Source organism: Gordonia rhizosphera NBRC 16068 (genome assembly GCF_000298195.1).
GTDB classification, from domain to species: Bacteria; Actinomycetota; Actinomycetes; order Mycobacteriales; family Mycobacteriaceae; genus Gordonia; species Gordonia rhizosphera.
Genome location: NZ_BAHC01000070.1, coordinates 1 through 56911 on the forward strand (window position 1 = coordinate 1; position 56911 = coordinate 56911).

At 65.3% G+C, this 56911-nt stretch carries 51 protein-coding genes and 2 pseudogenes (1 of these 53 cut by a window edge); 32 read left to right on the top strand and 21 right to left on the bottom strand.

The window, feature by feature from the left end:
• Nucleotides 1-112: 112 nt before the first annotated feature.
• Nucleotides 113-1003 carry a VOC family protein gene (locus GORHZ_RS08355; protein ID WP_006331998.1) on the bottom strand — a complete coding sequence of 297 codons (891 nt, stop codon included), beginning with the start codon at nucleotides 1001-1003 and terminating at the stop codon, nucleotides 113-115.
• 377 nt (nucleotides 1004-1380) lie between these two features.
• Between GORHZ_RS08355 and GORHZ_RS08360 the strand changes: the two genes are divergently transcribed.
• The 8 genes from GORHZ_RS08360 (at nucleotide 1381) to GORHZ_RS08395 (ending at nucleotide 10896) form a co-directional block, all read left to right on the top strand.
• Complete coding sequence (locus GORHZ_RS08360) at nucleotides 1381-2610, top strand: CaiB/BaiF CoA transferase family protein (RefSeq protein ID WP_006331999.1); 1230 nt, start codon at nucleotides 1381-1383, stop codon at nucleotides 2608-2610.
• A gap of 47 nt (nucleotides 2611-2657) precedes the next feature.
• Entirely contained in the window at nucleotides 2658-3494 is an 837-nt protein-coding gene (locus GORHZ_RS08365; RefSeq protein WP_006332021.1) for an NAD(P)-dependent oxidoreductase, read from the top strand.
• A gap of 102 nt (nucleotides 3495-3596) precedes the next feature.
• The gene (locus GORHZ_RS08370) at nucleotides 3597-5054 is read left to right on the top strand and encodes an aldehyde dehydrogenase family protein (protein WP_006332022.1); all 1458 of its coding nucleotides are present in this window, start codon (nucleotides 3597-3599) and stop codon (nucleotides 5052-5054) included.
• Between the two features lie 61 nt (nucleotides 5055-5115).
• The gene (locus GORHZ_RS08375) at nucleotides 5116-5976 is read left to right on the top strand and encodes a mycofactocin-coupled SDR family oxidoreductase (protein WP_006332023.1); all 861 of its coding nucleotides are present in this window, start codon (nucleotides 5116-5118) and stop codon (nucleotides 5974-5976) included.
• A 71-nt stretch (nucleotides 5977-6047) separates the two neighbouring features.
• Complete coding sequence (locus tag GORHZ_RS08380; protein ID WP_006332024.1) at nucleotides 6048-7409, top strand: cytochrome P450; 1362 nt, start codon at nucleotides 6048-6050, stop codon at nucleotides 7407-7409.
• A 19-nt stretch (nucleotides 7410-7428) separates the two neighbouring features.
• Nucleotides 7429-9123 carry a 4Fe-4S binding protein gene (locus tag GORHZ_RS08385; protein WP_006332025.1) on the top strand — a complete coding sequence of 565 codons (1695 nt, stop codon included), beginning with the start codon at nucleotides 7429-7431 and terminating at the stop codon, nucleotides 9121-9123.
• 66 nt (nucleotides 9124-9189) lie between these two features.
• On the top strand, nucleotides 9190-10662 hold the full coding sequence (locus tag GORHZ_RS08390) for an NAD-dependent succinate-semialdehyde dehydrogenase (protein WP_006332026.1): 1473 nt from the start codon (nucleotides 9190-9192) through the stop codon (nucleotides 10660-10662).
• A gap of 21 nt (nucleotides 10663-10683) precedes the next feature.
• Nucleotides 10684-10896 carry an enoyl-CoA hydratase-related protein gene (locus GORHZ_RS08395; RefSeq protein WP_051998808.1) on the top strand — a complete coding sequence of 71 codons (213 nt, stop codon included), beginning with the start codon at nucleotides 10684-10686 and terminating at the stop codon, nucleotides 10894-10896.
• A gap of 169 nt (nucleotides 10897-11065) precedes the next feature.
• On the opposite strand, the gene GORHZ_RS08400 is transcribed toward GORHZ_RS08395, so the two are convergent.
• Genes GORHZ_RS08400 through GORHZ_RS08410 form a run of 3 tightly spaced genes read right to left on the bottom strand, consistent with a single transcriptional unit; the run spans nucleotide 11066 to nucleotide 14657 of the window.
• A complete protein-coding gene (locus GORHZ_RS08400; RefSeq protein ID WP_006332029.1) occupies nucleotides 11066-11785 on the bottom strand; it encodes an ABC transporter ATP-binding protein in 720 nt (239 codons plus the stop codon).
• Nucleotides 11782-12624, bottom strand: coding sequence for an ABC transporter ATP-binding protein (locus GORHZ_RS08405; protein WP_006332030.1), 843 nt, complete (start codon nucleotides 12622-12624; stop codon nucleotides 11782-11784). The genes GORHZ_RS08400 and GORHZ_RS08405 overlap by 4 nt, the downstream gene beginning before the upstream one ends.
• The gene (locus tag GORHZ_RS08410; RefSeq protein ID WP_006332031.1) at nucleotides 12621-14657 is read right to left on the bottom strand and encodes an ABC transporter permease; all 2037 of its coding nucleotides are present in this window, start codon (nucleotides 14655-14657) and stop codon (nucleotides 12621-12623) included. The genes GORHZ_RS08405 and GORHZ_RS08410 overlap by 4 nt, the downstream gene beginning before the upstream one ends.
• A gap of 303 nt (nucleotides 14658-14960) precedes the next feature.
• Here GORHZ_RS08410 and GORHZ_RS08415 point away from each other — a divergent pair, with 303 nt between their 5' ends.
• Together GORHZ_RS08415 and GORHZ_RS08420 are read left to right on the top strand one after the other, a co-directional pair.
• A complete protein-coding gene (locus GORHZ_RS08415) occupies nucleotides 14961-16190 on the top strand; it encodes an ABC transporter substrate-binding protein (RefSeq protein ID WP_006332032.1) in 1230 nt (409 codons plus the stop codon).
• A gap of 60 nt (nucleotides 16191-16250) precedes the next feature.
• Nucleotides 16251-16496: a hypothetical protein gene (locus tag GORHZ_RS08420; protein WP_006332033.1), complete on the top strand. Its 246-nt coding sequence runs from the start codon at nucleotides 16251-16253 to the stop codon at nucleotides 16494-16496.
• Between the two features lie 425 nt (nucleotides 16497-16921).
• Here the strand turns inward: GORHZ_RS08420 and GORHZ_RS08425 are convergent, their stop codons facing one another.
• From GORHZ_RS08425 to GORHZ_RS08440, 5 genes are read right to left on the bottom strand one after another with little or no spacing between them, the layout of a single operon-like run.
• Nucleotides 16922-17944, bottom strand: a complete 1023-nt coding sequence (locus tag GORHZ_RS08425) for a zinc-dependent alcohol dehydrogenase (RefSeq protein WP_006332034.1) — start codon at nucleotides 17942-17944, stop codon at nucleotides 16922-16924.
• A 27-nt stretch (nucleotides 17945-17971) separates the two neighbouring features.
• The gene (locus tag GORHZ_RS31550; protein WP_373279576.1) at nucleotides 17972-18490 is read right to left on the bottom strand and encodes a hypothetical protein; all 519 of its coding nucleotides are present in this window, start codon (nucleotides 18488-18490) and stop codon (nucleotides 17972-17974) included.
• Complete coding sequence (locus GORHZ_RS31555; protein WP_006332036.1) at nucleotides 18430-18600, bottom strand: acyl-CoA thioesterase domain-containing protein; 171 nt, start codon at nucleotides 18598-18600, stop codon at nucleotides 18430-18432. Before GORHZ_RS31555 ends, GORHZ_RS31550 begins: the two co-directional genes overlap by 61 nt.
• Nucleotides 18601-18616: 16 nt before the next feature.
• Entirely contained in the window at nucleotides 18617-19747 is a 1131-nt protein-coding gene (locus GORHZ_RS08435; RefSeq protein WP_006332037.1) for a zinc-dependent alcohol dehydrogenase, read from the bottom strand.
• Nucleotides 19747-20196, bottom strand: coding sequence for a tautomerase family protein (locus GORHZ_RS08440; RefSeq protein ID WP_245551380.1), 450 nt, complete (start codon nucleotides 20194-20196; stop codon nucleotides 19747-19749). The genes GORHZ_RS08435 and GORHZ_RS08440 overlap by 1 nt, the downstream gene beginning before the upstream one ends.
• Nucleotides 20197-20273: 77 nt before the next feature.
• On the opposite strand from GORHZ_RS08440, the gene GORHZ_RS08445 reads away from it, so the two are divergent.
• Nucleotides 20274-20846, top strand: a complete 573-nt coding sequence (locus GORHZ_RS08445; protein ID WP_006332039.1) for a TetR/AcrR family transcriptional regulator — start codon at nucleotides 20274-20276, stop codon at nucleotides 20844-20846.
• A gap of 720 nt (nucleotides 20847-21566) precedes the next feature.
• A pseudogene (locus GORHZ_RS08450) lies at nucleotides 21567-22459 on the top strand (SDR family oxidoreductase).
• A 171-nt stretch (nucleotides 22460-22630) separates the two neighbouring features.
• On the opposite strand, the gene GORHZ_RS08455 reads toward GORHZ_RS08450, so the two are convergent.
• Nucleotides 22631-24664: a glycoside hydrolase family 172 protein gene (locus GORHZ_RS08455; RefSeq protein WP_040530813.1), complete on the bottom strand. Its 2034-nt coding sequence runs from the start codon at nucleotides 24662-24664 to the stop codon at nucleotides 22631-22633.
• Between the two features lie 409 nt (nucleotides 24665-25073).
• On the opposite strand from GORHZ_RS08455, the gene GORHZ_RS08460 reads away from it, so the two are divergent.
• A complete protein-coding gene (locus GORHZ_RS08460; protein ID WP_006332042.1) occupies nucleotides 25074-26444 on the top strand; it encodes an MFS transporter in 1371 nt (456 codons plus the stop codon).
• A gap of 82 nt (nucleotides 26445-26526) precedes the next feature.
• Here GORHZ_RS08460 and GORHZ_RS08465 read toward each other — a convergent pair whose 3' ends face one another.
• The gene (locus GORHZ_RS08465; RefSeq protein WP_006332043.1) at nucleotides 26527-27456 is read right to left on the bottom strand and encodes a LysR family transcriptional regulator; all 930 of its coding nucleotides are present in this window, start codon (nucleotides 27454-27456) and stop codon (nucleotides 26527-26529) included.
• 92 nt (nucleotides 27457-27548) lie between these two features.
• Here GORHZ_RS08465 and GORHZ_RS08470 point away from each other — a divergent pair, with 92 nt between their 5' ends.
• Nucleotides 27549-28481 carry an EamA family transporter gene (locus tag GORHZ_RS08470; RefSeq protein ID WP_006332044.1) on the top strand — a complete coding sequence of 311 codons (933 nt, stop codon included), beginning with the start codon at nucleotides 27549-27551 and terminating at the stop codon, nucleotides 28479-28481.
• Nucleotides 28482-28485: 4 nt separating this feature from the next.
• On the opposite strand, the gene GORHZ_RS08475 is transcribed toward GORHZ_RS08470, so the two are convergent.
• On the bottom strand, nucleotides 28486-29550 hold the full coding sequence (locus GORHZ_RS08475; RefSeq protein ID WP_006332045.1) for a fatty acid desaturase family protein: 1065 nt from the start codon (nucleotides 29548-29550) through the stop codon (nucleotides 28486-28488).
• Between the two features lie 330 nt (nucleotides 29551-29880).
• On the opposite strand from GORHZ_RS08475, the pseudogene GORHZ_RS08480 reads away from it, so the two are divergent.
• Nucleotides 29881-30309 (top strand): annotated as a pseudogene (locus GORHZ_RS08480) (DUF5994 family protein); the annotation flags it as partial.
• 205 nt (nucleotides 30310-30514) lie between these two features.
• On the opposite strand, the gene GORHZ_RS08485 reads toward GORHZ_RS08480, so the two are convergent.
• Both GORHZ_RS08485 and GORHZ_RS08490 read right to left on the bottom strand, forming a co-directional pair.
• The gene (locus GORHZ_RS08485) at nucleotides 30515-30934 is read right to left on the bottom strand and encodes a carboxymuconolactone decarboxylase family protein (RefSeq protein WP_006332047.1); all 420 of its coding nucleotides are present in this window, start codon (nucleotides 30932-30934) and stop codon (nucleotides 30515-30517) included.
• Nucleotides 30935-31056: 122 nt separating this feature from the next.
• Entirely contained in the window at nucleotides 31057-31251 is a 195-nt protein-coding gene (locus tag GORHZ_RS08490; RefSeq protein ID WP_040530843.1) for a hypothetical protein, read from the bottom strand.
• A gap of 294 nt (nucleotides 31252-31545) precedes the next feature.
• Here GORHZ_RS08490 and GORHZ_RS08495 point away from each other — a divergent pair, with 294 nt between their 5' ends.
• Nucleotides 31546-32829, top strand: coding sequence for a benzoate/H(+) symporter BenE family transporter (locus GORHZ_RS08495; RefSeq protein ID WP_006332070.1), 1284 nt, complete (start codon nucleotides 31546-31548; stop codon nucleotides 32827-32829).
• 82 nt (nucleotides 32830-32911) lie between these two features.
• Here the strand turns inward: GORHZ_RS08495 and GORHZ_RS08500 are convergent, their stop codons facing one another.
• Nucleotides 32912-34192, bottom strand: coding sequence for a cytochrome P450 (locus GORHZ_RS08500; protein ID WP_006332072.1), 1281 nt, complete (start codon nucleotides 34190-34192; stop codon nucleotides 32912-32914).
• Between the two features lie 149 nt (nucleotides 34193-34341).
• Here GORHZ_RS08500 and GORHZ_RS08505 point away from each other — a divergent pair, with 149 nt between their 5' ends.
• The 4 genes from GORHZ_RS08505 to GORHZ_RS08520 all read left to right on the top strand — a co-directional run bounded on the left by GORHZ_RS08505 (nucleotide 34342) and on the right by GORHZ_RS08520 (nucleotide 37122).
• Nucleotides 34342-34989, top strand: a complete 648-nt coding sequence (locus tag GORHZ_RS08505; RefSeq protein WP_006332074.1) for a TetR/AcrR family transcriptional regulator — start codon at nucleotides 34342-34344, stop codon at nucleotides 34987-34989.
• A gap of 58 nt (nucleotides 34990-35047) precedes the next feature.
• Nucleotides 35048-35266 carry a ferredoxin gene (locus GORHZ_RS08510; RefSeq protein ID WP_006332076.1) on the top strand — a complete coding sequence of 73 codons (219 nt, stop codon included), beginning with the start codon at nucleotides 35048-35050 and terminating at the stop codon, nucleotides 35264-35266.
• Nucleotides 35267-35405: 139 nt separating this feature from the next.
• Complete coding sequence (locus GORHZ_RS08515) at nucleotides 35406-35975, top strand: peroxidase-related enzyme (protein ID WP_006332086.1); 570 nt, start codon at nucleotides 35406-35408, stop codon at nucleotides 35973-35975.
• Between the two features lie 193 nt (nucleotides 35976-36168).
• Entirely contained in the window at nucleotides 36169-37122 is a 954-nt protein-coding gene (locus GORHZ_RS08520; protein WP_006332088.1) for a Gfo/Idh/MocA family protein, read from the top strand.
• 54 nt (nucleotides 37123-37176) lie between these two features.
• Here GORHZ_RS08520 and GORHZ_RS08525 read toward each other — a convergent pair whose 3' ends face one another.
• Entirely contained in the window at nucleotides 37177-38424 is a 1248-nt protein-coding gene (locus GORHZ_RS08525; RefSeq protein ID WP_245551381.1) for an MFS transporter, read from the bottom strand.
• 151 nt (nucleotides 38425-38575) lie between these two features.
• Here GORHZ_RS08525 and GORHZ_RS08530 point away from each other — a divergent pair, with 151 nt between their 5' ends.
• Both GORHZ_RS08530 and GORHZ_RS08535 read left to right on the top strand, forming a co-directional pair.
• Complete coding sequence (locus GORHZ_RS08530) at nucleotides 38576-39187, top strand: helix-turn-helix domain-containing protein (protein WP_006332092.1); 612 nt, start codon at nucleotides 38576-38578, stop codon at nucleotides 39185-39187.
• Nucleotides 39181-39807, top strand: coding sequence for an RES family NAD+ phosphorylase (locus GORHZ_RS08535; RefSeq protein ID WP_006332093.1), 627 nt, complete (start codon nucleotides 39181-39183; stop codon nucleotides 39805-39807). The genes GORHZ_RS08530 and GORHZ_RS08535 overlap by 7 nt, the downstream gene beginning before the upstream one ends.
• 24 nt (nucleotides 39808-39831) lie before the next feature.
• On the opposite strand, the gene GORHZ_RS08540 is transcribed toward GORHZ_RS08535, so the two are convergent.
• The gene (locus GORHZ_RS08540; RefSeq protein WP_051998813.1) at nucleotides 39832-41082 is read right to left on the bottom strand and encodes a PucR family transcriptional regulator; all 1251 of its coding nucleotides are present in this window, start codon (nucleotides 41080-41082) and stop codon (nucleotides 39832-39834) included.
• A gap of 211 nt (nucleotides 41083-41293) precedes the next feature.
• On the opposite strand from GORHZ_RS08540, the gene GORHZ_RS08545 reads away from it, so the two are divergent.
• From GORHZ_RS08545 to GORHZ_RS08565, 5 genes are read left to right on the top strand one after another with little or no spacing between them, the layout of a single operon-like run.
• The gene (locus GORHZ_RS08545; RefSeq protein WP_006332095.1) at nucleotides 41294-42763 is read left to right on the top strand and encodes a class I adenylate-forming enzyme family protein; all 1470 of its coding nucleotides are present in this window, start codon (nucleotides 41294-41296) and stop codon (nucleotides 42761-42763) included.
• 39 nt (nucleotides 42764-42802) lie between these two features.
• Entirely contained in the window at nucleotides 42803-44593 is a 1791-nt protein-coding gene (locus GORHZ_RS08550) for a DUF3556 domain-containing protein (RefSeq protein ID WP_006332096.1), read from the top strand.
• A 31-nt stretch (nucleotides 44594-44624) separates the two neighbouring features.
• On the top strand, nucleotides 44625-46034 hold the full coding sequence (locus GORHZ_RS08555) for a phytoene desaturase family protein (RefSeq protein ID WP_006332097.1): 1410 nt from the start codon (nucleotides 44625-44627) through the stop codon (nucleotides 46032-46034).
• Nucleotides 46035-46070: 36 nt separating this feature from the next.
• A complete protein-coding gene (locus tag GORHZ_RS08560) occupies nucleotides 46071-46832 on the top strand; it encodes an SDR family NAD(P)-dependent oxidoreductase (RefSeq protein ID WP_006332098.1) in 762 nt (253 codons plus the stop codon).
• 10 nt (nucleotides 46833-46842) lie between these two features.
• A complete protein-coding gene (locus GORHZ_RS08565) occupies nucleotides 46843-47643 on the top strand; it encodes an SDR family NAD(P)-dependent oxidoreductase (RefSeq protein ID WP_006332099.1) in 801 nt (266 codons plus the stop codon).
• 149 nt (nucleotides 47644-47792) lie between these two features.
• Here GORHZ_RS08565 and GORHZ_RS08570 read toward each other — a convergent pair whose 3' ends face one another.
• Both GORHZ_RS08570 and GORHZ_RS08575 read right to left on the bottom strand, forming a co-directional pair.
• Complete coding sequence (locus GORHZ_RS08570; RefSeq protein ID WP_006332100.1) at nucleotides 47793-48107, bottom strand: EthD family reductase; 315 nt, start codon at nucleotides 48105-48107, stop codon at nucleotides 47793-47795.
• 285 nt (nucleotides 48108-48392) lie between these two features.
• Nucleotides 48393-49301, bottom strand: a complete 909-nt coding sequence (locus tag GORHZ_RS08575; RefSeq protein WP_051998811.1) for a hypothetical protein — start codon at nucleotides 49299-49301, stop codon at nucleotides 48393-48395.
• 249 nt (nucleotides 49302-49550) lie between these two features.
• On the opposite strand from GORHZ_RS08575, the gene GORHZ_RS08580 reads away from it, so the two are divergent.
• Together GORHZ_RS08580 and GORHZ_RS08585 are read left to right on the top strand one after the other, a co-directional pair.
• Nucleotides 49551-50435: an aldo/keto reductase gene (locus GORHZ_RS08580; RefSeq protein WP_006332102.1), complete on the top strand. Its 885-nt coding sequence runs from the start codon at nucleotides 49551-49553 to the stop codon at nucleotides 50433-50435.
• A gap of 44 nt (nucleotides 50436-50479) precedes the next feature.
• Nucleotides 50480-51856, top strand: a complete 1377-nt coding sequence (locus GORHZ_RS08585) for a PQQ-dependent sugar dehydrogenase (protein WP_245551382.1) — start codon at nucleotides 50480-50482, stop codon at nucleotides 51854-51856.
• 93 nt (nucleotides 51857-51949) lie between these two features.
• On the opposite strand, the gene GORHZ_RS08590 is transcribed toward GORHZ_RS08585, so the two are convergent.
• Nucleotides 51950-52987: a LacI family DNA-binding transcriptional regulator gene (locus GORHZ_RS08590; RefSeq protein ID WP_006332104.1), complete on the bottom strand. Its 1038-nt coding sequence runs from the start codon at nucleotides 52985-52987 to the stop codon at nucleotides 51950-51952.
• A 212-nt stretch (nucleotides 52988-53199) separates the two neighbouring features.
• Between GORHZ_RS08590 and GORHZ_RS08595 the strand changes: the two genes are divergently transcribed.
• The 3 genes from GORHZ_RS08595 to GORHZ_RS08605 are packed head-to-tail and all read left to right on the top strand — an operon-like array spanning nucleotide 53200 to nucleotide 56426.
• Nucleotides 53200-54381, top strand: a complete 1182-nt coding sequence (locus tag GORHZ_RS08595; protein ID WP_006332105.1) for a Gfo/Idh/MocA family protein — start codon at nucleotides 53200-53202, stop codon at nucleotides 54379-54381.
• Between the two features lie 26 nt (nucleotides 54382-54407).
• Complete coding sequence (locus GORHZ_RS08600) at nucleotides 54408-55364, top strand: sugar phosphate isomerase/epimerase family protein (protein ID WP_006332106.1); 957 nt, start codon at nucleotides 54408-54410, stop codon at nucleotides 55362-55364.
• Between the two features lie 48 nt (nucleotides 55365-55412).
• On the top strand, nucleotides 55413-56426 hold the full coding sequence (locus tag GORHZ_RS08605) for a substrate-binding domain-containing protein (RefSeq protein ID WP_006332107.1): 1014 nt from the start codon (nucleotides 55413-55415) through the stop codon (nucleotides 56424-56426).
• A 135-nt stretch (nucleotides 56427-56561) separates the two neighbouring features.
• On the opposite strand, the gene GORHZ_RS08610 is transcribed toward GORHZ_RS08605, so the two are convergent.
• Nucleotides 56562-56911: the end of an aldo/keto reductase gene (locus GORHZ_RS08610; protein WP_006332108.1), read on the bottom strand. Its footprint extends 670 nt past the window's final position; only the last 350 of its 1020 coding nucleotides appear in the window; the start codon falls outside the window, past its right edge; the stop codon is at nucleotides 56562-56564.

Consider the following 56911-nt stretch of genomic DNA (forward strand, 5'->3'; position numbering starts at 1 on the left):
TTCGACTGCAGACGCGGGTCACGAACCCACGCCCGGGTCAGGCTGGATGTTACCCGGCTGACCACACGGCATCCAGGTCCCGGACGTCGTTGAACTCCGGACCACACCGACGTCACGCGGCGCCCGGCGCAGGGCAGGTGAAGCGAAATGGTGCGCCGTGGGTGGTGTCGGGATCGGTGAGAATGGTGTGATCATCGCGAGCCACCGTCTTGATCTCCTTGGACCGGAGGTAATCCTCGGCCCGGTCGAGATCGTCCACCCGAAAGCAGACTGCGTGATGCATCTCGCCATGTGCGGCGAGGTCGTCGGCAGCCAGCGTTCCGCCGCGATTGGGGATTGACAACTGCACCAGCGAGTGCCCGATTCGGATGTAGACGTCATCCGTGCCGGTGAGAGCCGAGCTCGATTGCCCGACAACCGTTCCTCCCAGCACGGTGGTATAGGTGTGCGTGGCTCGCCGGAGGTCCCTGGTGAGCACGGTCGTGTATGCCATTCCGTGCAGACCCAGGGGATGATTGGTTCTCCACCACTGAGGATCGAAGTCGGGCTTGAATCGAGGATCGAGCCCGGTGATCGCCATGCGCGTCGGTAAGAACTCCAACTGTGTGACCGTATCGTTCGGATGAGTGAAGATGGGGACAGGATCTTCCGATGGCGGTTGATCGGCAGCTTCACCGAGAATGCGAATGCCGTTGCTCTGCAGCTGATGCCACAAGGCAATGTCATCCTCGCAGTACCACGCGATGGAATGCCAGTGGTTGCCGAACCGCCGATAGAACCTGCCGAGCGGATAGTCCTCCCACCCCTCTTCCCGAAACGCCGGAGCCAGCGGCTCGATGACGACATCCCCGAGGACAACCAGTGAGGCGTCGCGCTTTTCATCCTCGAGGTAGTGGTTGTCCAGGAAGCCGCGCCGTACGCCGAAGACATCGTCGTACCATGCCTCGAGCTCGGCGAGGTCGCCGGTTACATGGATGAGATGAAAGATGTGGCCAATCGTCACGAGTCGAGAATCCTATCCGGTTGTATGAAAGATATTGTGCAACGGGTAATCACGGCGAAGTCCATCGATCGGGACACTCCTGGATCGGTCGACGGTCGGCTCGGGTTCGGTCGTCTTGATCGGTGCAGTCGAGTCACAGGCGCGGGTCGCGAGCCGTGCAGGCCATGGTCCGCCGTTCTGTGAACCATGGTTCGATTCTAGAAACCCTTGTGCAATTCCTCTATAGGAAGTACATTTTTTTTCATGACATGGCTCTCATCGAGTGAGTTGCCATGGCAGATGTCACAGATGCGACCACGGATAACCCCGAACGGCGCATCGCACGTCAAATCTGTCTCGGCGCAGGTCGCCGATACCGAGATCTGTGGGAGTTGTTCATGCCGGCAAGGCCGATGAGTGGCGTTCGGGTCGTCGAGGTCGCCCAGTTCACCTACGTTCCCGTCGCGGGAGCAGTCCTCGCCGATTGGGGTGCTGAGGTCATCAAAGTCGAGCACGCGGTCACCGGTGACGCGCAGCGCGGCCTACAGAACGTCGGCGGCGTCGAGGTCCTCGGCGGATTCTTTCCGCTTATGGAGCATCCGAATAGGGGCAAACGTGGGATCGGTCTCGCGCTGGAGAACCCCGAGGCGCGGGAGGTGCTCTACGAGATCGTCCGCAATTGCGACGTCTTCGTCACGAACTTCCTGCCCGAGGCTCGTGCCCGACTTGAGATCGATGTCGAACACATTCGCACGATCAATCCGGACATCATCTACGTCCGGGGCAGCGCGCTCGGTTCGCGTGGACCTGAGGCCGGCAGTGGTGGTTACGACGCACCCTCGTTCTGGTTCCGTGGCGGCAACGCCGCCGGTGCCTCGTGGCCGGGCCTGGAGGGTATGGTCGGACAACCGGGGCCGGCGTGGGGAGACACGATCGGTGGGATGAACATCGCCGGCGGCATCGCCGCCGCCCTGTTCTCCCGGGCACAGACCGGGGAGCCATCGATCGTCGACGTCTCTCTGCTCGCCAGCGGTGCCTGGGCCAATGCACTCTCGATCGACATCGCGCTGGCGGGCGGATCGATCATGGCGGGAACCGATCCGACGGGCATGCCCGGTGTCACCGGGAATCCGTTGATGGGCAATTTTCGGACCAAGGATGATCGCTTCCTCAATTTCTGCATGCTCCAGCCAGGTCGGTACTGGGCTGACCTGTGCACACACATCGACCGCGAGCACCTGATCGGCGACGAGCGGTTCGACACCACCGAGAAGCTGATGTCGAACTGGGCGGCGGCGGCAAGCGAGATTGCGGCGGCGATGCGGTCGAGGTCATACGCAGAGTGGATCGAGCGCTTCCAGACACTTCAGGGACAGTGGGCTCCGGTTCAGAACGCTCTCGAGGCCGGCCTCGACGAGCAGCTACGTGCCAACGGTCAGGTTGCCGTCGTGCTCGACGAGGAGGGTGGCGAACACGAGTTGGTCACCTCCCCCGTGCAGTTCGACGAAACGCCGGCCACTCCCGGACGAGCGCCCCGGTTCGCCGAGCACACCGACGAGATCCTCAAGGAACTGGGGCTCGACGAGGAGCGGATCATCGCGCTGAAGATAGCCGGGGCCGTCACCTGATCCGTTGCCGGACAGGGAATCGACCAGGCTCAAGAATGGAGACAACGATGGCGGTGGGATTTGTCGGGGCCGGGCGGATGGGCCTTCCGATGGTGCGCAGGCTCGTGGCGGCTGGACATCCGGTACGGGTGTCGGCGTTGTCGAACGAAGAAGGGTCTCTCCTCACCCGTGAGGGCGCGACTCCGGTATTCGCCGTGCGAGCCGTCGCCGACGACGCGGCCGTGGTGATCATCTGTGTCTACTCCGACGAGCAGGTTCGACAGGTCGCATTCGATGAAGGTCTCATCGATGCGATGGAGCCGGGATCGGTGCTCGTCGTGCACACGACGTGCAGCCCTCGTACAGTGCAGGCTCTCGCGGAATACGCCGCCACACACGGCGTACAGGTTGTCGACTCGCCGATCAGTGGGGGACCCGATGACATTGCCGCAGGCCGGATCACGTCGTGGCAGGGCGGTGATCCGGATGACGTGCAGCGCATCCGCCCCTACCTGAATAGTTATGCCGACCCGATGATCTATGTCGGTGCGGTGGGCAGCGGGCAGACCGTGAAACTCCTCAACAACGCGGTGTTCGCGGCGAACGTCGCGCTCGCGGTACAGGCGGCGCGGATCGCCACTGAGCTCGGTTTCGACGAGAAGGCCGCGGTGGAAGCGATGCGTTACGGAAGTTCGGACAGCAAGGCGTTGGCCATGATCGCCGCAAGTCCGAGCAGTGACACGTTCGTTGAGATGGTGCGCGAGTTCCTGGGCAAGGATGTCGTGGTCGTCCGTCGGATCACCCATGACATCGGTGTCGACCTCGGGCCGATCGGTGACGTGCTCGACAGTGATGACGGGCGGTCGGTCCTGGGTGTGCACATCGGGGAGCGCGCACCCAGCTGACTGCCCATCGCGCGCCGCCGCGCCGCCTTGTCAGACCATCGGTCGATCGAGTCACCGATCACCGAAAATACTATTTCACAACAGGATTCACGGGAGTGGCACATGAGCATCCAGGAATACCGCATGCTGATCGATGGCGAGCTCGTCGGCGCCGAGGGCGGGAGAACCTACGAAAACATCAATCCGGCGAACGAAGAGGTCATCGGTACCGCACCGAATGCATCGGTCGGCGACGTGGAGCGGGCGATTCGAGCGGCCCGCAAAGCATTCGAGACGACATCGTGGTCCACCGACGCCTCCCTGCGTCGCAGGAGCCTCGGCCAGTTGCAGGCCGCGCTCACCAAGAACCTCGACACGCTGCGGCCGATTCTGGTGGCGGAAGCGGGATCACCCATCGCGCTGACCTACGACATCATGCTGGACACGTCGATCCCGATGATGTCTCACTACATCGACCTGCTCGACAGCTACGATTTCGAGCGCACCATCGACCCGGCACCCGGTGACGATCCCGGTCTCAGGCGCATCATCCGGCACGAGGCGATCGGTGTGGTCTCGGCCATCACCCCGTGGAATTATCCCTTCTACCTGGCGATCGCAAAACTCACCGCAGCGCTGGCGGCAGGCAACACCGTCGTCCTGAAGCCCGCTCCGGATACTCCGTGGAACACGCTCGAGATCGGACGAATCGTCAAGGAGTACACAGATATCCCTGATGGCGTGGTGAATATCGTGTCCACAGATGACAACGAGGTCGCCGCGGTGCTGACCTCACACCCCGAGGTTGACGCGATCACCTTCACCGGATCGACCGCGACAGGTCGGCGGATCATGGCCGCTGCGGCACCGACCGTCAAGCGCGTCACGCTCGAACTCGGCGGCAAATCATCGGCCATTCTGCTCGACGACGCCGACTTCGGGTCGGTGATCCCCGGTGTCGCGGGAAGTACGTGCAGCCACGCTGGTCAGGGATGTGGGATCTATTCTCGTCTGGTCGTTCCTCGCTCGCGGTTGGACGAGGCGGTCGAGATCGCGGTGGCAGTGATGCAGCAGATGCCGTGGGGCGATCCCAATGATCCCGGCAACTACATGGGCCCGCTGGCCAACAAGCGCCAGTACGAGTCGGTACTCCGGTTCTACGACATCGCGCAGCAGACCAGCCGCGTGGTGCTCGGGGGCAAGGCCAGTAATCGGTTCGAGAAAGGCTACTGGGTCGAACCGACCGTGATCACCGACGTCGACTCCCTGTCGACCGTGCCGCAGGAAGAGATCTTCGGTCCGCTGCTGTCCATCCTCTCGTACGAAGACGACGCCGACGCGGTACGCATCTCCAACAACACGATCTACGGCCTCGCCGGTGGGGTCTGGAGCGCCGACGTCGAACGCGCCATGAACGTTGCACGCGGCATGCGTGCCGGATCGATCGGAGTGAACGGCGCCATGTGGATGCACGAGTCCGTGCCGTTCGGTGGCTACAAGCAGAGCGGTGTCGGGCGTGAATGGGGTGTGCAGGGGCTCGAAGACCTCATGGAGACCAAATCCATCGCTCGCCCGGCCTGATCCCCATCACCACCAGAACTTCACCACGACAGAGACAGATCGATCGAGAGGAAGACATCACATGGGAAGAGTTGAAGGCAAGGTCGCGTTCGTCACCGGTGCCGGCCGCGGTCAGGGACGCAGCCACGCGGTGCGTCTGGCCGAGGAAGGCGCCGACATCATCGCCGTCGACATCTGTCGCGACATCGAATCGAACTCCTATCCGCTGTCGGGTCCCGAGGACCTGAAGGAGACCGTGCGGCTGGTCGAGGGGCTTGGTCGCCGGATCGTCGCGACGGAGGCCGATGTCCGCGAGGCCGCCCAGCTGAGGTCCGCTCTGGACCAGGGTCTCGAGGCATTCGGCAAGGTCGATGTCGTCGTCGCCAACGCCGGTATCGCGCCGATGTGTAGCAACTCGGGCCGCCAAGGCTGGCTGGACGTCATCGGTGTCAATCTCATGGGTGTGCAGAACGCCATCCACACCGCTCTGCCCCACCTCGGGGAGGGCGCTTCGATCATCGCGACAGGTTCGGCCGCAGCGTTCATGCCGAACGAGATCCAAGAGCGTCCGGGCGCCGATCCCGGCGGTGCCGGCTACACGGTCGCGAAACTCATGCTGTCAAACTACATCCACGAACTGGCGCGCATGCTGTCCGGTGAGATGATCCGCGCGAACGTCGTACATCCGACGAACTGCAACACCGGCATGTTGCAGTCCGAGGCGATGTATAAGGCCTTCCGTCCGGACCTCGAGAATCCGACCAAGGAAGACGCCATCATCGCATTCCCGGAACAGCAGGCGATGCCGATCCCGTGGGTCGAGCCGGAGGACATCAGCAACGCTGTCGTCTACCTCGCCTCCGACGAGTCGCGCTACGTCACCGGCATGCAGATGCGCATCGATGCCGGTTCGTACCTGAAATTCCACTCCTTCCACAAGTAAGCCCCGAGCGTGCCATCCCCGACGTCACCAACGCCGAAGTCCCCCATTCTGCTTGAGACCCGGAGCAAACCATGACCACGGAGAACGTATCCAAGGTTGACCCGCACGAACTGAAGAAGTGCCCGGTCGACTACGAGCGCCATGGCCCACATTTCCGTGAGGAGTTCGTCGAGAAGACCCACGAACTCCACGCCAAGTGCCCGATCGCCTGGACCGAGGCCTACGGCGGCCACTGGATCGCCAGCGGCATCGACGAGGTCTTCGCCATTGCGCGCCGCTCCGATGCGGTGACCAACTTCCGCGATGCCGATGGCACCAAGAACGGTTACGAGGGCATCAGCATCCCGGCCCTCCCGCAATCCGGACCGTACGCGCTACCGGGATTCCTCGAACTGGATCCACCCGAGCAGACCGACTTCCGGAAGATCCTGAACCCGTATCTGTCGCCGGCCGCTGTGGCGCGCTGGATTCCCGTCATCGACGACCTCATCCGCGCCTGCCTGGACGAGAAGATCGAGAGCGGCGAGATCGACTTCGTCCACGATCTCGCGAACATCGTGCCCGCAGTGGTGACCATGGGGCTCATGGGATTCCCGCTGACGGACTGGGAAATCCACAACGAACCCGCGCATGCGCAGGTGTACACACCTCCGCATTCGCCGGAATTCCCTCGGGTGTGGCAGATGATCGAGGAAAGCCGCGCGGCGATGGCGAAATCGGTCGAGGACATCCGAGCGAAGCCACGGCCGGGCCTGATCAACGCTCTGATGAACGGGACCGTCGCAGGCAAACCGTTGAGTGATCTCGAGATCGTCGGAACCACCACACTGCTGATCGGAGGCGGGTTCGACACCACCACAGCACTGACCGGCCAGTCGCTCCTGTGGCTTTCCACGCATCCCGAGCAACGCAAAGAACTCTCCGAGGACCTCGCTCATCTGCTGGACCCCGCGACCGAGGAGTTCTTGCGCTACTTCACCCCGGCCCAGGGCGACGGTCGGACCTTCAGCCAGGATCTCGAGATCAACGGCGCGCAGTTCAAAGAGGGTGAGCGACTCTGGCTGTCGTGGGCCATGGCCAACCGGTCACCGGAGGCCTTCCCGAATCCCGACGAGGTCGACTTCCACCGGCGCGGAAACCGCCACGCCAGCTTCGGACTCGGCATACACCGTTGCATCGGCTCCAACGTCGCGCGAACCATCTACAAGCGCATGATCACCGCGGTCCTGCAGCGGATGCCGGATTTCGAGTGTGACGCCGACCAGGTCGTGTACTACGAGTCGGTGGCGGTGATCAACGGTCTGGTCAATCTGCCGGCAACCTTCACGCCGGGTGTGCGTCAGGGACCAGGTCTTGTCGAGACCATCAAGCGCGCCCAGCGGATCGTCGACGACCAGCGTCTCGCCGAGTCGGTGACAAAGAAGAAGGGGTAGGCCGCGAAAGGAGAACCACATGGCTTACGTCATCACCCAGGCCTGCTGTAACGATGCGTCGTGCATCCCGGTCTGTCCGGTCAACTGCATTCACCCCACGCCGGATGAGGCGCCGTTCATGCGCACCGAGATGCTGCACATCGACCCTGAGGCTTGCATCGACTGTGGCGCATGCGTCGAGGAGTGTCCGGTCGAGGCGATCGTCGCCGAGGATGAACTCACGGAGGAGGAGGAGCCCTACCGGGAGCTCAACGCCGACTACTTTCGTGTGCACCCGTTCGACGGTGCGCCACCGGATTTCGAATCACCAGGTCCCGTGGAGGATCTCGCTGATCTGCGGGTCGCGATCGTGGGTTCAGGCCCGTCCGCCTTCTTCGCAGCGATGGCGCTCGACGATCTTCGTGGTCCGGTTGTCCAGATGTACGAGCGTCTCTACACACCGTTCGGGCTGGTGCGATACGGCGTGGCACCGGACCACCAGACCACCAAGGCGGTCACTCGACAGTTCGCGTCCCTGCACAGGTCGAAGACCTTCACCCTCAACCTCGGTGTGGAGGTCGGCAAGCACGTCTCCCACGAGGAACTACTGGCCCACAATCATGCGGTTGTCTACGCGGTCGGTGCCTCGTCTGATCGCAGGATGGAAATCGCCGGCGAGGATCTCCCGGGCAGTCACGCGGCAACCGAGTTCGTCGGCTGGTACAACGGTCATCCCGATCACACTCATCACACCTTCGATCTGTCGGGCACGCGTGCGGTCATCGTCGGCAATGGCAATGTCGCCCTGGATGTCGCGCGGATCCTGCTATCCGATCCCGAGCATCTCCACACCGATTCCGACATCGCCGACCATGCCCTGGAAGCGTTGCGCAACAGCAGAATCAAGGAGGTCGTCGTCGTCGGTCGCCGTGGCATCGCCCAGGCCGGCTACACCAATCCGGAGATGATCGCGTTGTGCAATCTACCGGATGTCGATGTGATCTTCGATCCGTCCGAGGTCAGGACCGACGACGTCGTCCAGCACGTGCTCGACGATGAAGAGACCGAGTCCTCGGTCGACTTCAAGGTGAGGTTCGCACAGGAGCACGCCGGAACCGGTACCGGTAGGTCCAAACGACTCGTCATGCGTTTCCTGGCCTCTCCGATGCGGATTCACGGTGAGGGGCGGGTCGAATCGGTGGAGATCGCACTGAACCGACTGGAGGTCGACGACGATGGTTCGGTGTCGGCGACTGCGACCGGCGCAACGGATGTCATCGACACGGGCCTGGTGTTCCGGTCCGTCGGTTACCGAGGCGTCGCGGTACCTGGGGTGCCCTTCGACGAAAGGCGGGGGGTCATCGCCAATGAGCACGGGCGGGTCATCGACCCGGAGACACGCGAGCAGCTTCGGGGCGTCTACACGACAGGTTGGATCAAGCGTGGTCCGTCAGGGGCGATCGGCACAAACAAGAAATGCGCCGACGACGTGGTGAAGTCGCTCGTAGAGGACTTCTTGGCCGAGACGCTCGATAGTCCCGCCTCCTCGCAGGAGGATCTCGACGAGACGATAGCCTCCCGACAGCCCGACCGTCTCGATTTCGAGGACTGGACTCGACTCGACCGGGCCGAGCGCGAGGCAGGCGGGTCTCGAGGTCGCCCGAGGATCAAGTTCATCGACGCGGGCACGATGCTCGATGTGGTGAGATCCGGCCGCCAGGCGCTGGATATCTGATTGATTTGGTGTATTTGCTCGGGCCTCGAGCGCGTTTTGCCCGGCTTGAAAGGTCAAGGAGATTACGTGTTGCCACCACTTCTCGAGAGTTCTGCAGCGACCAAGGAGTCACTGTTCATCAATGGCAAATGGCGCCCCGCGGTGTCTGGCGAGACGTTTGATGTAACCAATCCGGCGACCGGTGACGTGCTCGCAGCCGTCGCGGTCGCAGAGCGCGAAGACGTGCGTGAAGCGATAGACGCAGCCGAATCCGCCTTCGCGGGGTGGGCGGCCCTGACCGCCTATGAGCGCGCCGATTATCTGACGGCTGCGCACGATCTGATGCTGGAGCGCGCTGAGGATCTCGCGCACCTGATGACGCTCGAACAGGGAAAGCCGCTGAAGGCGTCGCGGAACGAGGTCAGATACGCCGCGGACTTCCTCATCTGGTTCGCCGAGGAGGCCAAACGCGTCTATGGTGCGACCATCCCGTCGGCGCGCGCAGACCAGCGGTTTCTGGTCCACCGTGCGCCGGTCGGTGTGGTTGCGGCGATCACCCCCTGGAACTATCCGATCTCGATGATCACCCGCAAGGTCGGTCCGGCGCTGGCCGCGGGTGCGCCCATCGTGCTCAAGCCGGCCACACAGACCCCGCTCACCGCGATCGCGGTATTCAAGATCCTGGAGGAGGTCGGGATCCCTGCGGGCGTGGTGAATCTGGTGACGACGAAGAACCCGCGCGTCTTCAGCGCGGAGGTCATGGACAGCACGGCAGTCCGCAAGGTCACGTTCACCGGTTCCACCGAGATCGGCAAGGTACTGGCCCGGGACGCGGCGAACACGGTCAAGCGGGTGTCTCTCGAACTCGGCGGGCACGCGCCGTTCATCGTATTTCCGGATGCAGACCCGGTCCACGCGGCCAAGGGCGTCTCGTTGGTGAAGTTCCTCAACACCGGGCAGGCCTGTATCAGCCCCAATCGCATCTATGTGCACCGGTCGATCGCCCCGGCATTCCTCGACGAGCTGACCAGGAGGGCCGGCAGGTTGCGGGCCGGCAACGGTCTCGACCCGACCAGCGGCATCGGCCCGTTGATCGACGAATCGTCGATGGAGAAGATGGAGAATCAGGTCTCCGATGCGACGCGCCACGGTGCCGAGGTGCTCGTCGGCGGTGGACGGTTGACCGGCGACGAGCACGCCGGTGGTAACTTCTTCCAGGCGACCGTGCTCTCCGGGGTAACGCCGGAGATGCAGATCTATCGGGAAGAGACGTTCGGGCCGATCGCGCCTGTCATCCTCTTCGATGATGACGATGACATCATTGCGATGGCCAACGACACCGACTACGGGTTGGCCTCGTACGTCTATACGCGGGATCTCTCGCTGGCCCTGCGGACCGCCGAACAACTGCGTTTCGGCATCGTCGGGATCAACGACATCAATCCGACGTCGGCGGCTGCACCGTTCGGAGGGGTCAAGCAGAGTGGGCTCGGCCGCGAAGGCGCCGCCGAGGGCATCTTGGAGTATCTGGATACCAAGCTGATCGGTATCAGCATCTGACACCACCTCAGCGTGTGTGCGGTGAGCCGTGCGCGCGACATGCTCTATACCGGGCGACAGGTGTCCGCCGAGCTCGCACTCGACTGGGGATTGGTCACCGAGATCAGCGATGAGGTTTTGACGCACACGTTGGCGGTGGCCGAAAAGATCGCACTCGCCGCCCCAATTGCATCGCGGCTGGCCAAAACGTGTCTTGAACAGTCGGCGGCGGGGCTCGAGGCGTCGCTACAGTGAGAGGCGCTTGCCCAGCCGGTGACGATGACGACCGCCGACATCCACGAGGGTATCCTCGCCTTCCGCGAGAATCGGACACCGCGATTCGAGCGTCGCTGAACGGTCTCACGAAAAGCGGCGTCATCGCCGGTCGCGCGTGTCGACGCCTGGCGTGGTCCGGTGAGGAGAATCAGGCCGCGGTGGCGGAGCCCAGGTAACGATGTAGCAGTTCGTCGCCGGCCTTGTGGGCTGGGCCGGACCAGGCGAGGTTGCCGCGTTGCAGGATCAGGCAGTGGTCGGCGAATTGTATTGCACGTCCGGCGAACTGCTCGATCATGATCACCGATACTCCCTCCTGGCGGGCGGCGGTCAGGGCATCGAACACCGTGTCGACCATCTTGGGGGCGAGTCCCAGGGACATCTCGTCTGCGATGACCACCTTCGGGTTGACCATCAGCGCCCGCGCCAGCGAGAGCATCTGCTGCTCGCCGCCGGACAGAGTCCCTGCTATCTGCTTGCGGCGCTTGGCGAGCACGGGGAAGTAGTCAAAGGCGCGGGCAATGGCCTCCGATCGATCCACCTTGTCCACCGCGAGTGCGAGTCGGAGATTCTCCATGACAGTGAGGCGAGCGAATACCCCTCGTCCTTCCGGGAGGTGGATCAGACCTTCCCGCCTGATCTTGTCGGCCGAGTGTCTCGTGATGTTCGTCCCGTTGAATTCGATGGTGCCGGCAGTGGCGGGTATCAGCCCTGAGATGGTGCGTGCGAGAGTGCTCTTGCCCGCGCCGTTCGGGCCGAGGACCGCGATGGCGCTGTTGGTCGGCAGGTCGAAAGAGATCCCGAAAAGGGCCTGGGCGGAACCGTATCGGGCCGACAGTGCCCGGACGTGCAGCAGTGGTGTGGCGCTCATGCGATTGCTTCCTGGTCGATGTCGGCCGCTGCTTCCCGCAGTGCCACGGAATCGTCGATCTCCTCACCGAGGTAAGCGGCGCGAACGGAGGGATCACTGCGGATCTCCGCCGGAGTCCCCTCGGCGATCTTCGCACCGAAGTCGAGGACGTGCACAGTGTCGCAGATGCGCAGCACGAGTTCGACGTCGTGCTCGACGAACAGCAGCGACACACCGTGGTCGTGGACGACCGCCTCCATCACGTTCGCGAGTTCCTCGGTCTCGCGCACGTCGAGTCCGGACGATGGTTCGTCGAGCAGCATCACGCTGGGCTCGACCGCGAGCGCTCGCGCAACCTCGACCAGTCGGCAGGATCCCAGCGGCAGATCGCCGACAGCCCGATCCCGGATCGCACCGAGGTTGAGCGCGTCGACCAGCGCATCCACGCGCTGGTCCTCGGCACTCGATGACCGCGCGAATCCACGACCGGTGAACAGATCGCTCCAGATTCGGCTCCTGGCGTGCCGAATTCGATCGGCGAGCACGACGTGCTCGCGAACCGTAAGGGAGAGAAACAGTTCGGGGTGCTGGAACGTCCGTGCCATTCCACGTGCGGCCCGGGACTGGGGCGTCGTACGGGTCACGTCCGCGCCATCCATGAGAACGGTGCCCGAAGTGGGCGTGAGTAATCCCGACAGAACGCCGAAGAGTGTGCTCTTGCCTGCTCCGTTCGGCCCCACCAGTCCCACGATGGACTTGGGGGGAACCGAGATGCAGACATCGCTGAGTGCTGTGAGGCCCCCGAAGCGCATGGTGATGTCGCGTGCCTCGATGCGTGCGTTGCCGGTCTCGGTGCTCATACGTGCCCTCCAACATTGATCTCGTCGGCGCGTCTCGCGATCGGGATTTCCGGGGTGTGTTCCGAATCGCCTGGCGGTGAGGTTGTTTCGACGCTGTCGGCTTCCGGTGCCAGTGCATCTGGGCGTCGGAATCTCGCGACCAGACGGCCGAGGTCCCTGCCTGTCTGGGCGATGACGCCCTGAGGATTGCGTGCCACACCGATCGCACCGAGGCCGAAGAGGATGGTGGGTACGTCAGCCAGATCCGACGGAAGGTAACTCGAGAAGAAGCCCGGCATCAGGTAGATGAGCAGGCCCGCGACCAGTGCGGCGATGATGGAGCGCGACCCGAGGGTGACCAGGACAGCCAGCCACACCATTCCGATGAAGGGATTGAAGCTGTCCGGCAACGTCGAACCGAAGTTCATCGCGAGGAACCCGCCGCCGACCGCGGCCACGAATGTAGCGAGCGCGGTCAGCATCACCTTGACCTGTACGACGCTGAGTCCCAATGTGCGCGATCCATTCTCGCTCCATCGCACCGCACCCACGGCCAGACCGGTGGTCGACCGGCGAAGGTTGGTGATGAGCAGACCGAAGACCAGGAAGACTCCCAGGGCCAGGTACGCGAATGTCTGCGGTCCCGCTGCGAAATCGGGCCGTGCCATCGTGACGCCGGTACCGTAGTTGTAGAGCGTGTCCTGCGTGAAGACCAAGGTGGTGATGAGAAGGCCGAAGCTGAGGGTCACGAGGGCGACGTAGAGGTCTCCGAGCCGGATGGTCAACAGGCCCAAGAGGATGCCGACCGGGGTGACGACAAGCGCAGCCACGAAGACCGCGAGAAGCGGGGACCACCCGTGGTTGGTGGCGAGTTCCGCAGACAGCACTGCGCCCATGCCGGCGAAGGTGATCTGGGATAACCACACCATGCCGCCCTCGCCGACGACCAGCGTGTAGGACAACAGGGCGATCGCGCAACAGATTCCGGCCGTGGCGAGTCCTGTCCAGTATGTGGTCATCGTCAACGGAAGGAGCGCGACGACCGCAATGGTGATGGTTGCGGCGATGAGCGAGGGACGCAGGTATGGGCGTGTCCTGCTCTGACTGCGTGGTGCCGTTGTCGGATCGTTGCCGTTGGTGCTGATCGCCCGATCGAGTCCGCCGCCGGCGACGACGTCTCCGGCCTGGCCGCGAAACGCGTGATAGAGGAGAAACCCGAACATCAGGACGAACGGCACGCTGGGGATGGCTTTCGCGGCGAATGCGCTCTCCGGGTCGATGAACTTCTGGATGACACCGGTTGCCAGACCCATCAGGAGGGCGGCCGCTATTGCCACCGGCACACTTCGGAGCCGAGCTGCGACCACGGCGGCGAATGCGGTCGCCATCAGCCCGGTCATGGCCTCCGCAGAGAGCCCCGCGGTGGGAGCGATGAGGATGCCGGCGAGTCCGGCGAGAACCGCGCTGGCCGCCCACACCCCGATGGACACGCGTCCCGGGCTGATCCCGCTCAACGATGTCATCGCCTCCGAATCGACAAGTGCGCGTACCTTCATACCGACGTCGGTGAACCGAAGTAGCCCGCCCCCGACCACCACGACCACGATCAGCCCGAGGTAGATGGCCAGTTGATCGCCGGTGATCGTCGCACCGAAGAGATGGAACACGGCCAACGGGCGGGGTGCCAGACCCGGTGCGGTCACATTGACGAGTCGGCCGAAGACCATGCTGACCAGTGGCGGCAATGCAACCGACAGACCGATGGTCGCGACCAGCTTGATCAGCATCGAGCGCAGACGCAGATGACGGAAGAGCAACAGGTAGAGAGTCACACCCAAGAGCGGGGCGAAGATTCCGAGCGACACGACCGCCGCCGGGAGGATGGACCACCCCTGTTCGGTGTGGAGAAAGTAGTAGCAGCGGGCCACTGAGAACGCCATGGCCGCGAACGCCAGATTGAATATGCCCGACGCGACGAAGGTGATGACCATCGACCCGGCTGCGATCGCGTAGATCGATCCGAGTGCGAGTCCGGCCAGGATGTACGAGAGCACCTCAACCTCCAAAGGCTCTGAGGACGGTCCCGGGTGTACACCCCGGGCGCCCCAAGGGGGTGCCGCGGCGAGAAGGTTCGATAGAAATCGAAATATGTTGGGATACGCGGCAAATCGTCCTCGATTATCTGATTGCCGAGACGAAACCTGTCAAGGTATCGCCGGTATTTCGGCCGGAATCGCACACTTCTCGGCCGAACACTTCGATGACAGTGACAACCTCAAAGGTTTGGGGCATTGTGTCCGCCACAAGGGCTGCCGAATGTGGGGTAGCCCATAGAATAGAACGAGGTTGGTGAGGGTATGCGCAAGAAGGCGCTTCAAGCTGCGGGACTCCTGTCGGTGGTCGTGATCGCAGCCGCGGCATGCAGTGATGACAACGGTTCGAGCGGCGGTGCGGAGGGTCCGATCAAGATCGGTGTGCTGACGTCCCAGAGCGGACCTGCGAGTGCCGCGTTTGCGGGCACCGAAGGCGCCGTGAAGGCGCGCCTGGAGGCCTACAAGGCAGATGGCGGCAAGTGCTCGAACAAGCAGATCGATGTGGTGATGGCCGATGACCAGTCTTCACCCCAGGGTGCGCTGGTCGGCACGCAGAAGTTGGTGCAGCAGGACAACGTGCACTCTATGCTCGAGGTCACCCCGTACTTCTTCGGGGCTGCAACCTTCGCCACCACAGCAGCCAAGGACACGCCGGTTCTCGGTGCTGCGATCGACGCTGCCCCTCAGTGGCTGGAGGACGGCAACAATCTGTTTGCCGCGATGATGACCGTCCCGGACACGTCGAAGACCTACACCTCTATGGGCGACTACTGGAAGTCCTTGGGTATCAAGAAGATTGCTTCGGTAGCCTATGACAACAAGGCATCGGCAGACAGCATGGAGTCCGTCATGCGGTCCGCCGAGGACGCCGGGATTGAGCGCGTGTATGTGAACGACACGATCCCACTCGGCTCCACCGACGTCGGCTCGACAGTCCTGGGTATCAAGAACTCCGGCGCGCAGGCACTCTACCTGCCGATCAATCCCGACACGTCCCTGGCGATCGTGGCCGGTTTGCGTCAAGCGGGAGTGAACCTCGAGAGCATCGTATCCGCGAGCGGGTACGGTGGCGACCTTCTCGCTTCGCCACCGGCCGTGCAGGCGGCCCAAGGGGTGACGTTCCTCTCCTGGTCGGAGCCGGCCGAGATGAACACCCCGGCCACCCAGAAGATGTCGAACGCGTTGAAGAAGTATGCGGATTCGGCCACCGGAATCCCGACCATGTCGCAGCAGTTCGCCTGGAACACAACAGATCTATTCCTCCATGGACTGGAGATCTCGGGCTGCAACGCGTCGCCGGCCGAGTACCGGTCGACGCTGCGCGAGGACAAGACCTGGGACGACGGGGGCATGTTCGCCCACCCGGTTGACTTCTCCACAACCGCCAGTGACACCGAGTGCCTCTACATGGTCGATTTGAAGGGCGACAGCTTCGTTCCCCAGCCAAAGAACTCTCCGCTGTGCGGTACGACGGTGGCTCCCCAGAGTTCGTAGCGTTCGATTGGCCCCCCGGTCGCCCCGCGCTCGGCCCATGTCAGGCCGGGAGCCCCAACAATGACGGTATCGGTCGGTGGCGTCGACAACGCCAAGCTCGATTTCGACTGCGCCGTTCGGCGGAGTGAAGTCCAGTGGATCGCGGAGGAGTGCTTGGTCAAGAAGCTGATCCACCTCCGAACTGGCATCGGCGCGCGCGAGGCCGGTCACCGGACCTGGTCGGGACCGGCCTCGCGCCGCATCATGTGTCCGAGCCCGTGGCATACGCGCGCTCGACCGGTCGAGATCCGCGAGTTGCATCAGTGAGATCGGCGGGGTCCGCTACAGTTCGTACACCGTCGGCGAAATGGCCTGGTATGGAATTGGTTTCGTTCTCTTAGTCGATGATCTACGAGACCCGTTGGGTCGCTTCGTTGATCAGGTTGTAGGGCTTGCGCGGCCTCTGCACTGTGTGGCACGTCGATCAGATACCGCGGAGGAGTGCGCGGCGGTCGCGGCTCAGCGTGATCCAGCGCAGGGATGATCACCCCAGGTTGGCACCATCCGGCAACGCGCCGTCCTCACCAAGCCGCGCCGCGATGAACGCATCCAGAAGACCCCGGTGACGGTGTGCAGCAACGACTCGCTGGCCTTGCCGACCTCGTGCGTCCTTCGGTGGGCATCCTCGCTTCGTCAAGTGTTTGTATGGAAGGCCACGAGCGGGTCGTCTGAGTTGGTGTCGTGACGCCGCGTCAGGCGGGGTCGAGGATGAAGATGGGTTTGTGGCCCGGGTTGGGTCCGGTGAGGACGTCGGGGATCTGCTCCCACGGGTAGATGCCGCTGGTGACCAGCTCGGGATGCAGCGTGCCGTCGGCGACGGCTTGCAGCGTCGGTGTCATGTTGGGGCGCGCCATGCCCTTGCCGTTGTGGAAGTTCACGCCGCGCTGGTAGAGCGACAGCAGGGGCAGGGTCACGTCGGCGAAGTAGATGCCGACGCTGTTCACGGTGCCCTCGGGAACCACCGACAGCAAGGCCTTGCGCAGCGTGTCGGGATCGCAGCTGGCGTCGACGGCCACGTGGAAGTCCTTGTCGCGCTTGCCGTTGATGTCGTGTACCTCGGCGCCGAGTTTCTCGGCGACCGCCATCCGTACCGGATCGTCGTCGTAGTAGACGGTGTGGGCCTTGGCGCAGTGGACGGCGACGTCGACGGTGTAGAGGCCGATCGATCCGGTACCGCCGAAGACGCCGACCTTGGGGGCGTCGATGCCCTCGATGGCCGGCATCACCGTTTCCCAGCCGAGTGCGAAGTTGTCGCCGATGGAGGCGAGGTGGATGGGGTCGACGCCGTTGGGGAGTCTCGCGAGGTTGTAGTCGGCGAAGGGCACCCGGATGAGTTCGTCGAAGGTGCCGCCCCACTGGCCGTTGACCGGCAGGCCGTACTGCGCGTCGCCGTGCACGAGGCAGCGGGCCGGATGCCCGATCGAGCACTGCGCGCAGGTGCCGCAGGCGATGTGCCATGCGACGCCGACCTTGTCGCCGACGGAGACCGCCGTGCACTCGTCACCGACTGCGACCACCGTGCCGACGCATTCGTGCCCGAGCGGGAAGGGCCCGAATGGCGAGAACGGGGTCTTGTCGGCGATCACGTGGTGGTCGAGATCGCAGGTGGTCGACGCGATCGGGCGCACGAGCGCGTCGGTGGGATCGACGAGCACCGGCTCGTCGACCTCGTCGAATCGCAACTCACCGGGCTTGACGAACATCAGACTTCTCATCGGGCTTCTCCTGTTCGGGATTGGTTGTCAGGCGAACACTGCAACGGTTTGGGTGGCGGTCATCAGGGGTCGGCGATCGGCGTCCGACATCGTCATGTTCTGGTGGGAGTAGCCGTGCCGGGTGAAGGTGCGGGTCGATTCGAGCAGAAACCACTCGTCGGGCGGCGGGGGATCGTCGGTGTATCCGCCTGCGACATGGGTGTCGTCCCGCCGGCGCGGCGAGTGTCGAAGTTGTCGACGAAGGCCGGTCGCAGCGGAGATGGCTCGGCGAACGCCGGACAGTCCTGTGGTTCCGGAACGTCGGGGCAGGGGAGGAAATCGTGGTCGACCGTGCTGTCGCGGGAATGTGCGAACACGAGGTTGGCCTGCGCACCGACCTGTCCCTGGCTGGTGGCTTCGACGGCGAAGCTGGTGGCGGAGCGTCCGCGGCGCAATCGACGTGCCGCGATCTCGACCTCGGCGATCACCGGCGCCGTGAAGGAGAACTATGCCGAGGTCAGGGTGGGCAACTTGGCGTCCTCGGTCATCAGTGCGGCCTGGACCGATAGCGCGGCAGTCAGGCCGCCGTACGCGGTGCGGCCCTGGGTCCATCGGTCCGGGATGGCGATCGGGGTGGCCGGCTGAAACTTTGCGATCAGATCCGAAAGGGTTGTCATCGATACCTTTTCATGGTCAAGAGACACCAAGTGGTGCCCGGTGCAGCACCAGCTTGGTGGTGTGCGCCCGATATGCCTGTGGCGCATCATCCCAGTCGGCGAGCGTGGTGGTCACGGTCTCGGCGGGCAAGTCGTGGTCGATGAGGAAGTCCAACAGTGCCGGCAACACCGGGCGCACATGGGAAACCCCGATGCGCAGAGTCGCATCGTTGGCGTACATGTGCATCAGGGGCACCTTGGTACCCGGTGACACGTAGTAGCCGACCGGGGTGCAGACTCCGCCGGGCCGCAAGGCGCGCAACGCCGCGTCGACACCTGCGGCACTCGACGTACATTCGACCGCGATGTCGTATCCGCGCGGAGGAATGTCTGATGGCCGGATTCTCCTGCCCCGCATGGGGTGAACGGTGGCGCCGAGCTTCTCGGCGATGGCCAGTCGTTGCGGCTCGTGGTCGATGTAGTCGACGGTTCCGGCGCCATGCGCGACGGCCAGACCCGAGGCGTAGAGTCCGATGCTCGCCGCTGCCCCGCCGAGGATCAGGACCGAGCCACCCGGGCGCTGGGCGAGTGCAGGCACCACGCAACGCCATGCGTCGGCGAGGTTGTCACTGGCGGAAGCCGCGCGCAGTGGATCCAGTCCCGCGGGGAGCTTGACCAGCATGTGATCGGCAAACGGAATCCGTAGCCGGTCGGCGACCATCGCTCCCCAGGGGCCACTTGCGGGACCGAATCCAAACGCGGCGAGGGTGCTGGTCGACGTGGTCGAGCACTTGGCCGTGAGTCCCCGCCGGCACTCGACGCAGTCACCGCACGAGACCGCCCACGGCACGACGACGAGGTCACCGACAGCGAGACCGGTGACCTCGTCGCCGAGTTCGATGACCTCGGCGACACCCTCGTGTCCGATCCCGAACGGGCCCCGGAACGGAACCGCGCCGCAAATACTGCCCACGATCGGGTCGATCAGGGCTGTTCGCATGCCGATCTGCATCGCCCGGGAGACGTGGCGGTGGATGGGCAAGGTGTCACCGTCGCAGCGGGCGGCGACGAAGGGCCGGACGATGGCATCCCGCGTGCTGCGCAGCTGTGGGTCGGGAAGTTCTCGCCAGTCGAGGCGGTTGACCCCGAACAGTGCGAGTTCCCGCATCAGGGCTTGTCTTTCGAGGCAGCCGCGACGGCCCGCAGCTCCTCGAAACGAATCACGTTGCCCGCCGCACCCCAGGTACCTTCCGGCTGTTCGTGAATCAGCACCCACACGCGCAGGCTGTCGGCGTCACCGAGTTCTGCCGCCGCGGAGACGTCGCGGGTGACCTCCTCGATCAACCCGGCTTTGCGGCGGTCCGACAAGGCGCCCTGCGGTACCGTCACATCGACACGGAACCGGGGCAGGTCATCTTCCGGACTGCCGAACGCCGACGGGTCGACCTCGTCGATCAGGCACCACGCCAGCGAACGGAAGAACGCGTTGTCCGGTGCGCCCTCCCACCGCAGCAGCGTGGCCGCCAGCGTGGTCCGGAGGCTCGCGCGGGTGTCGGCGTCCAGGACGCCCTCGGGCAGTGTCAGTTGGATCATCGGCATGGTGTTGACCTCGCTCACCGGTGGACTATAACGGTCGTCATATTCTGATGCGTACGGTACGCTAAGACGACTGTCATAGGCAAGAGGGGCGAACGATGGCCAAGCAACCCGTGCGTGACCAGCTCGTCGCGGGCGCCGCCGACATGCTCGGTCGTCGCGGACTCCGGGCGACCAGTGTGCGGGAGCTCGCCAAACACTCCGGCGCGCCACTGGGATCGACGTATCACTACTTCCCCGGCGGCAAGTCCCAGCTCGCGGTCGAGGCAGTCGAGTTCGCCGACGCGCTGACGATCCGTGTGCTCGCCGACGAACTCGCCTCGGCCGGACCGATCGCCGGGTTATCCAGCTTCGTGGACATGTGGCGTGACGTCGTGGTCAAGAGCGACTTCCGCGCGGGGTGCCCCGTCTTGGCCGTTTCGGTGGAGGAACCCGGTGACGACGACGCCCCGCTCCGGGCAGCGGCGGTCGCCTTCGAACACTGGACGTCGATGCTTGCCGAATCGCTGCGCGCACACGGGGCCGACGCGCAGGCCGCGGAGCAGACGGCCACCCTCATCGTCGCTGCGATCGAGGGCACCGTGGCCATGTGTCGTGCCCAGCGGAGCACGGATGCGCTGGATCGCACGGCCGACGCGCTGGAACATGTGGTTCGCGAGATCACCGGCTGACTCTTTGGTCGCGACTGCGCTCATCGCCACCTCGTAGGCGACCATCAACGATCGGAGAGGATCGGTCCCCGAGGCCGTAGTGACCCGCAGCCGAGCGAGTCGGGAGACCTCCCATGCCGCAGTTTGATTCGCTACGCACTGTTGTGGCCTTCACCTTGCGGTGAACCTCACGTAAGACGCCACTGGGCACTTCGACGACGGTTCCGGGCATTAACCGAATGGGATCTCGGCTGATGGTCAGCTGACCTCCCTATCGCCGGCACGGCGGAGTGAGGGGTAATAGCCCTGGCAAGCGATCACACTGCTGGCGGCGTCGATGATACGACACGTATTCGATTGCTGGCCAGTTCTTTACGCCACCGGCACTCGGATCTGCCCCGGCCTCGAGGTCCGTCTCCTTTGCGCACGCTATGTCAAAGACGCCGCATCGTCCGTCGGTGAGCAGTTGTAAGCCGCCGGAGTGATCGGCATGTGATGCTCAGGCCGGTGCTGCGGTCGGCAGTGAAGTTGCTGTGGCGCATGTATTTCGGGCGCCCAAGGAGGGTCAGATCGTGCAGGACTTACCGTCGACCGTGCACCTCGAATCGTCGACCGTGCGATCTTGAGTGCGCAATCGACGATTTTCGACGCACGGACGACGAGGGGGTGCATACTGCAGAGGTCCCACTGGACGATAGGTGCCGGTTTGGCGTGGTCGGAGGCCTCAAGATGAAGCTGCGTATGAGCACGAAGGGCTTGGCGGGGAAGGTCGTGCTGATCACCGGTGCAGCGCAGGGGATCGGTCGCGGCACCGCGAAAGCACTTGCTGCGCGAGGAGCGAAGCTGATTCTCATCGACGTCGACGCTGTAGCGCTCGACACCCTGAGGGCCGAACTCGGTGACGACGTCGCGGTCGCCGCGGTTGCCGACGTGACCGATTTCGACGCGATGGCGGCGGCCACGGTGGAGGGAATCGAGAGATTCGGCGGAGTGGACGCGGTGCTCGCGAATGCCGGGATCGCGGGATACGGGTCTGTGCAAGAGATCGACCCAGCCACCTTCCGCAAGGTGATCGACATCAATATCACCGGTGTCTTCCACACCGTCCGCGCGGCTCTGCCGTCCGTCATCGACCGCAAGGGCTACATCCTGATTGTCTCGTCGCTCGCCGCCTACACTGCGATGCCGGGAAACTTGCCTTACCACGCGAGCAAGGCCGGGGTGGAACACTTCGCGAATACGCTACGGCTCGAGCTGGCGCCGAGTGGGGTGGACGTGGGGTCGGCGCACATGAGCTGGATCAACACGCCGCTGTACCAAGATGCGAAAGATGATCTGCCCTCCTTCAACGAGGCTCTCGCGAGCATGCCCGGTCCGCTCAGCAAGACCACTGACACGGAGGTCTGTATCGACGCATTGTCCGTGGGATCGCCGAACGGCGTCGGCGCGTCAACGTGCCCGGTTGGGTGGGCCTGCTGCGGTGGCTCAAGCCGGTCCTGACGTCGAGGGTCGGCGATCGAGCGACTCTTCCTTCCGCGAACGAGCTCCTGCCGCGTATCGATGCGGAGGTGGAGGCTTTGGGGAGGTCGACCAGCGCTCGCAACATCGCCACCGGGAGCGTCCCCGCCCCCTGACCTCGTTGATCGTGCGCTGCTCAACGAGAAGTCCAGGTCGGCCGCCTACCTCGTGCTCAATCGGCCCGAGGGCGATTCAGTGACCGGATCTGGGCTTGCGTAAGGATGTCACAGCGCGGGCCTATGCGCGAGTGTCGGCGGTGAGGGGTCCTGACCACGCGCGAGGCGGCCTCAGCTCAGTGCGACGTAGCGAAAGTCCGTCCAGCCCGTCGGGGCCCCCGACGGCGGGTCGACCGGCGGCAGAACGTGCAGTTCGATCAGCACGCGGCACTTGCCGCGTGTGAGGCTCGCCGGCAGGGCGAAGTCGCTTTCCGCCCAACGCTTGTTGGGGTTGGCGCTCGGCGTGAGCCAGATCCCTGCGGGCTTTCCGTCGACGAGCACCTCGGCGCGCTGGCCGAATGTGCCCTGGTCGAGCAGGCGCCGCAAAATCGCGCCATCGTTGGCGGGGTCCAGCGTCACGGTGAAGCGGATCGTCGCGCCGACCCGATGTGTCCGGCCTATCTCGGTCATCGACTCGCCCATCGGGTCGGTGCCGGGTGGCGGGGGGAACGATCCCGGCACCAACCAATCGAGCGGTGGCGAGAGGTTGCCGTCGTGGTCGCCCTCGAAGAAGGCCGTCAGCGTCACGTCCGTCCCCACGCCGCTATAGCCGGCCGAGGGGACGTCGATCGCGGCCGTCTGGCGAATTCGTCGGTCGATGTCCTGCCCGGCGTACCAAAAGACCACGCTGCGGTTCGCCGTGACCTGCCCATTGCCGGCCGCATGCTCGATCCCGGCGTGGATACCGTCGCGAAACTCCCACGGATCGGAGAGCATCAGCCGGTACTGCGCGGTCTGTGCGTGGAGGGGGCCGACCTGTTCCTTCGTCGTCGCGCCATGGTCGGGCAGCGCGAAGAGGCTGGTGTAGTAGTAACCGCCGCTGAAGAAGTCCTCGGTGCCGGTGCCGTATAGCGCCGGCGAGCGTGAACCGTCGACGTACACGCGTTCGTCGCCCTCCATGAACGTCGTGAAGTCCGCCACGCTCTGTCCCGTCTGGGTGTACCAAACCCCGACCACCTTGCCGGCACCAGAGGCATCGAGCAGCGTGAAGTCGCGCCCCACAGTCGTCTGCGGCTCGTCGCGAAAGGTCGCGTGGAACAGGCCGGCGGAGCGGTACGTCACCGGCGCCTCCTCGACCGTCCACGTCGCCACCACCGGCTGCCGGGTCGGGTTGACGAGCTCGACGTCAGCGCTCGAGGAGAAGGGCATCGGGAAGTACAGGTAGCCCTCGTGTCGCGCGGGCGAGTAGCCCACGAGCAAGCCCGTCGCCGGACTGCGCTCTCCGGCGCCGCTGGCGAACAGGTCGGCGAGCGGCGCATCGACGGCGGGCATCGCTTGCCCGTCCCACCGTGCCCGAAGACGAACCGACCGCATGGTCGCATCGTCGTGGCGGTCCAACGCGATCCGCACGGCGCGGATGGTGCCCGCATGCGAGATGTGGAGCAGCGCTGTTCTGCCGCCGGCCGGGATGCTGGTATGCCCGCTGTGGACGGTGCCGGGAGGCAGAATTCCCGGATCGTCGCCAGCGCGCGACCACAGTTGTGCCGCCTCGTCGAGATCGGTCAGCGTGCGTGGATCTTTCGGATTGAAACTGTGGACCCTGGTGTCGGCGGGGTAGGTTTCGTAGCCGATGTCGTAGTAGCCGGGCGCGCCCGTGGTGGTGACGCGCATACTCTTCGCGAACGGGATTCGCAGGTCACAGTAGTTGCCACCGCTCGAGACGTGGTAGTCGCCGCATAGTGGCGCGGGGAAGGCCGCCTGGTCGCCGCGGAAGAAGTCCGCGACGGGGACGTCGATGCGAGGTACCGACTCGCCGTCGAAGAAGAACGCGATGTTGCCGTAGCGCGCCGTGTCGCCGGTGCCCCGCGTCGACTGGCCCGTCATCCACACTCGAGTCACCGCCCCCGGGCCTTCGGCCTCCATCAGGACGAAGCGCCCCGCAGCATCGCGTTCGAGATACGGGTCCGAATCGGAGTTACCCCCGTCGCGCGCGTGACTCGACGCGCCCAGCGCCTGCGCGCGGCCGTCGAGGATTGGCAGCCGCTCGAGCTGCGACATGCCCGCCACGCCGAGCGACGGCGGTGCTTCGATCGTCGCCACCTCTGCTCGCGCAGGCGGGGCGGCAAGCACGTTCAACAGCAACACAAGGATCGCGAGCTTCCTCATCGCGCTTCCCCTGTCAAACCTCACGGGCGAGCGTAACCCGTCCGCTGTGAGACGGGCAACGCCACAACGGTAGGCGTCACCACCGCCTCCGGGCGCACCCAAGTTGCATGTGCGACCCCGCGGGCGATCCTGTCTGGTGGGGTGTTCCTCCAACTGCGGACGCGATCCCGGTGATGTTTGAGAAGGTCAGAAACCATGCTGCAGGAACGTTTTTCAAACGTGGCAGCATGCGAATCGTCGGGTGTGCTGGTGGCATGCGACGAACCTGTAGTCCTGATCGCAGGTCCGCCGTTCGCACGTGATGGGAATGCCGGCAAATCCCGTCTCAGGCAACGGCGACGACCACTGCTGATCGCGGGTGCGGCGTCCCTTACGTCGGGCACGCGTCCGTCACCGATAGGGTGTTCGGATGACCGGAACCTCGAAACGATTGTTGCCGGGTCTGGTCTACGCCGCGCTGACCACCGCTGTTGTCAGCTCGCTCGGCATGCTCCTGGTGCCCAGTGTCGCCGAGCAGTACGACGTCGCGGTCGGCACAGCGCAGTGGATGCTCACCATCAATCTGCTCGTCGGTGCGGTGACCACACCGGTGATGGGCAGGCTCAGCGACGGCCCGCACAAGAAGCGGCTGTTGTTCTGGGCGCTCGCGGTGATCCTGCTGGGTTCGGTGATGGCCGCGGTCTCGCCGACCTTCGGCGTGTTCCTGGCCGGTCGGGCCCTACAGGGCCTGTCCTACGGCATCGTGCCCGTCACGATCGCCCTCGCACGTCGGTATCTCTCCGACGAGCAAGTGCGGCCGGGTATCTCGGCGCTGTCGGTGACGGTGGCCACCGGACTCGGCGTCGGCTATCCGTTGACCGGAGTCCTGGCGGCCGGCTTCGGGTTCCGAATGGCTTTCGTGGCGGCCGCGGTCTTCCTCGTCACCGCGATGGCAACCGTCTGGGTTGTCGTCCCGTCCGGGCCCGACGAGCGTGCGCCGCGTCAACGGTTCGACGTACCCGGGGCGGTGTTGCTCGGTATCGGGCTGTCCGCGCTGCTGCTAGCGATCAGCGAAGGCTCCGGCTGGGGCTGGCTCGATGTCCGCACGCTGACGGTCCTGGTGATCGCCGTCGTCGTGCTTGTCGGGTGGGGGGTGGTGGAACTGCGCACGGCACACCCGATGATCAATTTGCGCATTTTCCGGCACACCGATGTAGTGCTTGCCAACGGCACCGCGATCGGACTCGGTGCCGCCTTGTACATCGGTCTCTCGATCGCCAGTCTCATCGCGCAGGCGCCGACCGACACCGGGTACGGGATCGCGCTGCCGCTGCTCTGGGCCGGCTTCGTGATGTTGCCGCTGTCGGTGGGGAGTTTCGGGGCGAACCGTGTGGTGCGGTTGGTCGCGTCCCGAATCGGGCTGCCCACGTTGCTGCGGTTGGGTACCGCGACGATGGCGGTCGCGGCGTTCTTGATGCTGTTCGCGCATGACGCTCTGTGGGAGATCCTGATCGGGATGTTCCTGTTCGGTGTCGGCCTCGGCACCGCGTATGCGGCCATGCCCGCGCTGATCGCGCGCACCGTCGTGACCGAAGAACTCGGCAGTGCGGTCAGCTTCAACCAGGTGCTGCGCACCGTGGGTGGCGCCGGCGGTAGCGCGTTGTCGGGAGCTGTGCTGGCCGCGCACCCCGGTGTGGGGACGTTCCCTTCCAACAGCGGCATCGTGATCGCCCTTGCGTTGAGCGCGATCGGCTGTTCGATCGTCTTCGTCGCCCTGGTGGTGCACTTTCTGCTGCGCTGACGGTCGATAGAGCCGCCGCGGACCGTATCGTCGCCGGGTGGCACGGTACGCGTTCGGACGCAGGCTGACTTGCGCATGGGGCTCACATGCGCGCGGTCCGGGTCGGACGCTGCGGCTGACGCTCCGCGACGGTATGTGCGAGCGCCTCGCGGAGCGCGCGGACCGCGGGGTGGCCGGCTCGTCCGGCGCGCACAGCGGTGTAGAGGATGCGGTGCGGATCGCCCGGAAGTCCGGCGAGTTGGGTGCCATCCAGGTGATCGCCGGCGATGAGCGCCGGGACGAAGGCCGCGGCGTGCCCCGTCCGCACGAGGTGGGCGTGCAGTAGTGGGTCGGGTCCCTCGAATCGGACCTGTGGTTCGAATCCGGCGTTGCGGCAGACGGTGCGTGCCCAGTCGCCGGCGGCGCTGCCGGGTGGGTCCAATGCCCAGTGTGTCGAAGCGAGTTCGGCGATGTTGCGCGGTGCCCCGCCGAGTGGGCCGTGTGCGGGCGTTGCGAGGTAGAGCGGGTCGGTGACCAGATCGGTCCGCTCCGTGCCATCGCGCACGGGATCGGGTAGGCCCGGATATTCCTCGCCGAGGATCACGTCGAACTGGCTGGAGAGCAGCCCGCCGTAGGCGGCGTTGACTTCCCGCATGGTGATCTCGACCTGCAGTGCCGGGTGCTTCTGTTCCATCAGCGTGAGCACCGCCGGAAAGATCTCCAGGACCGCGGTCTGGAACGACGCCAGCCGCAGTGTTCCGCGCACGGTGGGTTGTGCGGCGGCGAGCTCTGCTTCGGCCTGCTCGAGCTGCGCGAGCACGATCTCGGTGTGGGTCACGAGGGTGAGCGCGTCGTCGGTGAGACGCACACGTCGCCCCACATGTTCGAGCAGTTGGACCCCGGTCTCTCGTTCGAGGATCGACAGCTGCTGGGAGATCGCCGACGGCGTGTACGAGAGCGCCTGGGCAACCTGTGCGAGGGTTCCGCGCAGGTGAAGCTCACGCAGGATACGCAGGCGGGTCACATTCAGCATCGGTCCCACCTCCATTGATTAGCAAAGATGATCATATATCGGAAGAAACATTCACTGGACTGATGACTCTGATCACCTGAACCATGGGACACATGGACACTTCCTCGCGCACCTCGGGCGGCACGGGTACCGCCGCCGCGATGATCCTGGGTTCATGCGTGTCGCTGCAGTTCGGGGGCGCCATCGCCGTGCACCTCTTCCCGACATTGGGCGTTTGGGGAGTGACGGCGCTACGACTCGGGTTCGCCGCCGTCATCCTGATGGTGGCGATCCGACCGCGTGTACGGCGCTGGACGCCGCTGCAGTGGCGATCGGTGATGCTGTTCGCCGTCGCCCTCGCGGGCATGAACGGGTCCTTCTACTGCGCGATCGATCGTCTGCCCTTGGGTGTGGCGGTCACGATCGAATTCCTCGGACCCCTGCTGCTGTCGGCTGCGTTGTCGCGGCGGATGATCGACCTCGCCTGGGTCGCCCTCGCCTTCGTGGGTCTCGGACTGCTCGGCATCGAGAGTGTCACGCAGGCCGAGTCACTGGACTCGGTCGGCGTAGTCTTCGCCCTCGTCGCCGGATCGTTCTGGGTGCTCTACATTCTGACCAGTGCGCGGGTCGGACAACGCGTACCCGGTGCCGGTGGACTGGCGATGGCGTTGGTGTTCTCCTCGCTGCTCGTTCTGCCGTTCGGGGTGTCCGGAGTGGCGAGCGCGGTGGGCGATCCGATTCCGTTCGTGCTCGCGCTGGCTGTCGCGATGATGTCGTCGGTCATTCCGTACACGCTGGAACTCGCTGCGCTGCGGCGACTTCCACGCCACGTCTTCGGTATCCTGCTCAGCCTGGAACCGGTCGTGGCGGCGATCGCCGGCTGGGCTCTACTGCATCAGCCGACCGGACCGCTGCGGTTGGCCGCCATCACGCTGGTGATCGTCGCCAGCATGGGGACCATCGTGACCGCACGGCCCACCCGAGTTGCGTCAGCCGCGCCGCCGGTCACCGACGACGAGTACGCCCAGATGCCGGAGGTCTCCTGAGGCTCTAACGGTAGGTGCGCACCAGAGGACAGGTGAAGGGGTCACGGTGTCCGAGGCCGACCTGGTTCAGATATCGGATCACTATGGCGTAGGAGGCCAGGAGGGAGGTCTCGGTGTATGTCACGGCGTGCCGGGCGCAGTGGGCGCGGACGAGAGGCTGGACTTTGGCGAGGTTTGGTCTCGGCATGCTCGGGAACAGGTGATGCTCGATCTGGTAGTTGAGGCCGCCCATCATGAAGTCGGTGACCCTTCCGCCCTTGATGTTGCGAGACATCAGGACCTGGCGGCGGAGGAAGTCGACACGCATGTCCTTGGGAACGAGAGGCATCCCCTTGTGATTGGGTGCGAATGAACCGCCGAGGAGGAGACCGAAGACGGCGAGTTGCATGACGATGAAGCAGACGGCTTGCACCGGAGTCATCACGATGAAGGGCACCGCGATGCCAAGGCCGAGTCGGATCGTGATGAGCGCGATCTCGAGGAGTCGGTGGGGCACAGGTGCTCGTGCTGTCAGTCCTTGGAGGCTCGCGAAGTGCAACGCGGCGCCTTCCAGCGTCAGCAGCGGAATGAAGAACCATCCCTGGCGATGCGTGAACCACGCGTAGAGGCCCGATCGAGCTGCTGCGGTGTCGGGATCGAACGCGATGGGCCCGTCGGCGATGTCCGGGTCGATCCCGATCTGGTTGGGTGCCTTGTGATGTCGGTTGTGTTTGTTGCGCCACCAGTGCAGTGACAGGCCGGCGCCTGCGGCGGCGAGGATACGTGCGGTCCATTCGTTCGCGGGAGTGGACGTGAAGATCTGTCGGTGGGCGCCGTCATGTCCGAGGAATCCGAATTGTGTACTGACTGCGGCCGCTACGACGGCACAGGCGAGTTGCCACCAACTGTCACCGAGAACGATGACCGCAGTCCACGTTGCGGCGAAGGCGACGACAGTGCCCACGATCCGGGTGAGGTAGAAGCCGTGGCGTCGTTCGAGGAGACCGCGATCGCGGACCTCGGCCACCAGATCGGTGTAGGAGCTGACGAATCTGTTGTCACGGGTGGGGGATGGATGGGTTGCGGACACGACTGCACCTCGCTGCATTCTGTTCGGTGCCAGGCACGCTTCGAGAAATGTCGGAAGCTTGATGCGTGTCACGAGAGGGTGTGTGAACCGGGTCCGAGATCCCGGCGGCACCTGCCAACCTACCAGGTGATCATGTCGGCTGACCGTCGTTGACGTCGGTGGGCGTAGAGTGGGCGGCAGCCGGACTGAATATCCGACAGGGTTCTGTCGGCGTCTCCGGTGTGAAACGGCCACTCTCGTTTTGTGGCCAGTTCGGGCTGATAAACATCGAACAAGGCTCCCACCACTGATGCAAACGCGCGACCAGATGTCGGCGTCATAGGCGCCACCGTGACCTCCATTCCACTACTCGGCCCGGTCCGGGTTCGATTCAGCGGTCAACCCACCGCTCCGGTCGGCGGTGCCTGGTACCCGTATAGCGTGCAGCTCGCTGATGAGCTTCCGGGAGTGTTGCTGGCCGCGCGACCACTGTTCGGCGACGTCGTCCGCATCGGAGTGAACTGGCACAGCTTTCGCCGGTTTCCCGGTCTCGATTCGCTGGACTCGCCCCCGACTCCTCCGCTGATGACCCTCACCACACAGCAGACCAGCGTGACACTGCTGGTAATACCGCCCCGGACCGCATCGTCGTTGGCGGCCATTCTGCTTCGGTTGGCAAGCAACAGCGCCACCGCCACGGGTCTGAACCATTCCCTGGAATATCGTCGGGCCGAACGAATCCTGCAGCGTGCGCGCGGAAACATGCCGTCGACAGCGGGACCGGCGGTGCACGCCCACCCGTCGTCTGCCGCTGAACGAAACCATGGCTTACGCGGTGGCACGACACGATCGGACATGATCCACCGACCGACGCATGACCCGTCCACCGCCGAAAACGGACCGACCAGCCCACCCACCTTGACGTGATCGGATCAGCGAATCCCGACGTCGCGTACCGAGTCGGCGGCGGCGCACGGATCGTCCACTAGTTCTCGTCCATGGCATCGAAGGTCTGCTGCACCACTCGCATCGCCGACAAAGCAGCGGGCGCACCGCAGTACCCGACGGTGTGGACGACCGCCTCGACGATCTCGTCACGCGTCACCCCGTTTGACAGCGCGCCACGCACATGGCCGGCGAGTTCCTCGTGTGCGCGAAGCGCGATGAGCATGCCCAGGTTGAGCAGGCTGCGGTCGCGACGAGCGAGTCCGGGCCGGGTCCAGATGCCACCCCAGACGTGCTCGGTGACAAACCGCTGGAGCTCGGCCGACTCGGTGCCCTCGGTTCGCGCGAGTGCGCGGTCGACGAAGTCGTCACCCATCACCTCACGGCGAACGGTCATACCGTCGTCGACGGTCGGGCGGGTGGGCTGGGATTCGTGATCGTCGTTGGGCATGGCGTCCATCGTCGCAGAACCGCGGCGCGCGGCGGCCGGTCGACACTTGTCCGAACGACGGTGCACGAATACATCGACGTCACCGGCAACTTGGAGAGCCTGACGACCGCAACCCTCGGCTGCCGGGACTCTCAGATCAGCAACACCCACACGAACCGCAGCCCGATGACAGTGAACCCCAGGACGGCCGTGGCGGCCAGCCAGCGGCGGGCCAGACGATCGCGAGTGGCTCGATCGTGGTCAGGATTCGGGCGCAGATAGACGTAGGCGGCCGTGACGGCACACCCCGACGCGGCGACCCCGACGGTGAGGGTGATCGTCAACATCACCACATTCGTCGTGCTCACGGTGGCGAGGTCGACGCCCAACTACGCTTCGCCCACATCGGGAGGGCCGTCCGACGGCCGGAGACGTCCACGGGATCGGTTGTACCTCCGTTGTTTGCCCAGACACAAGACCAGGGCTGCCGCCCACACATGCCATTCGCTGCGCCGATAAGCACGCGCGATCAATGGCTACAAAACGAGTCCTTCTCGACGAAGAATCCGGGACGTACCGTTGAGTGTCGGCCGGCCCCGGGCCGGGTCGCGACCACCCGACGGGGCAGGAGGCCTCAGATCATGCCCACGTCCGAACCCGCAGCGCAGGCAACCGAATCAGGTAGACCCCCGAGGGTTGTCGAACGTCCCGACGGGGGGTTGTTGTCACCCCGGCACGTGGTGCGCGACTTCGGCGGGACTTACCTCGTCAACGGCCTCATCGGCCTGATCTTCGCGGCCTCGGGTCCGGTGGCGATCATCCTCGCCGCCGGAAAGTCCGGCGACCTCAGCGCCGCCGAACTGTCGTCGTGGATCTTCGGGGTGTTCGTCCTGAACGGAATCCTCACGCTGATCGCGAGCTGGGTGTACCGGATGCCGCTGGCCTTCGCCTGGACGATCCCGGGGACGGTGCTGGTCGGGTCGTCGCTGCAGCACCTGTCCTGGGCCGAGGTGCTGGGGGCCTTCCTGGTGACCGGCGTGTTGATCCTCGTCGTCGGGTTGACCGGGCGTGTCCGAAATGTCATGTCCGCGTTGCCGACACCGATCGTGATGGCCATGGTGGCGGGGGTCTTCCTGCAGTTCGGGACCGCGATCGTCGGCTCGGTGGACACCGATCCCGCGGTGGCGGTGCCGATCGTCGTGGTCTTCTTCCTCCTGCAGGCCGCTCCCGGGTTGTCGCGGTGGATGCCGCCGATCATCGGCGCGGTGCTCGCCGGGGTGGTGGCGGTGGCCGTCAGCGGCAAATTCCATCTCGGTCACCAGGACACCGGCTGGGTGGCGATCCCCCTGGTGCAGGCCCCGGAGTTCAGTGTTCGGGCTCTTCTCGAGCTGGTGGTTCCGCTGGCGATCACGGTGATCGTGGTGCAGAACGGGCAGGGCGGCGCGGTGCTGAAGGCAGCCGGTCACGACGCCCCGATCAATGTGGTGACGATCGCCTGCGGCGTGTGGTCGATGTTGGCGTCGGTCTTCGGCGCGATCTCGACCTGCCTCACCGGACCGACCAATGCACTGCTGGTGGCGAGCGGTCATCGGCAGCGGCAGTACACCGCCGCACTCACCTTCGGGGTGCTGGCCATCGTCGTCGGGCTGTTCGCCCCGCTCTTCGTCGAGCTGATGTTCGCCATGCCCGCAGCGTTCATCGCCACCGTCGGCGGACTGGCCCTCCTGGGTGCGCTGCTGAATTCGTTCCGATCCGCGTTCGGTTCGCGGTTCACCATGGGCGCGCTGGTGACATTTCTGGTGACCATCTCGGATCTGAGCTTCCTCAACATCGGGGCCGCCTTTTGGGGGCTCATCGCGGGCCTGGCGGTGTCCGGGTTGCTGGAGCGAGACGACTTCCGGTCGGAGAAGGCGCAGGCGCACTAGGAGCTCGAAGTCGGGGCCTTGGGAACCGGGATCTCGCAAGACAGATGGGTCCGGTCTACGGCCGTGTCTCCCACACCTCACCTCACGTCGTCTCGCCGAATTCGATCTGCAACTCGGTCAGACCGCGCAACAAGAACGTGGGTTCGTAGGTGAAGCGCCGTTGACCTGCAGGCCCATGGGTGTTCTCGTCGAAACGGACATCGTGCATCCGGTCGAGCAGCCGGTTGATCGTCACACGACCCTCGACTCGGGCGAGCGGCGCCCCCGCGCAGGTATGGATTCCTCGACCGAACGCCAGGTGCTCGCGTCCGTTCGCGCGGTCCAGACGAAACTCGTTCGGGCTCTCGAACTTCCGTGGGTCGCGGTTCGCCGCACCGAGACACAACATGATCACGGTGCCGGCGGGGATGTCGACACCGCCGAGTCTCGTCGTCTTTCGGGCCAGGCGGAAGTCCACCTTGGTCGGGCTCTCCATGCGGAGGGCCTCCTCGATGAACGGCATGATGAGTTGGCGATCCTCGCGAAGCCGGCATTGGAGATCGGGCCGATCACACAAGGCGAGTACCGCGGAGCTGAGCAGCTTCGTGACGGTCTCCTGCCCGGCGGCGAACAAGAACGTGGCGGGTCGTACCACATCGATCACCGGTGGAACAGATCCGTCCGGATACTTGGCCAACGCGAGGCCGGTGAGGATGTCCTCGCGTGGGCTGTCCCGTCGGTCAGAGATGTAGCCGCTGAACAGGCCGTCGAGGTATTCGAGAGGATTGCTGCCGACCGGCTCGTGGTCGAGCGCGCCGACCCGGGAGCCCGGCTCGGCGCCGGCGCCGAGATTGCGGCGTATCTCCTCGCGGTCCTCGGCCGGAACGCCCAGCAGATCTGCGATCGCCAACGTCGCGAAGGGTTTTGCATACTGGCTCAGGAACTCACACCGGCCATCCGCGATGAACTCGTCCAACTGGCGGTCGGCGAGCTCCCAGACGAAGTCCTCGTTCTCCTGCAGGCGCCGCGGTGTCAGCAGACGCAGCAGCAGTGACCGGGATTTCTGGTGATCGGGCGGATCCATGGTGACCATGTGCTCGAAGATCGGGAACTCGTGCCGGTGTTTCTCGATCTGTTCGGTGATGTCGTCACCGTCCGGAGTGAACGGCAATGGAGGGAACGGTCCCCCGATCGCATTGACGGAGGAGAACGAGTCGGTGTCCTTGAAGGCCTCCTGTACCTCTTGGTAACCGGTGACCGCGACGACATTCTGATACGGCTCCCGGGTGACGGGTCCAACGCTGCGAAGGTGGTCCCAGAAGGCATAGGGGTCTTGCGATATGTCTGGATCGGTGAAGTAGTCGACGGAGGTCGTGGCGCTCATCGATGGATCCTTTCGGCGGTGGGTGGTTGAACCTCGGTGATGTGCGTCAGGGCATCGGGTCAGGGCGCCTGCCACGTGGTTCACCTTCTAGATCATGTGACTGAAGATTAAGTCGTGTGCCCTAATCTTGTCTATGGTTTCATTAGTTCATGGCGACAGAGGTTCGATCCGCCAAGGAGCGGCTGATTCTCACGGCTGAACGCTTGTACGCCTTACGCGGTCTCGACGGAGTCGCACTGCGCCAGATCGGACTCGAAGCGGGAATGGCGAACAAGTCGGCAGTTCAGTACCACTTCGGGTCGAAGAATGGGCTTGTGCGCGCGATTCTCGCCAATCGCATGGACGATCTGGATCGGCGGCGAGCACTGCTGCTGGCACGTGTCCGGCCCGGCGACCTCCGTGGCGTCGTCGAAGCCCATCACCTACCTCTGATCGAGCTTGGTGAGGACGAAGACTGCTTCTATCTGCAGTTCGTGGAGCAATTGGAGCAGAAGGTGCATCCGCTGTACCAGTTACCGGCAGCCAATCAGCAGGTGGAGCAGCACTACTTCGAGCGAGTCGGGACAATGTTGACCGACGTGCCGGAGAGTCTGCGGCTTGTCCGAATCTTGCAGGCGTCGGCGATGTGTCTGCACGCATGCGCCGACCGGCACCGCATGAAGGTGCTCGGCGAGAAGGTGCCACCTTACGCGGTTCATGTGAGCCAGTTGCTCGATACTCTGGTGGCCGTACTCATCGTGGAACCATCGACGGAAACGGTTGTGGCTCTGGAATCTTGGATGGAATCCGGGGGATGAGAACAGCGCCACTCCCTCATGGGAGCCGATTGTGACGACACAAACGAGTGGGTAGGAGGTGGTGGCCGTGGGAAGGCGCACCGTGAAAGTCAGCGTCGACCGAGATCTGTGCGAAGGACACAGCCTGTGCGTGGAGCTCGCGCCGACCGTCTTCGACATCGGCGACGACGATCTTGCTGTGTGGCAGGAACACCCACCGGAATCGGCCGACGATGACGTGCGCGCTGCCGTCAGAGCCTGCCCCCGGCAGGCGATCTCAATGGCCGAGGACGATTGATCACCCCAGGGTGGCCAACTGCGATGAACACTGCGTGAGGACCCGCATCGTCAGCATGGTGGATGCTCGGTGACCACCGTTGTGGCACAGTGAGGCCGGTAGCTTGTTGTGCGCATTTCCGGTCTGAGGAGGACCATTCATGGCGGACAGTCGATTCGGAGTCGCCGAACTGGACGATCTACCCGATGATCTACGCGAGCGGATCGCGCCGATCGCCGAGAAATCCGGATTCGTGCCGAACATCTTTCGGGCGCTCGGCCGCCGACCCGACGAGCTGCGGGCCTTCCTGGACTATCACGATGCGCTGATGGAGCGCGACGAAGGGCTGAGCAAAGCCGAGCGGGAACTGGTGGTCGTGGCGACCTCCGGGGCGAATCACTGCGGCTACTGCGTGGTCGCGCACGGTGCGATCCTGCGAGTGCGGACGAAGGACCCGCATCTCGCCGATCGAGTCGCCACCAACCCTTGGGGAGCCGAACTGGACGACCGCAGGAGAGCGATCGTCGACCTCGCCCTCGCGTTGACCCGCAAACCCGAACTCTTCGGCCAGAACGACATCGACACGGCACGCGCCGCGGGACTGACCGACGACGAGATCTGGGATGTCGGCTCGATCACTGCACTGTTCGCGGCCTCGAACCGGCTGGCTCATCTGGCGGCGCTGGCACCCAATGCGGAGTTCTACACGATGGGCCGCGCCACGCGCTGATGGACACCGAGCCGCCGCCCGGGGTGGGGGCGGCGGCTCCGTGAAAGGCGACGGTCGGAGAACAATGCGCCTCTCGGCGAGTGGCCGCTCGAAGCGGCGAAATGAGTTGGGGCCCGGGGCAGAGATTCCGAGACCGTCGCGTGATTCAACGCAGGCGCCACCGGGATCTATTCCGGACCGGCACAATGACCTCATGATCCGGATGGCGACGATCGGCACCAGCATGATCACCGGCCGGTTCATCGCCGCAGCCGCCGGGGTGCCCGCCGTCGCGGTCACCACGGCGTATTCGCGCGATGCGGACCGCGCGGCACGATTCGCTGCGGAGATGAGTCTGCCCGCGTCGAGCTCCGATCTCGATGGCTTGTTGTCCTCGCCGGACATCGACGCGGTGTACATCGGTTCGCCCAACGGCGTGCACGCTGAGCAGGCCGAGGCGGTCATCGCCGCCGGCAAACACGTTCTGGTCGAAAAGCCCGCCGTCCCGACCGAGGCTCAGTTCATCCGGCTCGCGGAGGCCGCGTCGGACGCCGGTGTGATCTTGCTGGAGGCGATGCGCAACTGCTACGACCCCGCGCTCGACGCAATTGGCGATCTGCTGCCCGAACTCGGGGTGCTGCGTCGTGCGTCGCTGGCCTACTGTCAGCGGTCGGCCCGCTACGACAAAGTGCTTGCCGGTGAACGCGTGAACATCTTCGATCCCGCACTTGCCGGTGGAGCGCTGTTCGATCTCGGTGTCTATCCCATCGCGGCGATGCTGCGGTTGTTCGGTGAGCCGGTTCGAGTGCTGTCCGCATCGGTGCCGATTCCCGGCGGTGCCGACGGAGCGGGTGCGGCGCTGGCGATCTACGACGGTCTCGTCGTGGACCTGTCGTATTCGAAGATCACCGCGTCGGATCGAGTCAACGAGATCCAGGGGGAGTCGGGGACTCTCACGTTCGACCACGTCGCCGAACCGACGTCGGCGACGCTCAGTTTGCTCGACGGCACCGTCACCGAGCACACGTTCGACGGACCCGCCAACAATATGGTCCACGAAATCCGACGATTCGCCGAACTCGTGGCTGGGGAGAACGACCCGACAGCCGATCACGAGCGCACCCTCGCAACCCTGCGAATCGTCGAGCAGATCCGGGCGGCGGTGTAGCAGCGGGACACGGTGCATTGCGTTCCGCGGAACGCTGACGGCTGAACCGTGTCCTCACACGCCCTCCACCGCATTCGCGTCCCGTCGTCCACGCGTCCGTGCCCAGTACATGACCGGAATGAACATCAGGGACAGCGAGCCGAAGGCGAGCGCGAGGGTGGCGTAACTGGTCGCGGACATGACCATGCCGGACATGGCCCCGCCTCCGGCGCCGGCGAGTGCGATCAGGACATCGATGCTGCCCTGGGTGCGGGCGCGGTTGTCGGGAACCGTGGCGTCGACGACGAGTGCGGTGCCGGCGATCAGGCCGAAGTTCCAGCCGAGCCCGAGCAGCGCGAGCGCGACGATGAGCAACCCGAGAGAGTCGTCGGGCGCGAGGGCGCCGGTCAGACCGGCCAACAACAAGGTGACCGCGGCGGCAACGGCCATTGGGAGCCGGCCGACCTTGTCTACCAGGACGCCGGTGACCAAGGAGGGCAGGTACATGGCGCCAACATGGATGCCGATGACGACCCCGATCGCGCCGAGTTCGTGATGGTGGGCACGCATGTGCACCGGTGTCATGGTCATGATCGCGACCATCGCGATCTGGGTGAGGACCATGATGGTCGCGCCGACGTAGGCCCCGACACCCGGAGGTGGGACGTCGGTCGGCTGCGCGGCCGATGTCTGTGTCGCTGCCGCATGATCGAGTCGGCGTGCGAGCAGCAGCGGGTCTGGGCGTAGCAGTGCGAAGAGGACCGTGCCGGCGGCGAGATAGGCGGCCGCGGCGAGAAGAAAGGGTCCGGCGAGTTCGGGGATCGACAGGCTGCGGGCCAGTGCGCCCAAGGGTTCGACGAGATTGGGACCGGCCACCGCGCCGACGGTGGTGGAGACCATGGCCACGCTGATCGCGGTCCCGCGGCGCGCGGGCGACGCCAGATCGGTTCCCGCGTAGCGGGCCTGCAGATTGGTGGCGGTGCCTGCGCCGTAGATGAACAGCGCGACGAACAGCAGCCAGACGGTGTCGGTGGTGGCCGCCACCACGACCCCCATGGCGCCGATACTGCCGGCACCGAATCCCGCGACGAGGCCGATGCGCCGTCCGAAGCGTTGGGTGAAGCGGCCGACCAGGAACGCGGCCAGCGCCGAGCCCAGGGTGAACAGCATCGTGGGCACACCGGCGAGCGTGTCGGAGCCGAGCATCTGTTGGGCGAGCAGGCCGCCGACGGTGATCCCGGCCGCGAGTCCGGCGCCGCCGAGGACCTGACTGCACACGACGACGGTGAGCGTGCGGCGCTGCACGCGCTCGCGGTCGGTCATGCTCAGCGGATCAGCTGGCGTGGCAGGGGCGGTAGGTTCGGCGGGTCCGGTCATTCGGGTCGTCCTGAGCGGTCGATGGTCATGATGTGGTGATTATCGACCATCCTTCGCTCCGGGGATGCCGTCGAGCAGGCCCGTGCAACGAGCTGCGATGCACACCAGTGCACGGAAGGTCTACCATGTGCACATGACGAGCGTTGACGACTTCGACGTCGCGTTGGCCGCGAGAAATGTGGATGCAACCGCGTCCACAGTGCTGCGCCATGTCCTCGACACGCTCGACTCATTGCGTCACGCCCCGCTGACGGCCGCCTCCGTCGACTACCTGAAGAAACACGGGGGCGAAGGCGTCGCCGAGGCTTTGGAGGTACCCATTGACGCGGTGCGCACGCAAGACGTAGAGGCTGCTGCTCGACGGGCCGCCGAGTTGCTCGCAACCACAGTCAGCGTGCAAGAAGCGGCCGACCGACTCAACCTCGACCGCTCTACCATCTCGCGCCGCATCGGCCGCCGTAGACTGTGGGCCATCGATCTGGGAGGGCAGAAGCGCATCCCCACCTGGCAGTTCACCGAGCACGACACCATCCCTGGACTCGACCGCATCGTCGCTGCCATTCCCCCGGGATATGCCCCGCAAACGATCGCAGCTCGGATGACCACTCCACGAGAAGAACTCGACAGTCGAACGATCGTCGAGTACCTCATCGACGGTGGGGATCCCACCCTGGCTGCGGAAGCGGTTGAAGCACTGGGCCAGTGGTGAACGAGAGGCTGCCGAAGGTCCCCCAGAATCCGCCGGCCGATCTCAGTGCGGAGTCGCGAGACGTCACGAGCTTCGCCGGCATCCTGTGGCGCATTCACCGCACCGCAGGAATCCACGTGTTGGCATGGAACACACCCCGCACCTTCGGACCCCTCGCCGACATGCGCTACGACCCTCACCCTGGTCCTCGACCGGCGGCAAGCTCGGTCGGGGTGCACTACAACGCCACCGACATCAAAACCGCCCTCGCCGAGGTCTACCAGCAAGACCGGGTCATCGATCTGCGAGGTAACGGCCCCCAGCTCACCGCGTGGCGTCCCACCAGGCCGCTGCGGCTTCTCGATCTGACCGACACCTGGGCGATCCGCAACGGGGCGTCGTTCGTACTCAACGCGGCACCAAAACGCGTGTGTCGCAGATGGTCACGCGCGATCTACGAGCAGTTCCCAGACCTCGACGGCATCCATGTCCACTCGACGATGACCGGGGCGCCAAACATTGTCGTCACCGACCGATCCGCCGATGCGTTTCCGGTCCACCCGGACTTTTCCGAAGCACTCTGGGCGGTGGAGACACTTGTGCGTAGTCAGGCGCGCACCATCGGATACCGGGTGATCTGACGAGTCGTGGGTCGCCAGACCTGATCAATCGGAGGTCGGCGCGGCCAGTACTGCAGAACCGAAATGATGGCAGGCGAGCAGCGCCAGTTCCACGTCGAGGCGGTCGTCGGTGATTGACCGGCCACGCCGCTCGAAGGCGCGCTGCACACGGTACTTGACCGAATTGTGGTGCAGATTCAGCTGTTCGGCGGCGGCTTTGTAGCTGCCATTCTCGTGCAGGAAAACGCGCAGGGTCTCGCGCAGGCGGGCGTCGTTGTCGGTGTTTTTGGCCAGTGCGCCAAGCGTGTCGCCGACCCATTCGCGCGTTTGCGCGAGGTCTCCGGCGAGCAGGGCGGCCGGAGCCACGCCCGGGTCACCTGCCATCGTCAGACGAGGCTCCGACGACCCGGCGACCGCGACGCCGCGAGCATTCTGCGCCTGCCGGTGCGACCGCCGAAAGCCGTTAAGCCCCGGCAGCGGGGCGCCCACGGCCAGGCAGAGTGCATCGGGGGTATCGGACGCGAATCGACGAAGGTGATCGATGGCATCGGCTGTGGAGTCGGCATCGCCGAGTGGGAGCCAGCCCCACCCGCTGACGCGGTCGGCCGCCACGAACAACGCGCCATCCCGCAGCTTCAGGGACTCGCCGAGCTCGCGAACGAAGCGCTCGAGATCCAGCAACTCGCGTCCCGGAGCATCGTTCTGGCCGGTCCAGAGGATCATCGCGAGATGAGTCCGCCGCAGCGGATACCGGATCGCGGTACTTGCGGCGTCGACGTCGATCGTCCCGGCGTGGTCGTCGGGCCCGTCGAGCAACTCCCGAACCCGGACCGCGCGGACGCTGTTGCGATTCTCGACCCAGCGCTCGCGCTCGGTCTCGTAGGCGTCTGCCACCTGTTCTGATAACCGATCGATGTATTGAAAGCTGACGCTGCTGACGGCCTCGAAGACGTCCAGCGCCGGCCCGGGCTCCAGCTTGGCCTTACGGATTTCGGCGAGTGTGTAGTCGAGCATCTGCTGGTAACCGAGTCGGTAGGCGCGGATCAGAGCTTTGACCGGGATGCCGCGCTGGGCCAGCCGGCGGGCATACTCCAGAGCTGCGGTCGGCGGCTCGACACGTTCGATGGCGATGTCATAGCGCAGGGCGTCGATCACCGTTTCCACGTTGCCGGCGACGCTTGCACGCAGGAGTTCGAGCAGCTGGGTGTCGCCACGCAGCTCGACGATCTCTGCGGCCAGGTGTTGCTGGATGCCCCCGATCAGGTCATTTGACTGCCCCGAGATCCGGTCGATCATCGCGGCCACGCTGTCGGCGTTTCGTGACTGGTTGTCGTCGTGAACCACCACAACATCAAAGGTAGGCGTGGTCTCGGCATCACGAAGCCGATTGTTTGTTTTCCCGAGACAAACGTGTGAACGGACTTCGTCGCGCGACGACGGTGTGAGAGGAGTCACTGATTTCTACGGTTATTGAGTACCTCAGAAAGCCCGATGTCAGGACTCGACCGTGATTCTCTCCTCTCTGCCCGATCGCCGCGCTGCGGCCGCTCCGACCGCCGCATGCCTCGACGACGACAGTGTCAGCCTCGACAATGCGGCCTTCCTCGACGCGGTACTTCGGGCGGCGTCGACCCTCCGTCGGCACTCGGTGGGCCGCGGTGACGTCGTCGCCGTCATGCTTCCCAACACCGTCGACCTCGTGGTCTCGTTGTTTGCCGCGTGGCGGCTGGGTGCGGCTGTGACGCCGCTGAATCCGTCGTTGTCGGCTGATGAGGCCGGCTATCAGGTGTCCGATGCCGACGCGAAGGTTCTCGTCGTCGCCGATCCGGTTGATCTGGGCGTGAGCGCCAGGGTGATCACGACCGGTGACCTGACCGCCGACCCGGCGGCCGACGACATCGAGCCGGTATCGGATCCGGCCGGTCTGGCGCTGTTGATCTACACCAGCGGTACCACCGGCCGCCCGAAAGGTGTGATGCTCGATCACGCCAACCTCGACGCGATGTGCGGCTCGGTCATCGATCACTTCGAGCTGACCGGGGCTGATCACAGCCTGCTGATCCTCCCGCTGTTCCACGTCAATGGCATCGTGGTGAGCACGCTGTCGCCGTTGATCGTCGGTGGCCGCGCCACGATTGCCGGTCGTTTCGACCCGCGCACCTTCTTCGGCCGTGTCGAGGGCAGCCGGGCCACGTACTTCTCGGCGGTCCCGACCATCTACACGATGCTTGCCGACCTGCCTGCCGAGCAGGCCCCGGACACTTCGTCGTTGCGTTTCGCCGTGTGCGGTGCCGCCCCGGCCAGCGTGGAACTGCTTGACAGGTTCGAAAACCGTTACGGGGTCCCGATCGTTGAAGGGTACGGCCTGTCGGAGGGGTCGTGCGCCAGCACCGCCAATCCGCTGCATGGCAAGCGTAAGCCGGGCACCGTCGGGCTGCCGCTGCCGGGCCAGACCATCCGTATCGCCGGCTCCGATGGCCGCCCGGTCGCCGACGGCGAACCCGGTGAGGTGCTGATCTCCGGCCCGAACGTGATGCGCGGCTATCTCAACCGTCCCGAGGAGAACGCGAAGACCCTGGTCGACGGATGGCTGCACACCGGCGACATCGGTGTCATCGACTCCGACGGCTACCTGATGCTGGTCGATCGTGCCAAGGACATGATCATCCGCGGCGGAGAGAACATCTACCCCAAGGAGATCGAGACGGTTGCCTACCGGCTGCCGGAGGTCGCCGAGGCCGCCGTCGTCGGCCGCGCCAACCCGCTGTATGGGGAAGAGCCGGTGATGTTCGTGTCCGCGACGGCCGGGCACTCGATCGACGTCGACCGGGTCCGTGAGCACCTGGCCGTAGCACTCGCGAAATACAAATGGCCCGCCACGATCACGGTCCTCGACGAACTGCCGAAGAATCCGCTGGGCAAGATCGACAAACCCACACTGCGCAAACGCGTCACCGCCGCCTCGGCCTCTGCTTGATCCACTTCCCACCGCCACACCGAATCAGGAGAAATCACAATGGGATTCACCAAGCCCGACCTCCCCGCGGTCGATCCGCAGGAGTTCCTGCGCCGACCGCTTCAAGAGCGTCTGCGTATCTTGAGCACGAACTGGGTCGAACACGGCTTCGGCTCGCCGTGGATGGTCCACACCATCTACATCATGAAGCTCGTCTTCTTCTACGCCCTCGGCGGCGTCATCGTCGCGACCGCCACCTCGGGTCTGCCGGCGTTCTGGCATGTCGCCGAGTGGTGGAATCAGCCGATCGTCTACCAGAAGTTCGTCCTGTGGACCGTGCTGCTGGAAGCCATCGGCGTCGCGGGCTCGTGGGGTCCGCTGGCCGGCAAGGTCAAGCCGATGACCGGCGGTATCCGGTTCTGGGCACGCCCGGGAACCATCCGGTTGCGCCCCTACAAGTGGGTTCCGTTCACCGCCGGTGACCGTCGCACCTGGTTCGACATCGGGGTGTACCTGGCTCTGTTGGTCACCCTTGTTATCACCCTGGTGATGCCCGGTGTGGCGAGTTCTTCGATGTCGGAGATGTTGCCGGACAACACGTCCGGGCTGGTGAATCCGGCACTGCTGATCGCTCCGATGGCGCTGCTGGTGCTGATCGGTCTCCGTGACAAGACCATCTTCCTCGGTGCCCGCGGTGAGCAGTACCTGCCCGCGATGTTTTTCTTCACGGTGCTGGGATTCGTCGACATGATCATCGCGCTGAAACTGCTGATCGTCGTCGTCTGGGTCGGTGCCGGTGTGTCGAAGTTCGGCAAGCACTTCGCCAACGTCATCCCGCCCATGGTCAGCAACAGCCCGGCGATTCCGTTCAAGTGGCTCAAGCGTGCGCACTACCGGGACTTCCCCAATGATCTGCGTCCCTCGAAGCTCGCCGAGTTCATGGCCCACGTCCTGGGTACCACGGTCGAGATCGCCGCTCCGCTGGTCCTGCTGTTCTCCACCAACAAGACGCTCACCATCGTCGCTGCTGTCGGGATGGTCGCGTTCCACCTGTTCATCATCTCGACGTTCCCGCTCGCGGTGCCGTTGGAGTGGAACGTGCTGTTCGCCTACACGACGCTGTTCCTGTTCATCGGTTTCCCGTCGTGGGACGGTTACGCGGTCACCGACATGTCCTCGTGGTGGCTGCTGGCCGTGATCGTTGCCGGACTGTTGTTCTTCCCGATCCTGGGCAACTTCCGCCCCGACAAGGTGTCCTTCCTCCCGTCCATGCGGCAGTACGCCGGTAACTGGGCTTCGGCGACATGGGCATTCGCGCCGGGTGCCGAGGAGAAGCTGAACAAGGTCACCCGCTCCGCATCCAACACCGTCGACCAGTTCGTCGCGTTCGGCTACGAGCCGGAGTGGGCCGAGGTCACCATGAACCAGCCGGTCGCCTGGCGGTCGATGCACAGCCAGGGGCGCGGACTGTTCTCGGTGCTGCTCAAGTCGGTCCCCGACATCGACACCCGCATCGTGCGGGAAGCCGAGTTCATCTGTAACACGCTGATCGGCTTCAACTTCGGTGACGGACACCTGCACAACGAGGACCTGATCGCCGCCGTGCAGACCGAAGCGCAGTTCGAGCCCGGTGAGCTGATCGTGGTCTGGGTCGAGTCGCAGGCCTGGGGCAGCTCGGTGCAGCACTACAAGGTGATCGACGCGGCGCTCGGCGTGATCGAGCGGGGTACCTGGAAGGTCGCCGACGCCGTCGCTGCCCAGCCGTGGTTGCCCGACGGTCCGATCCCGACCGAGGTCACCTTCTCGCTGGCCAATGGCCGCCATGGCCAGGGTCACGGGGTGCAGGCGTGAACACCCGACCGCAAGCGAAGGCAACTCGACGATGAGTACCGCAACGGTCGTCGGCAGCGGGCCGAACGGGCTCGCTGCCGCCCTCACCCTGGCGCAGGCCGGACTGGACGTCACGGTGCTCGAGGCCGCCGACGAGATCGGCGGCGGCACCCGCACCAGCGAGGCGTTGGTGCCCGGCCTGCTGCACGACCACTGCTCGGCGATCCATCCGATGGCCGTCGGTTCCCCGTTCCACAGCGACTTCGGGCTCAGCGACTATGGCCTCGAATGGCGGTGGACCGACCTCGACTGCGTGCATCCACTCGATGACGGCAGCGCCGGGGTGTTGCACCGCTCCGTGGACGACACCGCGGCAGGCCTCGGCCGGGACGGTTCGACATGGCGCGCTCTGTTCGGTGGTCCGGCATCGCATTTCGATGCTCTGTCCGACGACATCATGGGCCCGTTGCTGCGCGTGCCGTCCCATCCGCTCGCCCTGGCCCGGTTCGGTGCGCCGACGGTGCTGCCGGCATCGGCACTAGCGAGGGTGTTTCGCACCGAGGGCGCCCGAGCGTTGTTCGGAGGTGTTGCGGCGCACACGTTCCGGCCGCTGCACCTCCCGATGACCTCGGCCATCGGGCTCGGCATCATCACCGCCGGTCACCGGCATGGGTGGGCGGTAGCCGCGGGTGGGTCACGCGCGATCACCGATGCGATGGCCGCCAAACTGGCCGACCTCGGCGGCAAGATCGAGACCGGCACCCGCGTCACATCGGTGGCGGACCTGCCGCCCTCGGACGTACTCATGTTCGACCTGTCGCCCGAGGCGGTCGCCGACATCCTCGGCGATCGGCTGCCGGCGCGAGTGTCCCGCGCCTACCGCCGATTCCGGCGAGGGCCGGGCGCATTCAAGGTCGACTTCGCCGTCGAAGGCCCGGTGCCATGGACCAACGCCGACGCCCACAAGGCGGGCACCGTGCACCTGGCCGGGACGTTCGCCGAACTCGCGGCGACCGAGCGCGACATCGCCGCCGGGCGCATGCCGCAACGGCCGTTCGTGCTCGTCGGGCAGCAGTACCTCGCGGACCCGCAGCGGTCGGTCGGCAACATCCATCCGATCTGGAGCTATGCGCATGTGCCCAACGGCTACACCGGCGACGCGACCGAGGCGATCATCGCCCAGATCGAGCGCTTCGCGCCGGGATTCCGTGAGCGGATCGTCGGGCACACGGTGCGGTCGGCGACCGCGATGGGGCAGTACAACGCCAACTACAGAGGGGGCGACATCATGACCGGCGCCAAGGACATCCGGCAGTTGACCTTCGGGCCTCGCGTGACCTTGTCGCCGTACTCAACGGGTGTTGCCGGCGCCTACATCTGTTCGGCGGCCACCCCGCCGGGGCCGGGTGCTCACGGCATGGCCGGCTACCACGCCGCCTGCAAGGCACTTTCGGAAATCTGAAAAAGACTCTACAACAGAGAAATTGGAGAAGTTAACATGAACGATCTCTCGGGTCGTCGCGCCATTGTTTCCGGTGGCGCACGCGGAATCGGGCGGGCGATCGCCGAACGTCTGGTCGCCGGCGGCGCCAGGGTGGCGATCGCCGATATCAACGGTGACGGGGCCAGGGCGGCTGCCGCCGAACTCGGCCACGGGTGTATCGGCGTCGCCTGTGACGTCCGGTCCACCGCTGATGTGACCGCTGCTGTTGCGGCCGCGGTCGATGGGTTCGGCGGACTGGATCTTCTGGTGAACAACGCCGGCATCGAGATCGCCAAGCCGGTGATCGACCTCACCGACGAGGAGTTCACCCGCATCCTCGACATCAACGTCACCGGCACGTTCCGGTTCACCAAGGCCGCTGTGCCGGCGCTGGCGCAGGCCGAGGGCGCCGCGATCGTCAACATGGCGTCGGTGGCCGGAACCGCGGGCGGACCGCTGCTCAGCGCGTACTGCGCCTCCAAGGGTGCGGTCGTGCGGTTCACCGAATCGGTGGCGATCGAGTTGCGCGCCCAGGGCATCCGCGTCAACGCGGTCTGCCCGGGCATCGTGCAGACCGAGATGGCCGACCGGCTGGCCGGCCCGGTCGAGGCGATCTCCCCGATCCCGTTCGACGAACTGATCGCGCTGAAACAGGGCCGGTTCGGCGCTCCCGAGGACGTCGCGGAGATGGTCGCCTTCCTGGCCTCCGCCGAGACCCCCTTCATCACCGGCAGCCACTATCTGGTCGACGGTGGCCTGACCGCAAACCTCTTCTAGGAGAACACCAATGACAAAGAATGAAACTCTCGCCAAGTCCGAACAGGCCGCCGATTCGCTGGCCGGGAAGGTCGCCGTGGTGACCGGTGCCGCCCGCGGCATCGGCCTCGAGGTCGCCCGCAGCTATGCCGCGCACGGCGCCAAGGTCGTCATCTCCGACATCGACGACGCCGCCGCTGCCGACGCCGCCGGAACGGTTCCGGACGCTTCGGCGCGCCGGTGCGACGTCCGCGACGAGGACAGCGTGTCCGACCTGATCGATCACACGCTGAACCTGCACGGGCAGGTGGACATCGTCGTGGCCAATGCGGGCATCGCCAGCGTGTCGCCGCTGGCCGAGATGTCGTTCGAGATGTGGCGCACCATGATGTCGATCAACCTCGACGGGGTGTTCCTCACCGTGAAGCACGCGGCGCGCGCGATGATCGCCGCGGGCACACCGGGGTCGATCATCACCGTGGGGTCGGTCACCGCGCTGCATGGTACTCCGCTGGTCGGGCATTACGGCGCGGCGAAGGCGGCGGTGGTCAACCTGTCCAAGACCGCTGCGCTCGAGTTGCGGCCGCACGGCATCCGGGTCAACTCGATCCTGCCGGGCTTCGCCGAGACGGCGCTGGTCACGAGCAACAAACAGTCCTACAGCGACACCGTGGGCGTGGACTTCGATGCGATCATCAAGCAAGCTCAGGGCGGTTACGTGTCCGTCGAGGACGTTGCCGCGCTGGCGCTGTTCCTCGCGTCGGACCGGGCGTCGTTCTGCACCGGCGGCGGGTACGTCGTCGACGGTGGGTTGACGGCCAGCCTGTTCTGACAGCGGTCCCCAACCGCGGGGCGGCACCGTCGACGGTTCGAGTGGTGTGAGGTTGCGAAGTCTCACGGAGGGTTGCCTCCGTGAGACTTCGCTCGTACCCGCCCGATGCTCGTCGAGCGCCCGGACGTCGGTGATACCGCGGGATGCCGTCAGGTGCGAACCGAGACCTCATCCTGCACAAACATCGTGACCCCGCCACTGGCGAAATTGGGGACGTCGCCAGCGGCCACCGTCATTTCGGGGGATCCCAGACCCGCCTGCAGCGCCTCGGCGTCGGCGAAGAAGAGATTGGCCACCGCGTAATACGGCGGCTGCGAGCCGTCGAGCGACGAGGCCTTTCCCCAGGTGAATTCGGTCAATCCGGGTACGGCATTCGCCAGCGGGATGTGGACCCGTTCGTAGTACTCGTCGAATGCTTCCGGATCGGTCGGATGTCCATAGCACACGGCAACACGAACAGTCATCGGGGAATCACTACTCCTTGTCGGTCTTGGCCACGAGGGTGAGAACGTCATAGGTCGCCCCATGTTCGTCGTTCTTGATTGGTCACGACCACACCCCGGTGCACCCCACCATAGTCGGCGCTTTGCCGTGGGGTGTTCTGTTTCGCGGTGAGGGTGACGGTGAGGTTATGAATACCAATCATTCGGTCGGCAAAGACGAGCGTGGATCGCCGTGCCGCTGGGACGCCACTGGGATCTCAGCAACGGAGATCGCGAGACTCCCAGGCGATCAGGGCGGCTGCATGCTCATGACAGCTGCCGAGCATCCGCGGTCAGTGTGTTCGTGATTGCGGCAGCAACGGTCGTGAGTTCCTGCCGCGCGACCTCCCACCCGAGGTCGGGGGACCCTCGACCCAAGAGCACGACCGCGAACCGGCCAGACTCTCCGATGAGTCCCGCGCTGTGCAGATAGAGCGATCCGTCCGGACAACACATCCATCCCTGCTTCGCGGCAGCCCCGCCCACGTCGGGTGAGAGGAGTCCGTAATCCTGCAGGAAGCCGTCGGCGGCCAGTGCGGGGGCGAATGCGAGGGGCGTGAGGATCAGATCCCGTTCTGCCGCGGACAGACCCATCACATATCGGTAGACCAGCGCGACATCAATCGCCGTGATGGTCGTTTGCCCCCAGAACTCGGGGAGGGCGGGCGGTGCGGTCCCCGTGAGACCGAGGCGCTCGACGACGCGGGCAATCGCGGCGGGTCCGTCGAAGCGGGTCCAGAGTTCATTCATTGCGAGGTCGTCGCTCGGCCCCAGGGCGCGCCCGATCAGCCCGAGGTCTGGTTCGCCCAGGATGGTCCCGGCATCGCGGTGACGATCGACGATGTCGACGGCCAGGATCAGTTTCGCCAGGGATGCCGACAGGGTGGGTGTGGTTGCCGACGAGTTCGCCGAGATCCGATCGTCTCGGCGGTCGAGTATCGCGATGTCGACGTCGATGGTTCCGAGGTCGGCCGCGGTCGTCTCGCCCAACGCCACCGCCCGCTGTGCGGCACTCTGGGTGGGCCCGCGCCCGGTGGGCTGCTCGGTACCGGCTGCAGCCAGGATCGTGGTGGGGGCGTGCAGGGCCAACGGCGCCGCGACCATGATCGCGATGAACAGCGCCATCCATCGCGGCCATCCGTGCCGGCCGCCGCCCAGTGCGGGCGAAGTTGCCATCGATCACCACCTGCGTCGAGCCGGATGCCGGACCGCGTTCGACTGGCCGCCCGATGAGCGCCATCAGTCGTTAGTCCTTATCCCACTCGTTCATCTGCAACACGATCGTGGTCGCCGGTGTTCCCCCGCGGCGTCTCTCGATGGTCGTCAGGCCGGGCGACCTCGAGCGTCGCGGTGAGTGGGAGGTCCTGTCATTACCGGGTTCGTCAGTCACTCCCCGAGGTGTGAGGATCTTCTTAGGGTGGATTCATGACCGTCCCGACATTGACACTGAACAACGAAGTACAGATCCCTGCGCTCGGATTCGGGGTCTTCCAGACGCCGCCTGAGGAGACCGCTGCGGCGGTCTCGACCGCTCTCGACGTCGGATACCGCCACATCGACACCGCGGCCGCCTACCTGAACGAACGAGGCGTCGGTGAGGCGATCGCACGGTCGGGCCTCGACCGCTCCGAGGTGTTCCTCGAGACCAAGGTCTGGATCACCGACTACGGCTATGACGCCACCCTGCACGCGTTCGACAAGAGTGCGGGAAAACTCGGTGTCGAGCAGATCGACCTGCTCATCCTGCACCAAGCCCTGCCCGGCGAGTTCGACCTCACCATCGATGCCTACCGGGCGCTGGAGAAGCTGTACGCCGATGGGCGGGTGCGCGCCATCGGTGTCAGCAACTTCATGCCTGTCCACCTCGAGCGTTTGTTGAACGTGACGTCGGTGGTACCGGCCATCAACCAGATCGAGGTGCATCCGTACTTCCGGCAGACCGCAGTTCTCGACGCCGACGCCGCACACGGCATCGTGTCGCAGGCGTGGTCGCCGATCGGAGGGATCACCTTCTACCGGGACGGGTCAAAGGGATCCACGCTCGACGACCCGGTGATCGGGCAGATCGCCGCGGAATACGGCAAGACACCCGCCCAGGTGATGCTGCGCTGGCATCTGCAGCAAGGGCGACAGGCCATCCCGAAGTCGGTGACCCCGTCGCGGATCGCCGAGAACTTCGACATCTTCGACTTCGTGCTGACAGATCAACAACTCGAGGCCATCGACACGCTCGATACCGGAATCCGGGGCGGTCCGAAGCCCGAGGTGATCACCCGTGAACGGTTCGGGCTCGAGATCCCCGAGGCGTAGCAGAGCACGGCGGTGGCGGGGACAGACGCAGTACCGTTGAGACGGTGAGTAGTGTCGTGACAACACCCCTCAAGCCCAACCGACGCGTCCGGTGGGGCCGCCGATGTGGTCAGATCGCGATGGTGGCCGTCCTGACCGGCGCCGGTGTCGCCTGCAGCGAAGACGGAGGATCGGGCGAGTCGGGTGTTGCCGCAGCCCCGTCGACGCTGCCGTCGACGATGAATGCTGCTCGGCTGCTGCCTGTTCCACTGACCACGGCACCGGGCACCGACGCCGGGTCCGCAGCCGGGCACTCACTCAACCTGCCGCAGGGATGGAATGTCCGGGTGTGGGCGAACGTCCCGGAGGCACGCATGGCGGCGTGGACCTCCGACGGGAAGCTGGTGGTCTCCACCGGGCAGAACGGTTCGTTGGTCCTGCTCAGTCCGAACGGGCCAGACCAAGCGCCCACCACCACAACACTTCTCGACGGTCTCGACAACCCGCAGGGCATCGCGTTCACCGACGACAACGGCCGCGAGCTGATGATCGTCGGTGAATCGGGCCGCATCGTCTCGTGGGACTACCGCGACGGCGCGCTGAGCAATCGACGGGTGGTCATCGACGGCCTTCCCGACGACGGCAACCACCCGGCCAAGATGGTCGCCGTTCGCGACGGAACGATCGCCTACAACGTGGGATCGGCGACCAACCGTGACCCGGTCGATCGCACGTCGAACCCGCAGCGGGCCACCATCGCCGAGGTCGCACAGGACGGGACGGGCAACCGCACCCTGGCGGTCGGGGTGCGCAACGGAGAGGGGTTGTCGTTCGCACCTGACGGCACCCTGTTCACCGCGGTCAACCAGGGCGACAACCAGCCCTACCCGTTCCGCGACGACCAGGGCGACTACGGGCGCGTCGTCCGAAGCTACGTCAACGAGAATCCGGTCGAGCAGGTGTCGCGGATCGGCCCGGGCACCGATCTGGGGTGGCCGTACTGCGTTCCGAACTCGGGCGGGACCGCTGAGCTGCTCGACATCGGATACGTGAACGACCCCATCAACAACCCCGACGGCGACCGGCTCGACTGCAACAGCATCGGACGGACCATGCTGGGCCTGCCCGCGCACAGCGCCCCCATCGGCTTCGTGTTCACCCAGGGTTCGGCGTTACCCGAATCCCTGTCCGGCGGAGCGCTGATCACTGCGCACGGATCATGGAACCGGCAGCCGCCCCGGGAACCGTATGTCGCCTACAGCCGGTGGGATGACGCCACCAGATCGTTGACGACACCGACCGTGCTGGTCACCGGTTTCCAGAACGCCGACGGATCCCGTTGGGGCCGAAGCGTGGACGCCGTCCCCGGCCCGGACGGATCGATCTACGTCACCGACGACACCGCCGGGCTGGTCTACCGCCTCACCCCGCCGGCCGAGTAGGCGGGCCAACTGTTCTTCCCCTGGACTTGCGATGGTCCCCCGGCTGCAGGCACCGGAGGATCGCGGGTGTGGGGGACGAAGTTGGCGGGCAGGTCAGGTAACCGCCGGAACGGCGGCCGATGTCTTGCGCGGCTGCAGGGTCGGGTCGAGCAGCGTCACCGTTCGTGCCGCGTCGGGCTCGGCGATCCGCGTGATGAGGCGTTGTACCGCAAGCTTTCCCATGTCGGTGTAGTTGTTGTCCAGGGTTGTCAGGCCGATGTAGCCGATCCGGGCGAGATAGCTGTTGTCGTAGCCGACCACGCTGACGTCAGCGGGGGTCTCGAGTCCCAGCGTCTGTGCGAGCGACATGGTGATCACCGCCGCGTAGTCGTTGTTGGCGAGGATCGCGGTCGGTCGTGGGTCGCGCGACAGCAGTGCCATCGCCGCCGTCCGGTCACCCTCCTCGGACCGGTCGCTGACCTCGACGAGGATGAGTCCGTCGAGACCGTGGCGTCGCATCTCGTCGCGGTAGCCCTCGGCGCGGAGATCCGCGGCGCGGCCGGTGCCGGCGAGATGAGCGATGCGGCGGTGCCCGAGACTCACGAGATGTTCGATGGCACGTGCGGCGCCGGCCCGGTCGTCGCCGGTCACCACGTCGACGTTGGGGAGGTCGGGTTCGCGGCCGGCGGCGACGACGGTGGGCAGCGTGCGTGCGGTCGTCAGCAGATGAGCGGCCGGGGGGAGAGTACCGAGGCACAGCAGCCCGTCGACGCGGGCCTCGACGAAGGCGTCGAGCACCGAGGCGTCTTTCTCCAGGCCGAAGTCCTCCGACAGGAACAGCGTGAGTCCGTGCGCGGTGAGCTCGGCCCGGACTGAGGCGAGCAGGTCGATGAACCAGGGATTGCGCAGGTCGGACAGGATCGCGCCGACGGTGTGGGTGCGTTGGGCGGCCAGCGCCCGCGCCGCCGCGTTCGCGCGGTAGCCGAGTTCGTCGGCGGCACGCAGGACCGCGGCGCGATTGGCCTCACTCGCGCCGGGCTGGCCGCGCAGCACCAGCGAGACGAGCGACTTGGACACGCCCGCGCGCCGCGCGACGTCGACGATGGTCGGCCGGGTGCTCCGCCCGGGGGACGCGTCGTCTGTGGTGGTCACGGCAGCACTTCCTTCATGGGTCGAGGGTCTCGTCCGGTGGCCTGATGACTGGAACGATCCATGCCATTTTCCACCGTTGTCGCGTGGATTTCAACGATTGTTGAGTCGAGTGTTGACGATTCTTTGTGGTCTGGCTTACATTTGAGACCTGGAACGCTCCAAGTTGCGGACCAGGTCCTTCCAATCCAGTCTGAGAAAGCAGGGTCAGCCCCATGTCCTCCCGCCGCACGATTCGCGTCGCCCTCGTCGGAGCCGGTGCCGCAGGCCAGGCGCACGCCTTCGGTTTCCGCAATGTCTCGATGGCCGCCGGCCTCGACTCGGTCGCCATCGATCTGGCGACGGTCGTCGACCCCAACGTGGAGTTGGCCCGACGCACCGCCGACCGGTACGGCTACCGAGAGGCCACCGCCGACCTGCAGAGCGTGCTCGACGACCCGACCATCGACGCGATCAGCGTCGCGCTGCCCAACAGCGTGCACGCCGTTGTGCTGCCGGCGATCCTGGCCTCGGGCAAGCATGTGCTGGCCGAGAAGCCGATCGGGCGTAACGCCACCGAGGCCGCCGAGCTGGTGGCGCTGGCCGAGCAGTCGGCCGCGGTGACCGGTGTCGGGTTCTCGTTCCGGCGCCTGCCCGGTCTGGCCGCGGTCCGCGACGCGGTCGCCGGCGGCGCCATCGGATCGGTGCGCAGTTTCACCGCCTGGTACAACGCCGACTACGGCGCCTCGGCCGACGCCCCGTTCTCCTGGCGCTATGCCAAGGAGACCGCCGGCGCGGGTGCGCTGATCGACATCGGTACCCATGCCATCGACAGCGTCCAGCACGTCGTCGGCCCGATCCGGCGGGTCGTGTCCGCGACCCTGCACACGGCGATCACCGAACGGCCGATCCCGGGCTCCGATCAGACCGGCGTCGTCGACACCGACGACGTCGCGCTGCTCACCGTCGAAACCGAGAACGGCGCCATCGGGCAGATCCACGTCAGCCGGATCGCTGTCGGCTTGCCCAACTCGCTCGGCGTGCAGGTGCACGGCGAGAAGGGCCACGCCCGTTTCGATTCGATCGCCGCCGGCGAGTTCCATATTCACCTCGACGACGGTCCCGCAGCGCTGTCCGGTCCGCGGCGTGTGTTCACCGGGCCGCAGCACCCCTACTTCTCCGACGTCGCGGCCATGCCGGGTGGGGGAGTCGGCACGGGATACGCCGAGGCGTTCGTCGCGGAGATCCAGCATTTCGTGCGCTGCATCCTCGCCGGCGAGCCGATGGACACCAGCTTCCCGTCGGCGCTGCGGGTGATGCGCGTCGTCGACGCCGCCTCGCTCGCCGCCGCCGACGGCACCGCCGTCGACATCGACACCATCGTCGAACGCACCGCTCCCGCGGTCAGCCACGCCTGATACCTACGAATCCGATTGGATCACCGATGAATTCGCCTCTTTCCGACACCGACCTGCAGCCCGTCGCCGACCCGGCGTTCGCCCGCCTGAGCCTGGGCACCGCCCCGGACTCGTGGGGGATCTGGTTTCCCGACGACCCGAAACAGCCGCACTGGAGCACCTTCCTCGACGAGGTCGTCGAGGCGGGGTTCTCCACCATCGAACTCGGCCCGTACGGCTACCTGCCCACGAACCCCGAACAGCTCAGGGACGAGCTGGGTAAGCGGGGACTGTCGCTGACCGGCGGCACCGTCGGCACCGCCTTGCATCGCGGCCCCGAGGCCTTCGAGCAGGTCCGCAAGGACGCGTTCGACGTCTGTGAGCTGTTGGCGGCCTTCGATGTTCACCATCTGGTGGTATTGCCCGAGCAGTACACCGACCTGCACACCGGCGCACTGACCCAGGCCGCCGAACTGACCGCGGACGAATGGCGCGGCCTGACCGAAGGGCATTCGGCGCTGGGGCGGCTGGTCGCCGACGCCTTCTCGGTCACGCAGGGTTTCCACCCGCACGTCGACACTCACGTCGACAGTCAGAACTTCATCGAGAAGTTCCTCGACGACACCGATCCGGACACCGTGTCGCTGTGCCTGGACACCGGGCACGTCTCGTACTGCTCGGGCGACAACGGCGAGATCATCTCGCGCTACCCCGACCGGATCAGCTACATCCACCTCAAGCAAGTCGATCCCGGTATCGCGGCCAAGGCGCGCGAGGACCATGTCGGGTTCTACGAGGCGGTGCAGCGTGGTGCGATGGTCGAACCACCGCTGGGTGTGCCGACGATGGAGCCGCTGCTGGCCGACCTCGCCGCCTTGAACCGGGACCTGCGCCTGATCATCGAGCAGGACATGTATCCGGCGCCGCCGGGAAGCGCCAAGCAGATCGCCATCCGCACCCGTGAGTACTTCGCCGGCATCGGCCTGCTGCCCGCCCAGAAGTAACCACATCCCAACACCTTTCGCACTATCGTCAACCAAAGGAGCACGACGATGAGAACACCACTACGGCGCCGGCGCGCGGTGACGGTCGCGGTTGCTGCGGTCGCGGCCACGACCCTGGCCCTGGCGGGCTGCTCGAGCACCGGCGGGAAACCGGACTCGGGCGGCAACGGGCTGTCTGCGGGTCAGGCCGACACGCCCCGCTACACGGTCGCCATGATCACCCACGGCGTGCCCGGCAACGCGTTCTGGGATCTCGTCCAGAAGGGCGCCGAAACTGCCGCGGCGAAGGACAACATCGACCTGAAGTACTCTGCCGATCCGCAGGCACCCAATCAGGCGAATCTCGTGCAGACAGCGATCGATTCGAAGGTGAACGGGATCGCCGTGACACTGGCGAAGCCCGACGCGATGGCGCCGGCGGTCGGCCGGGCACTGGAGGCGGGAATCCCCGTGGTGGGCCTCAACTCCGGGTTCGACCAGTGGCAGGCGATGGGAGTCCAGCAGTTCTTCGGACAAGACGAGAACATCGCCGGTGAGGCGGCAGGTAAGCGGCTCGCCGACGAGAATGCCAAGCACGTACTGTGCATCGTGCACGAGCAGGGCAACGTCTCGCTCGAATCCCGTTGCGACGGAGTCGAGAAGGGCCTCGGCGGCACGGCGACGCTGGAGCGCATCAACGTGAACAGTGCCGACATGCCGTCGGTGAACGCTTCGCTCACGGCGAAGCTGCAGCAGGACCCGTCGATCGACCGGATCATCGCGCTCGACGCATCGATCGCGATGACCGCGGTGGATGCCAAGGGCACCGCGGGCAGCGACGCGCGCGTGGCGACCTTCGACACCAATGCCGCACTCGTCGACGCGATCCGCAGCGGCCAGGTGGAGTGGGCGGTCGACCAGCAGCCGTTCCTGCAGGGCTACCTGGCGGTCGATTCGCTGTGGCTCTACCTGACCAACGGCAACATGATGGGCGGCGGGCAGGCAGTCCTCACAGGTCCGGCGTTCATCGACAAGACCAATATCGACTCCATCGCGGAGTACGCCAAGGCAGGTACCCGCTGACGTCCCGGTAGGTCACATAGCAGGTGGTCCACGACAACGTGTCGTCGTGGACCACCTGCTCATGGTGAAACCCTTCGGGTGCCTCCGACAGAACTGTGGAAGCTGCTGTCACACCTCGAGATTGTCCGTAGGTTCTCAGACTCGCCTGAGAGCCTCGGGCGTGAGTTCGTGTGCACCGTAGCTGTTGTCATCCGGGTTGATCGTCACGCCCGGTGCGACGAGCTCGTCGATCCGGTCCAGGACCCCGGTCGACAGTCTGATGTCGGCAGCGGGCAGGTAGGACTCGAGCTGCTGCATCGTGCGCGGGCCGACGATGGCCGCCGTGACGCCGGGGTGGTTGATCACAAAAGCGATGGCCAGCTCGATCAGCGCCATCCCGGACTGCTCGGCGAGCAGGGCGAGTTCCTCGACGATGTCGAGCTTGCGCTGGTTGGCTGGGCTGGACATGTCGAAGCGGGCGTTTGGTCGTGCACTCGACGTGGGGG

What these genes read in the sequence shown, in the direction of transcription:
- GORHZ_RS08595 (WP_006332105.1), top strand. Translation starts at nt 53,200, where the DNA reads ATGTCCTCCCGCCGCACGATTCGCGTCGCCCTCGTCGGAGCCGGTGCC.
- GORHZ_RS08495 (WP_006332070.1), top strand. Translation starts at nt 31,546, where the DNA reads ATGCCCACGTCCGAACCCGCAGCGCAGGCAACCGAATCAGGTAGACCC.
- GORHZ_RS08465 (WP_006332043.1), bottom strand. Translation starts at nt 27,456, where the DNA reads ATGCTGAATGTGACCCGCCTGCGTATCCTGCGTGAGCTTCACCTGCGC.
- GORHZ_RS08575 (WP_051998811.1), bottom strand. Translation starts at nt 49,301, where the DNA reads ATGGCAACTTCGCCCGCACTGGGCGGCGGCCGGCACGGATGGCCGCGA.
- GORHZ_RS08570 (WP_006332100.1), bottom strand. Translation starts at nt 48,107, where the DNA reads ATGACTGTTCGTGTTGCCGTGTGCTATGGACATCCGACCGATCCGGAA.
- GORHZ_RS08550 (WP_006332096.1), top strand. Translation starts at nt 42,803, where the DNA reads ATGGGATTCACCAAGCCCGACCTCCCCGCGGTCGATCCGCAGGAGTTC.
- GORHZ_RS08415 (WP_006332032.1), top strand. Translation starts at nt 14,961, where the DNA reads ATGCGCAAGAAGGCGCTTCAAGCTGCGGGACTCCTGTCGGTGGTCGTG.
- GORHZ_RS08555 (WP_006332097.1), top strand. Translation starts at nt 44,625, where the DNA reads ATGAGTACCGCAACGGTCGTCGGCAGCGGGCCGAACGGGCTCGCTGCC.
- GORHZ_RS08425 (WP_006332034.1), bottom strand. Translation starts at nt 17,944, where the DNA reads ATGAGAAGTCTGATGTTCGTCAAGCCCGGTGAGTTGCGATTCGACGAG.
- GORHZ_RS08375 (WP_006332023.1), top strand. Translation starts at nt 5,116, where the DNA reads ATGGGAAGAGTTGAAGGCAAGGTCGCGTTCGTCACCGGTGCCGGCCGC.
- GORHZ_RS08515 (WP_006332086.1), top strand. Translation starts at nt 35,406, where the DNA reads ATGGCGGACAGTCGATTCGGAGTCGCCGAACTGGACGATCTACCCGAT.
- GORHZ_RS08605 (WP_006332107.1), top strand. Translation starts at nt 55,413, where the DNA reads ATGAGAACACCACTACGGCGCCGGCGCGCGGTGACGGTCGCGGTTGCT.
- GORHZ_RS08420 (WP_006332033.1), top strand. Translation starts at nt 16,251, where the DNA reads ATGACGGTATCGGTCGGTGGCGTCGACAACGCCAAGCTCGATTTCGAC.
- GORHZ_RS08530 (WP_006332092.1), top strand. Translation starts at nt 38,576, where the DNA reads ATGCACACCAGTGCACGGAAGGTCTACCATGTGCACATGACGAGCGTT.
- GORHZ_RS31555 (WP_006332036.1), bottom strand. Translation starts at nt 18,600, where the DNA reads ATGACAACCCTTTCGGATCTGATCGCAAAGTTTCAGCCGGCCACCCCG.
- GORHZ_RS08405 (WP_006332030.1), bottom strand. Translation starts at nt 12,624, where the DNA reads ATGAGCACCGAGACCGGCAACGCACGCATCGAGGCACGCGACATCACC.
- GORHZ_RS08490 (WP_040530843.1), bottom strand. Translation starts at nt 31,251, where the DNA reads ATGTTGACGATCACCCTCACCGTCGGGGTCGCCGCGTCGGGGTGTGCC.
- GORHZ_RS08500 (WP_006332072.1), bottom strand. Translation starts at nt 34,192, where the DNA reads ATGAGCGCCACGACCTCCGTCGACTACTTCACCGATCCAGACATATCG.
- GORHZ_RS08540 (WP_051998813.1), bottom strand. Translation starts at nt 41,082, where the DNA reads ATGATCGACCGGATCTCGGGGCAGTCAAATGACCTGATCGGGGGCATC.
- GORHZ_RS08380 (WP_006332024.1), top strand. Translation starts at nt 6,048, where the DNA reads ATGACCACGGAGAACGTATCCAAGGTTGACCCGCACGAACTGAAGAAG.
- GORHZ_RS08485 (WP_006332047.1), bottom strand. Translation starts at nt 30,934, where the DNA reads ATGGACGCCATGCCCAACGACGATCACGAATCCCAGCCCACCCGCCCG.
- GORHZ_RS08360 (WP_006331999.1), top strand. Translation starts at nt 1,381, where the DNA reads ATGCCGGCAAGGCCGATGAGTGGCGTTCGGGTCGTCGAGGTCGCCCAG.
- GORHZ_RS08560 (WP_006332098.1), top strand. Translation starts at nt 46,071, where the DNA reads ATGAACGATCTCTCGGGTCGTCGCGCCATTGTTTCCGGTGGCGCACGC.
- GORHZ_RS08460 (WP_006332042.1), top strand. Translation starts at nt 25,074, where the DNA reads ATGACCGGAACCTCGAAACGATTGTTGCCGGGTCTGGTCTACGCCGCG.
- GORHZ_RS08400 (WP_006332029.1), bottom strand. Translation starts at nt 11,785, where the DNA reads ATGAGCGCCACACCACTGCTGCACGTCCGGGCACTGTCGGCCCGATAC.
- GORHZ_RS08365 (WP_006332021.1), top strand. Translation starts at nt 2,658, where the DNA reads ATGGCGGTGGGATTTGTCGGGGCCGGGCGGATGGGCCTTCCGATGGTG.
- GORHZ_RS08600 (WP_006332106.1), top strand. Translation starts at nt 54,408, where the DNA reads ATGAATTCGCCTCTTTCCGACACCGACCTGCAGCCCGTCGCCGACCCG.
- GORHZ_RS08525 (WP_245551381.1), bottom strand. Translation starts at nt 38,424, where the DNA reads ATGACCGACCGCGAGCGCGTGCAGCGCCGCACGCTCACCGTCGTCGTG.
- GORHZ_RS08580 (WP_006332102.1), top strand. Translation starts at nt 49,551, where the DNA reads ATGACCGTCCCGACATTGACACTGAACAACGAAGTACAGATCCCTGCG.
- GORHZ_RS08520 (WP_006332088.1), top strand. Translation starts at nt 36,169, where the DNA reads ATGATCCGGATGGCGACGATCGGCACCAGCATGATCACCGGCCGGTTC.
- GORHZ_RS08435 (WP_006332037.1), bottom strand. Translation starts at nt 19,747, where the DNA reads ATGCGGGAACTCGCACTGTTCGGGGTCAACCGCCTCGACTGGCGAGAA.
- GORHZ_RS08470 (WP_006332044.1), top strand. Translation starts at nt 27,549, where the DNA reads ATGGACACTTCCTCGCGCACCTCGGGCGGCACGGGTACCGCCGCCGCG.
- GORHZ_RS08445 (WP_006332039.1), top strand. Translation starts at nt 20,274, where the DNA reads ATGGCCAAGCAACCCGTGCGTGACCAGCTCGTCGCGGGCGCCGCCGAC.
- GORHZ_RS08370 (WP_006332022.1), top strand. Translation starts at nt 3,597, where the DNA reads ATGAGCATCCAGGAATACCGCATGCTGATCGATGGCGAGCTCGTCGGC.
- GORHZ_RS08565 (WP_006332099.1), top strand. Translation starts at nt 46,843, where the DNA reads ATGACAAAGAATGAAACTCTCGCCAAGTCCGAACAGGCCGCCGATTCG.
- GORHZ_RS08385 (WP_006332025.1), top strand. Translation starts at nt 7,429, where the DNA reads ATGGCTTACGTCATCACCCAGGCCTGCTGTAACGATGCGTCGTGCATC.
- GORHZ_RS08455 (WP_040530813.1), bottom strand. Translation starts at nt 24,664, where the DNA reads ATGAGGAAGCTCGCGATCCTTGTGTTGCTGTTGAACGTGCTTGCCGCC.
- GORHZ_RS08505 (WP_006332074.1), top strand. Translation starts at nt 34,342, where the DNA reads ATGGCGACAGAGGTTCGATCCGCCAAGGAGCGGCTGATTCTCACGGCT.